Source organism: Nocardia kruczakiae NBRC 101016 (assembly GCF_001612965.1).
Classification (GTDB): domain Bacteria; phylum Actinomycetota; class Actinomycetes; order Mycobacteriales; family Mycobacteriaceae; genus Nocardia; species Nocardia kruczakiae.
The window spans coordinates 1-56,453 of sequence record NZ_BDBL01000044.1 but is presented as its reverse complement, the minus strand read 5'-3'; the positions used below and the strand labels follow the sequence as shown (position 1 = coordinate 56,453).

The following is a 56,453-nucleotide window of genomic DNA, read 5'->3' as shown; positions in this document are numbered from 1 at the left end:
CCGACTACGACCTGAGCGTGGTCGAGCAGGCCGTCGCCTGGCGGGACAACTTCAATCCGGAGTCGGTGGCCGGTATCGCCTGATCGAACACCGCCGGATCGAACACCGCCGGATCGAATCACCGGGATTCGATTTCCGGCGGGCGATGTGGCAGGGGCGGCGGCCCGTGGACCCGCGTCGCCGCCCTCGGTGTGCTACCGGCCGGGCTAGGGTTCTCGGCTATGGCCCGTTTGCCCGTCTCGCGCCCGCGTGCGCTGATCGCGCTGATGGCGGCGATGATGCTGCTGTTCGCCGTCGCCTGCAGTTCCGATGGCGGCAGCTCGTCGCAGGCCTCGAACCTGTGCGCACCGCCCGGACCGTCGGCCGCCTCCCCCGCGCCGACGAAACTGGCCAGCGGCGCGACGGCCGGCACCGATCGCTACACCACCGCGACCACCGCGCCGCTGAGTTCGATCGATATCACCAAGCTCGGCTTGTCCCAGGCCGGTGTGCTCAGCGTGGGCACGCTGTCGGACGCGCCGCCGAGTATCTGCGTGAATCCGTCGGGGGCCTTCACCGGATTCGACAACGAACTGCTGAAGGCGATCGGCGCGAAACTCGGACTACGGGTGCAGTTCTCCGGCACCGAATTCGCCTCGCTGCTCTCGCTGGTCGCCACGGGCCGGTTCGACGTGGGGTCGTCGAGCATCACCACCACCGATGCGCGGCGGCAGCAGGTCGGTTTCACCAATGGGTACGACTTCGGTTACTTCTCGCTCGTCGTGCCCAACGGCAGTGCGATCAAGGGGTTCTCGGATCTGAAACCGGGCGTGCGGATCGGCGTGGTGCAGGGCACCGTGCAGGACGAATACGTCAGCGGCACCTTGCATCTGGACGCGGTGAAATTCCCCGACTACAACACCGCCTACGCGAATCTGAAGACCGGGCAGATCGATGCCTGGGTCGCGCCCTCCCAGCAGGCCACCGGTGCGATCAAACCGGGTGATCCCACCTCGATCGTGCAGAACACCTTCAGCCTGGACAATTTCACCGCCTGGGCGGTCCGCAAGAACAATCAGCCGCTGATCGACGCCCTCAATTCCGGCCTCGACGCGGTGATCGCGGACGGAACCTACGCCAAGCTCTACTCCGACTGGGTGCCGCGCCCGCTGCCGCCGGGCTGGAAACCGGGCTCCAAATCTGCGCCTGTGCCGCAACTTCCGGATTTCGAGAAGATCGCCGCCGAACATCAGCACAGCGATCAGCAGAACGCGCCGAAATCGACGCTGGCGCAATTGAAGGATACGTTCTTCGATTGGTCGTTGTACCGCAAGGCATTTCCCGACCTGTTCAAGACGGGTCTGCCGAATACGCTGATTCTGGCGCTGGTTTCGGGGGTGCTGGGCACGCTGATCGGCATTCTGCTCGCGGTGGCCGGTATTTCGCGCACCCGCTGGTTGCGGTGGCCCGCGCGGGTCTACACCGACATCTTCCGCGGTTTGCCGGCCGTGGTGATCATCCTGTTGATCGGCCTGGGTATCGGCCCGATAGTCAAGGGGATCACCGGGAACAATCCGTACTGGCTGGGTGCGGTCGCGCTGGCGCTGCTGGCCTCGGCCTATATCGGCGAGATCTTTCGCTCGGGTATCCAATCGGTGGAGCCGGGGCAGCTGGAGGCCGCGCGCGCGATCGGATTCGGCTATCGGCAGTCCATGACGCTGGTGGTGATTCCGCAGGGCGTGCGGCGGGTGCTGCCGGCGCTGATGAACCAGTTCATCGCGCTGATCAAGGATTCCTCGCTGATCTACTTCCTCGGCCTGCTCGCCTCCCAGCGCGAACTGTTCGCCGTCGGCCGCGACCTGAATTCCCAGACCGGAAATCTGTCGCCGCTGGTCGCGGCGGGCCTGGTCTATCTGCTGCTCACCATCCCGCTCACCCACCTGGTGAACTACATCGACCGCCGATTGCGCACCGGCCGCGCCGAAGCCGCCGCCGACGAAATCGACCAGGCAGTCATCACGGAAGGACGCGGAGCGTGAGCGACCAGAATCCGAAAGGCGTGAGCGACCGGAATCCGAAAGGCGTGAGCGACCGGAATCCGAAAGGCGTGAGCGACCGGAAGAGCGCCGGCGTGGGCACGAGTTCCTCCCTGACCGGGGTGGATCTGCATCTGACCCTCGGCAACAACCAGGTGCTGCGCGGCGTCGACATCCACGTCGAGGCCGGTCACACCACCACGGTCATCGGCCCGTCCGGTTCGGGAAAATCCACCCTGCTGCGGGTGTTGAACCGCCTGCACGAACCCGATTCCGGCGATGTGCTGATCGACGGGGTGTCGGTGCTGGGCGAGAATCCGGACCGGCTGCGCCAGCGCATCGGGATGGTCTTTCAGCATTTCAATTTGTTCCCGCACAAGACGGTGGCGGAGAACGTGGCTCTGGGACCACGGAAATTGCGCGGCCTGAGCAAGGAAGCGGCGCGGGCGCTGGCATTGGAACAACTCGAGGCGGTCGGATTGGCGGCGCGCGCCGATACCCGCCCGGCGAATCTGTCCGGTGGTCAGCAGCAGCGCGTCGCCATCGCCCGCGCGCTGGCGATGAAACCGGAATTGATGCTGTTCGACGAGGCGACCTCGGCCCTGGACCCGGAGTTGGTCAAGGGTGTGCTCGCGCTGATGGCGGATCTGGCTTCCGGCGGTATGACGATGATCGTGGTGACCCACGAAATGGGTTTCGCCCGTTCGGTTTCCGACAGCGTGGTGTTCATGGACCAGGGCAAGGTGGTGGAGTCGGGGTCTCCGGACCGCCTCTTCGACGATCCGGAAACCCCACGCCTGCAACAGTTTCTGTCCCAGATCCTCTAACTGCCCGAACTGCTGCCGCTGAACGGCATATTGGCGAACTGCGCGAAATTGCCCTGCGCTCCGCTGTAGACGTTCAGGTCGGTATTGCCCGCGATACCGGGCACACTGCCGGAATCGGTGGTCTGCCAGAAGGTCCACGCCGGCCAGCCGCCGGGCACCTCGGGCTGAGCGTTACCGCGGTAATCGGCGATCCACAGTGGATATTGGTGGAACTGATCGGAATCGGCCATCGCCGTCTGCCAGAACCGCGGGTAGGTGTAGATGATCGGCACGCGGCCGGTCAACGCTTGCACCGTGGTCAGATAGCGATGGGTCCAGTCGATCAGCTCCGCCGGGGGCAATCCGCCGGAATTCTCCATGTCGAGGACCGGCGGCAGGTCCAGCGGGCCGTTCTGGCCGAGGACGACCGCGGCGTAGAGGGCGGCCTGCGGTTCCGGCGGCAGATCCGGATGGGCGTAGTGATAGGTGCCGCGCGCCACCCCGGCCGCGCGCATGAGCAGGCTGTCGGGGACGAAATAGGGATTGACGTAGTTCAGCCCCTCGGTGGCCTTCACCATGGCGAAGTTGTGCCCGGAGGCGCGGACCGCGAACCAATCGATCAGACGGCCGTCGATGTGCTGCCAGGACGACACATCCGGCCCGGTGGGTCCCGCGGAGGCGATACCGGTTGCCGAGAATATGCCGGCAACGGCGAGCAGCGGCAGGGCTGCGGTGAAGCGACGGACTTTCGGACGAGCCACGGTGCGTCGATGCATGGCTACGAGAGTAGGCAGCCGAGGCACTTGTGACCAGTGTTTACGTGTGACTCATCCGAGCCAGTCGAGGACCGCGGCCGCCGTCCAGGACTGCTGCATGCTCCCCAGCGGGTCGCCGGTGAACGGGTCGTAGTATTCCGCGAAGCTGCCGTCACCCGCCTGCCGCAAACCTTCCGCACGCAGCATGAAGGACCGTTCGGCCCAGCCGCGGCGGGCGAAGACCCAGGAGAACAGCCAGCTCATCACCGGCCAGACCGGTCCGCGCCAGTATTCGCGCGGGCGGAAATCCTTCGACACCGGCGAGGTCGAGGGCGGCAGCGCGTAGCGCAGATCGGGGTGTCCGCAGAAGCGCGGACCTTCGAACAGGCGCAGCAGGCTGCGCTCGGTGGCGCGCGGCAGCCCCCCGCACAGCAGCGGTGCGAACATGGCCAGCGTCTCGGTGCCGATCCACTCGTCGGCGCGCAGGTCGAAGTCGCGCGCGGCGCCGGAGCGGGGGTCGGCGGTGGCGATCACGCCGGCGCGGAAATAGTCGGCCCACTCGTAGAGCTCGCGCACGTCGGCGTGCGGCATGCGGTAGTCCTCCCCGATTCCCGCCAGCACCTCACAGGCCAGCGCGAAGACGGCGGTGACGAAGACATCCTCCACAGCGAAGCTCATCGTCGAGGCGAGTTGAAAATCGTCGTATCCACAACGCCGCATTTGTTCCACAAGCCACAGGTAGCGGTCGTATTCGCGATCGGAGGGACGCTGCGCCGGGTCGACCACGTCGATATCGGCCCGCCGATACGGCGGCAGATCGCCGACCACCACGTTGGCGTAGGCACGATCCCACCGCGGTGAATTGTCCATTCCGGATTCCCAGCCGTGATACAGGGTGATCCGGCCGTGCTGTTTGGGGTCGCGGGCATGGGCCAGCCAGCGATGCCAGCGCATCAGATCGACCCAGCGCCGATCCAGGAATTCCGCGGCGACCGCCCGGGTGGTGCGGCCGTGGCGCCGGGAATGGTCGAGGATGCGCTGAACCGCGATCGCGTGCACCGGCGGCTGGGTGATGCCCGAGGTATCGGGGCCGGCGGGGGCGTTCGTGGCCAGCCGGCGACACTCCCACCGGCTCGGTCCCGGGAAATAGCCGTCCACCCCGTTGGCGAACACGATGTGCGGGATCATTCCGTTGCGCCACTGCGCCGACAGCAGGGTGTCGAGTTCGACCACGGCGCGCTCCACGCTCAGCGGCGCCAGGCCGACCGCGACGAAGGCGGCGTCCCAGCTCCACATATGGGGATAGAGCTTCGGGGCCGCGCTGGTCATGGTCCCCAGATCGTTGCCGCGGAGCAGGTAGGAGGCCCGGGCAGCCAGTTGGGTGGGGGTGAAGCCGGGACCGTTCATTTCCCTATTCTGCGACGTCACCTTCAGATATGCGCGCCGCCCCGGCGTCGCGTGCCGCACACCGGCCGCGGCTGGGGCATGGTCCGGCCCGGTCACCTGTTCGGCAGTGTCCACCCTCATCGCCTCGTTCTTCGTCATGCGCGGTGTTCGTCCCCGCCCGCCGCGGTGAGCCGATTGTTCGAATCCGGATTACACCCATCGGCCGGGGCTCGCCACCGCTGGACGACAGATGTCCGCTCGCGGCGGTGCAATTGTCCGGGACGTCCCTCCCCGGCACCACCACGGCCGGTGCGGCCGGGGGTCTACGGTGAGCACATGGCCGCACCTTCGGAATCCACTGCCGCACAGGATGTACCGACCGCCCTGATCACCGGCGCCAGCCGGGGCCTGGGGGCCGCGATCGCGCGGGAGCTGGCGGGAACGCACCGGCTGCTGCTGGGCGCGCGCTCGGCGGAATCACTGGCGGCGATCCGGACGGAACTTCCCGATGCCGAACCGTGGCCGGTCGATCTGACCGATGACGCCGCACTGCCCGCCGCCACGGCGTCGATCGACCGCCTGGACGTACTGGTGCACAACGCGGGTGTCGCCGAGCTGGGATCGATCGCCGAATCGTCGGTCGAGCAGTGGCGAAACACCTTGGAAGCCAATTTGATTGCCGTCGCCGAGCTGACCCGGCTGCTGCTGCCCGCGCTGCGCGCCGCGAACGGCCATGTGGTGCTGATCAATTCGGGCGCCGGCCTGCGCGCCAATCCGGGCTGGGGTGTCTACGCCGCGAGCAAGTTCGGGCTGCGCGCCTTCGGTGACGCGCTGCGGTTGGAGGAACCGCGCCTGCGCGTCACCTCCGTCCACCCGGGGCGCATCGACACCGAAATGCAGCGCGCGATCGTCGCCTCCGAGAAACGGGATTACAACCCGGACGAATTTCTCACCGCGGCGACCGTCGCCCGTGCCGTCCGCAATGCCGTCGAAACGCCTCGCGACGCGCACCCGACCGAGATCGTGCTGCGTCCGATCGCCCGCTGAATCGGCGCGGTCGGTGCTGTAGCCGACCGCGCCGAAACGGCTCACGCGACGACGTTCACCAGCTTGCCGGGCACGACGATGACCTTGCGCGGGGTCTTGCCGGCCAGGAATTCCAGCAGCTTCTCGTCGGCGAGCGCCGCCGTCTCCACCGTCTTCGCATCGGCATCCGCCGGTACGCTGACCCGGCTGCGGACCTTGCCGTTGACCTGGATCGGATATTCGACCGAATCCTCCACCAGCAGTGCGGGGTCCGCGATCGGGAAGGGGCCGTGCGCCAGCGCCGTGCCGTGTCCCAGGCGTTCCCACAGTTCCTCGGCGATATGCGGGGCCATCGGGGCCAGCATCAGCACCAGCGGTTCCACCACGGTGCGCGGGGCGCCCTGCGGGTACTGCTTGGTCAGATGGTTGGTCAGCTCGATCAGCTTCGCGCCGGCGGTGTTGTCGCGCAGGGCGGCGTAGTCGGCGTCGACACCGTCGATCGTCTTGTGCAGCAGGCGAAGTGTGGCATCGGCCGGCTCGGCGTCGGTGACGCGCGCGGCCCCGGACTCCTCGTCGACCACCAGGCGCCACACCCGCTGCAGGAAGCGGTGCGCGCCGACGACGTCCTTGGTCGCCCAGGGGCGCGAGGTGTCCAGCGGGCCCATCGACATCTCGTACAGCCGGAAGGTGTCCGCGCCGTACAGATCGCACATCTCGTCGGGGGAGATGGCGTTCTTCAGCGATTTGCCGATCTTGCCGTACTCCTGGAAGACCTCGATCTCCACACCGGAGGTGTTCGTCCAGAAGAACGTGCCGTCCCGCTCCACCACCTCGGCCGCCGGAATGTAGGTTCCGCGCTCGTCGGTGTAGGCGAAGGCCTGGATGTAGCCCTGGTTGAACAGCCGCCGGTACGGTTCCGGACCCGACACCTCGCCCAGGTCGAACAGCACCTTCTGCCAGAACCGCGCGTACAGCAGATGCAGCACCGCGTGTTCCACGCCGCCGACGTACAGATCCACGCCACCGGGATCGTTCGCACCGTGTTCGGCCGGGCGCGGGCCCAGCCAGTAGCGCTCGTTCTCCGGCGCGCAGAACGCCTCCGAGTTGGTCGGGTCGGTGTAGCGCAGCTGGTACCAGGAGCTACCGGCCCACTGCGGCATCACGTTGGTGTCGCGGCGGTAGGTCTTCGGCCCGTCGCCCAGATCCAGTTCGACGGTCACCCAATCGGTGGCCTTGGCCAGCGGCGGCGACGGTTCGGAATCGGCGTCGTCGGGATCGAAGGTGACCGGCGCGAAGTCGCGCACCTCCGGAAGTTCCACCGGCAGCATCGATTCCGGCAGCGGGTGAGCGGCGCCCTGCTCGTCGTAGACGATCGGGAACGGCTCGCCCCAGTAGCGCTGGCGGGCGAACAGCCAGTCGCGCAGCTTGTACTGGATGGTGCCCTTGCCGTGGCCGTCGCGCTCCAGGCGTTCGACGACGGTGGCCTTGGCGGTCTCGACGTCCAGGCCGTTCAGGTAGTCGGAGTTCACCAGCAGGCCGTCGCCCGAGTACGCCGACTCCGAGATGTCGCCTCCGGCAATCACTTCCACGATCGGCAGGCCGAACGCCCGCGCGAACTCCCAGTCGCGCTGATCGTGGCCGGGCACCGCCATGATCGCGCCGGTGCCGTAGCCCGACAGCACATAGTCGGCGATGAAGATCGGCAGCTGCGCGCCGTTGACCGGGTTGGTGGCGTAGGCGCCCAGGAAGACGCCGGTCTTCTCCTTGTTCTCCTGCCGCTCCAGATCGGACTTGGCGGCGATCGACTTGCGATAGGCCGCAACGGCTTCGGCGGGGGAGGGCGCGTCGAAGGTCCACCGGGTGTCGACATCCGCGGGCCACTGCGCGGCGGCCAGCCGGTCCACCAGCTCGTGCTCCGGGGCCAGCACCACATAGCTCGCCCCGAACAGGGTGTCGGGCCGGGTCGTGAAGACCTCGATGCTCTCACCGTTCGCCCCGAAGGAGACCTCGGCGCCGCGCGAACGCCCGATCCAGTTGCGCTGCATGGCCTTCACGTTGTCCGGCCAGTCCAGCAGGTCCAGGTCGTCGACCAGGCGGTCGGAGTAGGCGGTGATGCGCATCATCCACTGCCGCAGGCGTTTCCGGAACACCGGGAAGTTGCCGCGCTCACTGCGACCGTCGGCGGTGACTTCTTCGTTGGCCAGTACGGTGCCCAGTCCCGGGCACCAGTTGACCATCGAATCCGATTGGTAGACCAGGCGATACGAGTCCAGGATCTCGCCCTGTTCGGCGGGGGACAACTCGGCCCACGCGCGACCGTCGGGGGTGGGCCGCTCGCCGGCGGCGAATGCGGCCACCAGATCCGCGATCGGGCGGGCCTTGTTCGCCGAGGTGTCGTACCAGGCGTTGTAGATGCGCAGGAAGATCCACTGCGTCCACTTGTAGAACTCGGGGTCGGTGGTGGCGAACGAGCGGCGCCGGTCGTGACCCAGGCCCAGCCGGTCCAGCTGGCGCTGCATGGTGGCGATATTGGATTCGGTGGTCACCCGCGGATGCGCGCCGGTCTGCACCGCGTACTGCTCGGCGGGCAGGCCGAAGGCGTCGTAGCCCAGCGCGTGCAGCACATTGCGACCGTGCATGCGGTGGTAGCGCGCGAACACGTCGGTGGCGATATAGCCCAGCGGGTGGCCGACGTGCAGGCCGGCACCCGACGGATACGGGAACATGTCCTGGATGAACAGCTTGTCGGCCGGGGTCTCGCCGGCCAGCGGGCCGACCGGATTCGGCGCGTGGAAGGTGCCGCGCTCCGCCCACACCCGCTGCCACTTGCTCTCCAGGGCGCCGGCCAGTTCGGCGTTGTAGCGGTGCGCGGGCACCTCGGTTCCGGGAAGCGTGGGCAGGCTGCTTTCGGGCCCGTCGCCCCGGCCGGTCGATGCGCCGGCTGTATCGGTTGCACGAGTGTCCTGCACGGTCCTGCCTTCTTGTCGCCGAGTTCCCCTGGTGAACGTCTGTGGACAACGTCGTCACTCAGGGTAGAGCCTGCGCACGTCAGCACCCAAAAAGGGGTGAGCGGGGCGTTCGTGGCGGCGGCGAGCCCCGCGGGCGCCACGTTTTGATACCGGAGTACCGTATTCCGGGTGTTCGTGGTCGCGCTCCTCCTGTTTCTGCTTGCGGCCGTGGCCGTGGTCACGGGCGTGCTCGGGCTGACCGGCACCCTGCCGCCCAATCGGTTCTTCGGTGTCCACACCGAAGAGGCCCTGCGCACCGAAGAGGCGTATCGCGTGGCCAACCGCGTCGCCGGGCCGACCTCGGTCGGTGCGGGTCTGCTGCTCGCCGCCGCCGGTGCGATCGCGCTGGTCGCGACCGTATGGGTGGGCTTGGCCGCCGCCGCGGTGGCGCTGGTCGTGGCGCTGTTCACCCTGGGCGCCGGCGTGAACGCGGCGAACGAGGCCATCGCGGGCCTCGCCCCTGCCGAGGTCGGCGGCTGCGGTAGCTCCTGCGGCGCGTGCTCACTGCGCGACGCCTGCCAGCCCGCCAAGTGATCCGCCCGCCGTCCGGTATGACGGCACCGCTCACCGTCGGCTTCGACCTCGATATGACGCTGATCGACTCCCGTCCCGGCATCCGTGCCTGCTATCGGGAATTGTCGCGGCGCACCGGCACGCCGATCGACAGCGATCTGGTCGTCACCCGCCTCGGCCCGCCGCTGGAATACGAGCTGGCCAATTGGTTCCCCGCCGACCGCGTCCCGGCCGTCGCCGATCTGTATCGGGAGATGTATCCGGAGTACGCGATCACCGGCACGGTGGAACTGCCCGGCGCCCGCGCGGCGACCGCGGCGGTCCGGGCGCTGGGCGGGCGCGTGATCGTGGTCACCGGCAAATACGAACCGAACGCGAAACTGCACCTGACCGACCTCGACATCCCGGCCGACGCGGTGATCGGCGACCTGTGGGCCGAGCAGAAGGCCGAGGCGCTACGCGACCACGAGGCGAGCGTGTACGTGGGCGACCATATCGGCGATATGCGCGGCGCCCGCACCGCGGCGGCCTACGCGGTCGGGGTGACCAGCGGTCCGTGCGATGCGGCCGAACTGCGGGCCGCCGGCGCCGATGTCGTCCTGCGCGACCTCACCGAATTCCCCGGGGTGTTGAACCAGCTGCTCAGCTGACCGGCTCCCGCGCGCTGTCCGGGCGAGCGGTCGGTCCGCGAACGCCGGTGGCGCCTACCGGCCCGGTCGCGGTCGCACGCCTGCCTCAGGTGTGGGTGCTGTCGCATTCCGGTGCGGCGACCGGGCGGGACAGGGGGCTGCCGGCCGGGAGAACATAGAACACTGTGAGTCGCAAAGGTTTTCGGGTGCGGTTGCGCGCGGTGTGCGCGTGGGCAGCGCCGGCGGGTTCGCGGAATACGCGGCCCGGGCGGTAGGTGACCGGTACGCAGTCGGTGCCGGGGTGGTCCACGGTGCTGCCGGTGACCAGGACGAACAGGGTGCCGTCGTGATAGTGCCAGCCACTGTCACCGCCCGGTTCGACGATCGTCTGCCGGAGCAGGAACTGCCGCCCCGCACACCGGAACCGCAGCAACACCCGGCTGCGGGTACCCACGGCCGGTGGCGGATTGGGCTGGAAGCGTCCGGGAACGGGCATATCCCGATGATGCCGGAAACAGATTCCGACGCGCCGCGTACCGATCAGCCGCGCGGCGCGTACATGATCACGGCGACGCCCACCAGGCAGATCGCCGCACCCGCCACATCCCACCGGTCCGGCCGGAATCCGTCGAACGCGACGGCCCACAGCAGCGACCCCGCGACGAACACACCGCCGTAGGCGGCCAGGATCCGGCCGAAATGAGCGTCCGGTTGCAGCGTCGCCACGAATCCGTACAGCCCCAGCGCGATCACCCCGGCCCCCATCCAAGCCCACCCGCGCTGTTCCCGCACTCCCTGCCACACCAACCATGCCCCGCCGATCTCGGCGACGGCGGCCAGCACGAACAGCAGGATCGAGCGCAGAACCGGCATGAGGAGAGAGCCTACGGACCCGCTGTCCGGGTCGGCGGGGCGTCGGTGGCACTCCTCGTTCCTCTCAGTTGGTCTTACGGCGGAACAGCGAGCGCGACCACAGGTAGCCGACCACCGCGAAACCGAGGCACCAGGCCACCGCCGCGATGCCGTTACCCCCGATGGCCGTACCCATGAGCAGTCCGCGCAGGGTTTCGGTCAAGGGGGTGAAGGGCTGGTACTGCGCGAACTGGCGGACACCGGCGGGCATCGTGTCGGTGGGTGCCAGGCCGCTGCCGAGGAAGGGGAGGAAGATAAGCGGAGTGGGGGTGTTGCTCGCGCCCTCGGGCGTTTTGGCGGCGAGGCCGAAACCCACTCCGAGCCAAGACAATCCGAAGATCACCAGGATGATGAGCCCGAAGGCGGCCAGCCACTCCACGATCGTGGCATCGGGCCGGAAGCCGATCAGCACCGCGACCGCGACCATCAGCCCGACGCCGAGCACGCCCTGGATCACGGTCCCGGCGACCTGTCCGGTGAGGATCGAGGAATGTGCCATGGGCATGGTCCGGAACCGGTTCACGATGCCCTTGGTCATATCCGAGGCGATGGCCACCGCGACGCCGACGACCAGATAGGCCGGGATGATGAGCATCATGCCGGGAACCAGATAGTCGATGTAGCTGCCACCGGTGGCTTTCTCCAGTGCGCCGCCGAAGATGTAGTTGAACATCAGCAGCATCACCAGCGGCATGATGAACATGCTGATCGTCATGCCGGGATAACGCTTGGCGTGCACCAGGTTCCGGCGCAACATGGTGCGGGAATCAGCGAGGGTGTGCGTGGTCATCGTGCGGTTTCCTTCTCGGGTGCGGTGTGGCCGGTGAGGGTGAGGAAGACGTCGTCGAGATCGGGGGTGTGCACCGAGAGGCTCTCGGGCTCGAGGTGGGCGCGGCCGAGCCGGTCCAGGACGTCGCGCAGGGATGCGACGCCGCCGTCGCTGGGCACCGCCAGCGTCGAGTCCGTGGTCGTTCCGCCGAGTAGTCCGGCGGCGCTGCGCAGTTGTTCGTCGTCGCCGAAGGTCAGGCGGATATGCCCGCCCGGCACGAGGCGTTTCAGTTGTTCGGGTGTGCCCTCGGCGACGATCCGGCCGTGGTCGAGTACCGCGATCCGGTGCGCGAGTTGGTCGGCCTCCTCCAGGTACTGGGTGGTGAGGAAGATGGTGACGCCGTCGGCGACCAGTTCGCGGATGATGTCCCACATTCCGCGCCGGCTGCGCGGGTCCAGGCCCACCGTGGGTTCGTCGAGGAAGATGATGCGCGGCTCGCCGATTAGCGTCATCGCCAGGTCGAGCCGGCGCGTCATACCGCCGGAGTAGCTTCCGGCGACCTTGTCGGCGGCGTCGCGCAGGTCGAAGCGGGCCAGCAGGTCCTCGGCGATGCGCCGGCCCTCGCCGCGGGGCAGATGGTGCAGATCCGCCATCAGCAGCAGGTTCTCGCGTCCGGTGAGCAGTTCGTCGACCGCCGAGAACTGGCCGGTCACGCCGATCGTGGTGCGGACGGCATCGGGTTCGGCGACCGGATCGTGGCCACCGACGCGCAGACTGCCGTCGTCCGGCCGGGTCAGGGTGGCGAGGATGTGGACGGTGGTGGTCTTACCCGCGCCGTTGGGTCCGAGCAGCGCGAAGATTCTGCCCTCGGGCACGGTGAGGTCGATTCCGTCGAGCACCACATGGTCGGCGAACGATTTGCGCAGGCCGGTGACCGAGATGGCCGGTGAACTCATGGCCGTCCTTTCATATACAGATAGCGATGAATGCATGTGTCGACCGAGCCGTGTCCGCGGGTTTCCGGCGGACAAGGTGGGTCGATATCGAATTATTGTGTGGCCGAACTTATTTCGGCTCTATGTGGTCGATCAGATGTCGAGATCCTCGATCTGCGGATGCTCGGTCAGATCGCTGATACGGTCGTACAGCTTGTCGGGAACCCTGCCTTTCAGGTCGGCCGGCGACTCGTAGATGTCCATGGTGAACTCGCCCCAGTCCGGATCGGTGACGCCGAGCATGCGCCGCCAATTGGTCAGATCCTTCAGCCAGTTCGTATCGGTGGGGTATTCGGTCCATTCGGAACGCTGCCGGTGCAGCACGTATTTGCCCTTGCGCGTGCGGAATACGCGGATCCGCTCGAAACGTGCGTCGCTCATATCGCTCGACTCGGTGAGCAGTGCGCCCGAGAACCGCACCTGCCGGGCGCCGTTGTGGCCGACCCGCAGGACGATTTCGTCGAACCCCTGCAGCCGCCCCTCCTCGAGTTCGATGTACCGGCGCAGCGCCGTCACGATCGCACCCGACAGATTGCCGCCTACCAGGTCCTGTGCGCGCTGGAACAGGGGGAGATCGTCATCGGAGACGTACACGGTCTTGTTCGGCACGGCTCGACTATACGTAGATGTATACATACACGCAAGAGCGTCCCGCCGGGATCGCATGCGGCGGCGGTGAACCGGTCGGGGGCGTGCTTCGTATCCCGGCTGAGTGCGTTCGGTCCGGCACGTGCGGCCGGCTTCGAACCGCCCCACGGGAAGGAGCGGCGATGCCGACACGAGTGGTCGACTATCTGGTGCGGGCCGTATCGGACATGGGCGTGCGACATATCTTCGGGGTCGACGGCGCCAATATCGAGGATCTCTACGACGCGGCCTACGACGCCGCGGACCGGATCACCGCGGTGGTGGCCAAACACGAATTCGCCGCCGCCACCATGGCAGACGGCTATGCCCGCGCCACCGCGGGTTTCGGCGTGGTCTGCGCGACCTCCGGAGGCGGCGCGATGAATCTCGTTGCCGGACTGGCGGAATCGCATGCGTCGCGGATCCCGGTCCTCGCGCTCGTGGGCCAGGCGCCGACCGATCTGGAAGGCAGAGGCGCCTTTCAGGATTCCAGCGGACGAGCCGGAACCTTCGACGCCGCCGAGCTCTTCGACACGATCTCCCTGTACTGCGCGCGAGTGGAAGCACCCGCCTCGTTACCGGCGCATCTGTCCCGCGCCGTCGCGGCCGCCCGGGCGGGCGGTCCGGCGGTCCTGCTCCTGCCGAAGGATGTGCAGCAGGCCGAACTCGACGCCGGTCCGTTCGTCGCGCCGCGTCCGATGCACGGGCGAGACGACGCCGGGATCGAACGGCTCCTGGAGGGGCTGCGGGCGGCCCGGGCGGTCGGCAAGGTCGTGATCATCGCGGGCGCGCAGGTCGCCCGCGACGATGCCCGCGACGAACTGCGTGATCTGGCGGCGGTTCTCGACGCCGGGGTCGGCGTCGCACCGGATGCCAAGGATGTGTACGACTGCACCGAACACGGCTTCCTCGGTGTCGCCGGAAGTATGGGCCATACGGAACTGGCCGATGCCCTGCGCGGCTGCGCGCTGTGCCTGCTGGTTGGCACCCGGATGCCGGTCACCGCGCGAGCCGGTCTGGAATCGGTACTCGGCGCGTCGACGGCGTCGGTCGGCGGCGAGCCGCCCTACCTCCCCACGGTCCACGCGACCAGTACCGATCTGGCCGTCACCCTCCGCGAACTGACCTCGCAGCTGCAGACGGGCGCGGGCCGGGTGCACCGGACGGAGCCGCGGCGGGCGCCGGATCCACTACCGGTGCCACCGGCGGACGGGCCGGGGCTCCGGTACCGCGATATCGTCGAAACACTCAACGGCACAGTGCATTCCGATACCGACGTCTTCGCCGACGCGGGCAATACCGGCGCCTCGGTGGTCCATCACCTGCGTCCGCCGCGCGACGGCCGCTTCGTCGTCGCACTCGGCATGGGCGGCATGGGTTACGCCTTCGGCGCCGCCATCGGGTCCTGTTTCGCCCGCCGCCACCGCGCCGACGGCACCGAGCGCCGCACCGTTGTCGTGGCCGGAGACGGCGCTTTCTACATGCACGGCATGGAAATTCACACCGCGATCCAATATCGGCTGCCGGTGACCTTCGTCGTCCTCGACAATTCCGCGCATGGCATGTGCGTGACCCGTGAGCAACTGTTCTACGGAGATCGCTACAGCTTCAACAGATTCCACAAGGCGCATCTGGGAGCCGGTATGGCGGCGATGTTCCCGGATCTGCCCGCCTTCTCGCCGGCGACGCCGGCCGAACTCGCGACAGTGCTGTCGTACTGCCTGGAAACGCCAGGGCCCTCGTTCGTTTCGGTCGACTGCGATCCGGACGAGATACCGCCGTTCATCCCCTTCCTGTCCGCATCGAGGAGGAATCCGTGACCATCAGCACCGCGCCCGCGCTCAGCGATATCCCCGGCCATCCGCATCGGGTCATGCCCGGATTGTTGCGTATCGAGAATTCCGATCGCGAGACGACCACTCCGATCATCATGGATATGCTGCGCTCGGTCTATCCCCACGACCAGGTATTCGGGCAGTTCTGCCCGGTGCAGGACTACATCGCCGCGCCGCCGCGCGAACTGTACGAATACCTCTCGCACACCCAGAGTTTGGAGGAATGGACCTACAGCCTGCGCGGCTTCACCGAAACCGCCACCCCGGGTCTGTGGGAATCCTACGACCGGCTGGGTAAGGACACCCGGATCTTCACTCGCACCGAGGCCAACCCGGATGCGATGACCGTGGATTACCACTGTGCGTGGGACCAGGGTGAACACCTGTGGATGATCTACCTGATGCGCGTCGTCGACGCCCAGGTGGTGTTGAACAAGCCCGGTTCGGTGGTGCTGTGGACCAATTGCCGCCACCCGTTCTACGACGCGAATCCCTATCCCGACAAGGCACCGGAGGGCCGCAAGGTCTGGGTCGGCGATTTCTGGGAGATGTTCTCCGCCGGACACCGGCTGGAGCTGGACAACCTGAAAGCGATCGCCGAATACCGTGCCGCGCACGGGCTTCCGATCACCCCCGAATGGATGAAGTGAGGAAACGCCGAAATGGATTTCACCGATCCCGCCCTGCGGCTGGCACCGGTCAGTCTGGTCGATGTGGCCTCCTATCTGCCGGGTGAACCGGTAGGTACCGAATACTTCACGCAGTTCTCGCGTTCGGAACGAATGGCGAAGAACGTCATGTTCCGCGCGCCGCACGGCCGCCATCACAAGGGCCGCGACGAAACGGCCGTGGATATGGTCGAACGCGCGGTCGCGCCGTTGATCGAACGGCACGGCGCCGGCACGCTCGCCGATATCGACGTGCTGCTGACCCACACCCAGCTGCCCGACAATCCCGTCATGGGCGCCGGGCCGGAGGTGGCACGGCGGCTGGGGATGAACCCGAAATGGGTCTTCGATGTGCACAACGGCGGTTGTGCGGCTTTCATCCACATGATGATGCTGGCCCGGATGATTCTGCAGACGACCGACGCCCGCACCGCGTTGATCGCGACGACGCAGAACACCGCCGGACCGGTCTTCACGCAGACCGAGATTCGCAAACTCGCGCAGGCGCCGGTGCCGGGTGACGGCTGCGGAGTGGGATTGCTGGTCAAGGACAATAGTGCGCCGATCCTCGACGTGGAATGCCGCACCTTTCCGGAATTCGCCGGGGATATGGATTTCTCCACCGGTTCCGAACGCAAATATTGGGAGCCCGGCGAGGGCCAGGGCTGCGTGAGCTTCACCGAATCGAAGGTGACGAAGGTCTTCGCGCGCGGCAACCGGCTGGTCCCCGAACTCGCCCTCGCGGTATGCGACCGCATCGGGGTCAAGGGCCGCGATATCGACACCTTCGTGACCAACCAGCCGAATCGGCTGTTCCTGCGGAACTGGCACGATGCGCTGGAACTGCCCGCCGAACGCCATCCCGATTCCTTCGATCGGTGCGGAAATCTGTTCGCCGCGGGCATTCCCGTGACCCTCGATATCGAGAACCGGGCCGGCCGGTTGCGCAACGGTTCGGTGGTGCTGCTGGCGGCCTTCGCCCATGCCGGGGATTTCGCGGCCGCGGCCGCGGTGCGCTGGGGTGCGGCGTGATGGAATTCGATCTGGCACTGAGCGAAAACCCTTTTCCGCCATTGCCTTCGGTGCTGGCGGTGGTGAACGAGGTGATGCGCGGCGCCAACCGGTATCCGGAATTCCTGCCCCGGCGCCTGCCCGCGATGATCGCCGCGCATCTCGGCGTCGATGCGGATCAGGTGGTGGTCGGGGCGGGTGCGACGGGGGTGGCGCTGCAGATCATGCAGGCGGTCGCGGGGCCGGGCCGGCGCATGGTGTTCGCGACGCCGACCTTCGACGGCTATCCGATCATGGCCGCCATGGCGGGACTGGACGTCGTTGCGGTGCCGCTGGATTCGAGCGGGCGGCAGCGGCCGGCGGCGATGGCCCGCGCGGTCGACGACCGCACGGCTCTGATCGCGATCTGCCGCCCGCACAACCCGACCGGAACCGTCGTGCCCGCCGCGGAATTGAAGGCCTTCCTGTTCGGCGTGCCGCGACATGTTCCGGTGATCCTGGATGAGGCCTATGTGGAATTTCTGGCCGATGCCGAGACCGTCGACCCCCTCGAACTCATCGCCCACTATCCCAATCTCCTGGTGTTGCGCACCTTTTCGAAGGCCTACGGACTCGCCGGGCTGCGCATCGGGTATGCCTTCGGTGCGCCGGAGCTGATCGCCCGGGTGCGGCGGCTGCAACTTCCGTTCGGAATGCCCGACTACGCCGTGGCCGCCGTGCGCGCCTGCTATGCCGCACCGGCCGAGCTCGCCGAACGCATCGCCGATATCACCGCCGAACGCGAGTCGCTGCGAACTGCGCTGCGGCGCAGGGGTTTCGCCGTGCCGTGCAGCCGCGGCAACTTTCTCTACCTGCCGGGGCCCGGGGTGCACGCGACGCTGGCGGGCGCGGGGATCGCGGCCAAGGGTTATCCCGACGGCAGTGCGCGGATCGCGGTCGGTGATCCGCGCGCCGATGCCGCGGTATTGCACGCCTTCGACGGCCGCGCCGAGCCGGTGCCGCGCCTACGCCCGCCGTCCGTGCAGGCCGCCGGGGACCGGTGCGCCGTGTATCCGGTAGGGGCGGGACGGTAAATTTTCTAGCATCGCTAGACAAGCTAGTCATCTCCATATACTGTTGCTGCATAAGCTAGCAACGCTAGATGACGACTAGGAGTCTTCCCATGCTGACCACATCCGCCCAGGTGCTCACCGTGCTGGCCGTTCTCGGCAACGCCATCGTCTACGGCACCGATGTCGCCGCCGCCCTCATCTTCCGGCCCGTCTACGCCAAACTGGACGACGCGACGATGACCGTCTCGGCCGGTTGGGGGCACTATTACGGCGACCGGCGGATGCCGTTCGCCGGTGCCGGCGGTGTGATCAGCACCGTCCTCGCCGTCGTCGTCGCGGCCGTCGCGGGAGCCACCGGCGCAGCGGTGGCGGCCGGGATCGCGTTGCTGGCGCTGCTGTCCTGGCTCGGCCTCTACGCGCGGATCGCCAAGCCGATCAACACCGCGCAGACCCGGGCGGCCATGACCGGAGTCATCCCCGCCGACGCCCGTGCGCTGCAGACCAAGTGGGAGAGCATCCTGGGCTTCCGGGTCGGCCTGCAGGCCCTCGCCGTCGCCGCCCTGTGCACCACCCTCGCCCTGCTGTGAGGCCGAGCCGACGGACTCGGCGGTCGCTCACACCGTTCCGCGCAGGAACACCTGATTCGTTGTGGTCGAACGGATTTCGACCGATCGGATCTGGTCCGGTGGGGCCGATGTCATACCGTCCGCGGTCACCGTCTGCCCGGGATGTGCCGTCCACTGCGCCACCATCGACTGTGTGCCGTCGGTGTGCACCACCCACAGGGCGCCGTCCCAGGTGTAATCCGTATCCGAGGGGGCGTAGTTGCACGACATGTTCACCCGCGTGCCGGAACGCAGCTGCGTCAGAGTGAAATTCGCGGTGATCGGAGACGGGATCACCTGATCCATCTGCCGCTCCGTCACCACCTGCTCGGCGGTGGGCGGATTGTTGTGCTCGGTGTGCGCGACGGTTATCGGGATGGTGATGGCGACCGCGGCCGCGGCGGCGGCGACCGCACCGGCCAGGGCGAGCCACGGACCGCTACGGCTGCGCTTGCGCTCGCGCGCGTCGGCCAGGGAGGCGGGGGCTTCCCCCGGCTCGGTGCGGCCGGTTTCCGAGGGCGTTTCGCGAACCGCCGGCGTGCCCGCGGTCCGGTCCGGCTCGGCTCCTGTGGATTCGGCGGCTCGGCCGGTGTCAGGATGTGATTCGAAGGGCAGCATCCCGGCGCCGTCGGTGGTCGCCTCGCTCGCGCGCACCCGGTTCAGCAGGGCGTCGAAGCCGGCGTCGCCGAAACTGCCGGCATGGTCGGCGGCGGACTCGTCGTCGAGCAGCGAGAGGGCGACGTCATCGGGTACGTGGCTGAGCAGTCCCGGCAGGCCCGACAGGTCCGCGACGGCGAGCCGGCACTCGTCGCAGCCGGACAGGTGCTCCTCGTATTCGAGCCGCTGGTCGCGGTCGAGGGCGCCGAGCAGATACGGCGCGTCCCAGGTCGCGTAGTCGTCGTGTGACGCGGTGTCGGCCGTCATTTCGTCACCCCCATCTCCTGTAGGGCCGAACGCAACGCTCGCATCCCGTAGTGCATCCGGGATTTGACGGTGCCCTCGGGTATCGCCAATTCGTTCGCTATCTGCTGGGTCGACAATCCGCGATAGTAGGCCCGCACGATCACCTCCCGGTGATCGGAGCTCAGCCGTGCCAGCGCGTCGGTGATCACCCAACTGTCCACTGCGCGTTCCGCCTCATCCGGAGCCGTCTGTTCGGGCGGTGTGTCGGTGCCGTACTCGCGACGATGGCGCGCACTGCGGAATTCGTCGACCGCGAGATGCCGGGCCACGGTGAACAGCCACGCCCGCGCCGAGGCCGTCGACTGGTCGAGGACCTGCGGCCGCTGCCATGCCCGCAACAGCGTCTCCTGGACGATGTCCTCGGCACGCCCGGCATCGCCGACCAGGCTGTAGGTGAATCGCCACAGCGTCGGTGCATGCTCGTCGTAGAGCACCCGCAACAATTGCGCCCGCGAGGGCGCCGCGTCGACGGGGGGGATCGCGGAGTCAGACATCGGCGCCGACCGGGCGTATCCGCCGCCTCGGTCGAGGCGAGCGTTGGGGGACCACACTCCGTGGATACGTAATCAATTGCGTTCTAGTTCGATGGGGTGTGTCGCCAGTAGCGACAGCGGCAGCGGCTGCCGGCGCAATACGTGCGCCCACAGATCGGTGCGTCGCGCCAGCGGATCCGACGGCAACGCCGACAACACGATCCAGTCCCCGCGTTCCAGTTCACCCTCCAGCTGGCCGAAGGTCCACCCGGCGTAGCCGGCGAAGATGCGGATGCCCTCGACCAACGGTGCGATCGAATCGGGGTCGGAGTCCAGATCGAGCAGCGCCACGCGACCGTCCACGCGGCGCAGCCCGCGGATGCCCTCGATCGAGGCACCGACGCGGACCGTGGTCAGACACAATGCCGAATCGCGCTTCACCGGCCCGCCCACATACAGGGTGCGGGGCCCGGCCGCGAGATCGGCCCAGCGTGGCAGCACATCCTGCACCGCGGTTTCGCTCGGGCGGTTCAGGACGACACCGAGACTGCCCGCATCGTTGTGTTCGACGATGTAGATCACGGTGCGCCGGAAAGTGGGCTCGACCAGCTCCGTTGCCGAGACCAGCAAGGTGCCGGGCCGCACCACCTGTTCCTCGTACCGGGATTCGCGTCTCGGGCGGTCGCCGTGTTCCTCTGCGCGTGCCACGGTAGTCATCATCGCACCGTCGCGGGGCGCGCGCTGTGTTTAGTGGCGCGTGATTCGCGGTTGGATTCCCGAGCGGGCGGCTCGACGAGCCCGCCGGCTACTGCGGCAGGCCGAATCGTTCGCGCGCCCATTGCGGCACCATCGCCAGATATCGCGGCCGGGATTCGACGAAGTGATGGACCATCGGGCACAGCGGCAGAATGCCGAAGCCCTGTTCCACGGTCCGGTCGAGCGCACCCTGCACCAGCAGGCGGCCGTAACCCTGGCCCTCGAACTGCGGGTAGATCTCGGTGTGCACGAAGGCGCGCTCGGAGGCGGTGTCCTGATAGGCGGCCACCCCGGCATGCTGTCCGTCGACCCACAGTTCGAATCGATCGAACTGTGGATTGTCTCGAATCTCGGTGTTCTGCTGCGCACCCTGCGTCATCCGCTGAGCCTAGAACGTGCCGATCACCGTGGGCGTGCGGCTCCGCCTGCGTCCTTCCCCGTGTCGGGCGTGGTTCGAGTTGTCGCACCCGGCGCGGCTGGCGACAATGCAGGGGCTCGAGTGGTCGGATGCTCGATGCGACGACGGCCGTCGACCGGCCGGACGGGGAGACGGCGCGGATGGGACGACGGGGACTACCGGTGGCGGCGCGATCGGCGACCGTTGCGGTGCTGACGGTGGTGCTCGCCGCGCTGGTGCCGGCGACCGCGCATGCCGAACCGGGTTTCGGCACGTGCCCGGCCGGGTCCGTCGGCGAGCGGACCCCGGCCCGTTGCGCGTCGATCTCGGTGCCGATGGATTACGCCGCACCGGACGGCGCGCGGATCGATGTGACCGTCAGCCGGATTCGCGCGAGCGGGCAGCGGTACGGGACCCTCTTCGCCAATCCGGGCGGGCCGGGTGCGGACGCCCTCGACTACTGGGGTGCCCGGATGTCCCAGCTGCCGAAGGATCTGGTCGAGCACTACGACCTGGTGGCCGTGCAGCCGCGCGGGCTGCGCTGGTCGACGCCGCTGACCTGCGGGGCCGAGATCGCGCAGGACGCCGACCACGAGCGCGAACCGCTCCGGAAGGCGTGTGACACCGCCCAGCCCGGCTATCTGCGGACCATCACCACCGAGACCACGGCCCGCGATATGGACGCGGTGCGCGCGGCGCTGGGAGTGGACCGCATCGACTTCCTCGGCGTCTCCTACGGGACCTATCTGGGCGCGGTCTACGCCTCGCTGTTCCCGCAGCGTGTCGACCGGATGGTGCTGGACTCCAACGTCGGCCCGCAGTGGGTGTGGACCGAACAGTTCGCACAGCAGCAGCTCGCGGGAAAAAAGCGGCTCGACGATCTGTTCGGCTGGATCGCCCAGCACGACAACGTCTACCACCTCGGCGATTCCGCGCTGCGGGTGTACGAGACCTGGGTGCGGCTGGTGTCGGCACAGGGCGGCGGCTGGTACGCCAACCTGACTCCGCCCCCGGTATCGGCGGCCGACCTGCCGCGCGAGCTGCCCGCACCACTGCCGGCCCTGGCGCGCGAGGGTGTGAACGCCGGCGCCGAGGAGCTGGGCAAGGCGCGGAACCTGGTGCGCGCGTTGGCCTCCGGCGGTATGTCGGCCCAGGTGCCGTTGGTGTCGGCGACCACCGTGGCCGCCTACACCCGCGGTTTCTGGCCGAGCCTGGCGCAGGCGATGGCCGAGGCGAATACCCAGCCCGGTGACCTGCGGCGGATGCGCGCGATCGCGGGTGCGGCGACCACCGACCCGACCGGCCAGGCGGTGTTCGCCGCGATCACCTGCAACGAGAACGCGGTGCCGGCCCGGGTGGACGCCATCGGTTCGGCGGCCGCCATCGTCGCCTCCGGCGGCAACGCCCTCGACGCCCGTGCCGATCTGGTACGCAGCGGATTGGCCTGCGCCGATTGGGATCCCGTGACCACACCGGTGCCGATCGCCGATCGCGGCCTGACCACGGCCCCGCTGGTATTGCAGAGTCGCAACGACGCGGTGACCGCCTATCCGGGCGGTCCCGCGATGGCGGCGGCCCTGCGCGGGCATCTGATCACCGTCGACGGTGGCGACCACGGGACCTTCGGCCGCGGTAACGCTCCGCTCGACGATGCCGTGGTGCGATATCTGCGCACCGGCGAGGTCGGGATCGATCACGTGGATCAGGCGCCGATGCCGTGAGTCCGGCCGCCCCGCGACTGTCGCGCGGGATGCCGAAGCGGCAAGCGGCTGCGGCGGATCGGGTTCACGGCATGCTCGGGGCACGCGCAGTACCGTGAGCGTGTTCGACTGCTTGCCGACGGATTGGGGTGGCGATGGTGCGTGGAAAGCCGTGGCGAGTGGTGATGGCGCCGGACAAGTTCAAGGGATCGCTGGCGGCGCCGGAGGTGGCGGCCGCGCTCGCGGCCGGCATCGCGCGCGAGGTGCCGGATGCGGAGGTCCGGCAGGTACCGGTTGCCGACGGTGGCGACGGCACCGTCGACGCATTCGTGGCCGCGGGGTGGGAGCGGGTTCGGGTCGACACCGTCGGGCCGACCGGTGCGCCGCATTCGGCAAGCTACGCGGTGCGGGGCGATACGGCTGTCGTCGAGTTGGCCGCAGCGGTCGGGCTGGTCGAATTACCCGGCGGCCGAACGGATCCGATGGGTGCGAGCACGTACGGGCTCGGCGTGCCGATCCGCCACGCTCTGGACCACGGCCTCCGCGAGGTCGTCCTCGGATTGGGCGGTAGTGCGTCCACCGACGGTGGCGCTGGCATGCTGCAAGCACTGGGGCTGCGCATCCTGGACGAGAACGGCACCGAAATCGGTTCGGGCGCAGCGGCTCTCGCTCGCGCGCGACGCCTCGACTACTCCGATCTGCATCCGGCCGTTCGGGACACGGTCTTCGTCATCGCCGGTGACGTCGACAACCCGCTGCTCGGACCGGACGGTGCCGCAGCGGTTTTCGCGCCACAGAAGGGTGCGTCGCCGCGGCAGTGCGCCGAACTCGAAGCGATCCTGGCGCAGTGGGCGCACCTGGTCGACACGAGCGGCCACCCGTTCGGGACGGGGGATGCGCATGAGCGCCGCGCCGCCCTGGCCGGGCATCCCGGCGCGGGCGCCGCCGGTGGAACCGGATTCGGGGCCATGGCGGTGCTCGGTGCGCGGCAGCGGTCCGGGATCGAGGTGATTCTCGAGTTGATCGATTTCGCCGGCCGGGTCCGGGACGCGGACTTGGTAGTGACCGGCGAGGGTGCGATGGACGAGCAGACGTTGCGCGGGAAGGCGCCCGCCGGAGTCGCGGCCGCCGCCGGCGCCGCGGACGTACCGGTCGTCGCCGTCGCCGGCCGCTGCACCCTGACTCCGGAGCGACTGCGCGCCGCCGGCTTCGCCCGCTGCTATCCGCTGAGCGACCTCGAACCCGATCCGGAGCGATCCATCGCCGAGGCCGCCCGCCTCCTCGAAGAACTCGGCACGCGTATAGCGCGCGACTACCTGATGTGACTGGCTCTTCGAGAATTCTGGAAGCTCATGTGTCAGCTACCCGGTGGAAGTGTTCGAACAATTTCCTGTGCGAGGGCAAAGCCACCGGGGCAGAGGTCTTTCGAGGGATGGGAGTAGTCGGTGCTGTCGACAACGATGCCGCCGCCTTTCACCTCGATAAATACTCGGCAGCCCACTCCGTCGGGAGGAGGCATTGTGAAAATATGCCTACCGTCGATGTTACCATTCCGAACGGTATCGTTCACTCCATCCCGAATCCCCTTGGCTGTTAAGCGTGTAATATCGAGGCTGACGTGCGACTTATCTGGCCGAATATATTCACAACCCGGCCGAATGGATGAAGACGTGAATGGGCCGATCAGTGTCATCTCCATTCTCTTCAGAACCGGGCTTCCTGGCGGAAGGCACGGGTTGAACCAAGTGGGTGGCCCGGCCGGATCGATGTTTCCCTTTGCTATTCCTTGTTCTTCGAGCGACATGGGCGGTGTGGCGGTCACAGCCCGCACCCCCCACACGGCGCCGATGACAACGACTACTGCCGCAATGGCGCTGAGTCCTACTGTCGATATGCGCTTCACTCGGCGCTGTCGCGCGTGATAGGGATCCGTCATTTCTTCGGGTCCACTGTCTCGGACCCGGAGTTGAGGAAGTTCTGAAGCTTGGCTCTATCGTCCTTCAAGTCTCTCAATATCGCTATATCGCCGGATTGCTGAGCTTCAGATATGTAGCTTCCAAGCTGTCTTCCATGCATATAATTGGTGATCGCATTTTGCATGGCGGGCGAGCTGTTGTCCTCCAAATGAACAGGCCCTGTGCCGTTTCCATTCAGTAGATTCGGTGGGAGCTGTCCGTTTCGGTAAGCTGCATCCAAGAGTCGATTGTTCGTCTCGCGATTTATTTCTGATGATATTTGACTGATGCTCGGATCCTGGACGTGAACCGGATCGGGCTTGTGGTTCCATGCGGATATCGCGGAGTCCATCCATTTGTCGGGCAAGCTGTTGAGGTATTTGTCTGCAGGGTTTCCAAGGGCGTTGGGAAGCAGACTGGTTGCCGGTTTTACCGCATTGCTGAAGGGGATCGCGTCACTGACGATGCTCTTGGCGACGTCTGCCGCTTTTTGTTTGCTCTCGTAAACCTCTTGCAGATGCTGGGCGGTGTGCTCGGCATTCATGTTGTCCTGATAGAACAGGGCGTTGTAGTGCTGAACAGTCATTCGATCGTTCAGCGATTGCATGTGGCTGTAATCCTCATTGTTGGCAAGCCATTCACCGACGTTGTTTCCACCCTCGCGCATCGCCTGGTCGTAGATTGCCGATTCTCGCAGCGCGCGGCTGGTCTCCAGGAGGTTCCGGCCGTCTTCGGATTGGTTGGCGAGGAACAGGAGTCGATCGCCGTCGTCACGGCCGAGGCGCACGTCGTCGGTCGGAGGCCGGGGGTAGGTGTGGTCGTTCGCGTCTGGGAAGGGCCACGTTTTGGTTTGGCCCTGATCGGGGTCGGATAGTGCATCGAGGTTGGGCGCGAGCACCTTCGACAGGCCGGTGGCGAGTTCGGGGTTCTTTTTGAACAGGTCAGCGTTGTTCTGAAACGCAGTGTGGCCGCCGGAGGTTGCCAACTGGTTGGGATGGTTGGGGTCGTGACTGGTCGGGGCGAACACCTTGGGTAGTTCTGCCAGTGTCTTGCGGGACAGGTCTCCATCCGGAGTCTGCTCGTGCGCGTGGTCGCCGGCCCAGCTGTAGAGCTGAGATGCGACCTTGCCCTTGTCGCCCCAGTCGTGGTTGAAGATCTCGTCGCGGAAGGTCTTCGGATCTGCGTACATGTCGCCGGGCGTGCGGACCTGGTCGGTGGGGCTGGTGAGTAGGCTGAAATCCGCTTCGTGGTTGCGCGTGGCAAGGTCGAGATACGACTTGGCGGCCGCGTCGATCTTGGGCTTGTCCTCATCGAAGAAGCTGTCGGCGATCCCCGTGGCACCGACATGCCTGAAGCGGTCGACCATATCGTTGACGTTCGGCGTATGGCCGTCCACGTAACCGGCCATGCTGGCGGCGGTGGTGGCCATCTGCCCTGCGAGTCCCTTGCCTGGGATGAAACCGGGATTCGCTTCGCCCAGTAGTTGCGCGAACTTTGTCTGATCCCCGAGACGGTTCTTCATCTCGATGGCGGTTTTCGGAGGATTGGACTCCAGCCGGTCGGATACAAGATGCTGCATGTAGCCGGGCAATTCTCCTATCCCACCGCCGCGGAATTTGCCGTCCGGCCCGGTGCTGCCGACGTTCTCGTTCGACATCATCATGATGGCGTTGGCGAGGTTGTCGCGCTGAACCGACGCAGGGCTGGTCGTACTGCCTGCCATCTGAGCCATCTTCTCGCCCTCGGTGAGGCGATCCGACAGTGCGAACAACCCGTCCTTGCCGGAGGCTTGAAAGAAGCTGCGGTAGTAGTCCTGTACGTCGGCCGGGATATCGGTCACCTGTTTTCCGTCGGCCAAGTCCTGCAGGTCTTGCGGCGTGAGGTGGAACTGCGGCATATCTGCGGCCACGGCATCGATCGCGGCAGTGTCGCCGCTTCGAGCCGCATCGGCGAGCCGCTTGCCGTCCTCGGACCCCAGGCGCGTTCCCGCCGTGGGTGCTTCGTCGACCTCGATCGAGGAACCGAACAGATCACCCGCAGCGCGGATCAGCTCGCTTCGGTCGGTCAGCAACCGCTCGAGCTCGGCCTCGGTCTGCGTGAGCTCTCGGTACGCGGTGTCGATGGCATCCTGATGTACTTGTACATCGGCATGGTTGGTGCCCGAGCATGCCCAATTGTCAGCGACAGTCACCTGCGCTTGTTCGGCCTCGGAGACCTTGGAGCGCAGAACATCTCGGTGCGATGAGACACTGTCGACGGCCGGGCCGAACTTGTCCAGGAAGTCGGCGATATCGGCATACACCTTGCGCGCCTCGTCATGATCCTGACCGATACGATCGTACGCGGCGTAGAAGGCTGTACCTGTCCAGTTGTAGCCGACGTCATTGAAGTACTTGCGTGCCTTGTCGATCTCCTCGAGCAGCTTCTCGTTGCCGGTATGGATTTCCGCAGCCCATTCTTTGAGGGTCTGTAGATTCCACCGGTCCAGCTCCGAACGCGACGGCATCGGTGCCCCCTACTTGTGGAAGTCGAGCTCGTGCATCTTCTGCGCGAACTGCTCGTCGGTCATCTGCAGATTCTTGGTGCAGCCGGTGATTCTGACGGCCAGGTCCTTCATCCGCTCCCCGACTCGCAGCATCGCACCTTCCACATGGCTGCCGGTCTGTACGCAAGCCGCAGGCACCGATGATCCGGGCATCGCGATGATCACCTCGTTGGCTTTACCGTTGACCTCGATGTCGTCGATCTCGCCACCGATCGTGGTCAGTGTCTTGGCGAGCTTGTCGAGTTGATCGGTATCCGCCTTCAGCACAGGCCACTCCCCGCCCATTCGAAAACCAGTGTCGGAGTGAGGATATCGCACCGGCCGGGCGCTCGGTCGCCGTCAAGAACACACACGGCGGTCCCGGAGTTGAGCACTCCGTCGTTGATCTGTTCACCACCTGGCCGCATGGGCTGGGCCTCTGTAGTTCGTCGACAACCGACGCGAGCCACGGCCGGTGGGCCGGCCGTACGGCGATGCGAGAGAACTAGATTTCGGTTCGGCTCAGTACATCGGCGTATGCGGCATCGGTCTCGGCGTAGGCTCGAGCAGCTTTGAGGATCAGCTCTTGAGCTGCTTGCAGCTCTTTCTGAACCTCGTTGACTCGCTGTCTGATCCCGTTCTCGCCGCTGCCCTTGGTGGTGAACTTGGCAGCGAGATCGAGCCCCATTTGGAACCCGCCGAACCCGGTGACGTGCTCGACCGCTTGCACGTTCGGCCACAGCATGTCGATGCTGTCGATGAGGTCCTGAAGTCCTTTGATGGCCTCATCGAGCTTATCTCGGTGAACCTTCAACCTCAGGTTTCCGCCATCTACTTCCGCATCGAGCTGCTGAATAGTGCTTAGTTCGGACATGTTGGCCTGCCTAGCTAAGGAATGTTCTTGACGAGTGCTGTGGTGATCCGGGTGACCTCGGCACAGGCATCGCCGGGCTCACGAGCACTGGGCTTGGCCGAGATCTGGAACTGCACGGGCGGCTTGGAGTCGAGCGCGATCGTGCAATCATGATCCTCAGTGGCACTGAACAACCGGGTACCGGGCCGACCTTCCACGGTCACTGGTTCGGGGTTCTTGTACAACGTTGTGTTGTGTACAACCTCGTCGTAGCTGTGATCCCTGGTGGAATAAACGTTGAGTACATACCAGTTGGGCTTCTCGGCTAGCCAGGAACAGATATCCCATCCTGGGAACTTGACTTTGCCGGGTCCGTCTTCCTGTTTCGTCGACGGGTTCAACCCGACACCAGCGATATCGGAATCCGGTATGGAACAGGGGTGCCACGCCGTTGCTTGCGCCGTGGTAGTTGTTGTCGGCGCCGGGGTAGCAGACGCGGCCGGGGTTGCCGTACCAGAGTTTCCGGAAGAGCAGGCGGCTAGCACTCCTGTGGTGAGAAAAACTGCCGCCCCGAGGGTCATCGCTCGCCGCATCGGATCTCCCGTCCTAGGGCGGCCCCTGCGACCCCCCGCCCTTGGGATGGTAAACGATAGTGCATCGCGGAGCGGCGGCAAGCACTTCTCCGTTCAGTCTGGATGGTTCACTTCTCCGCCGCCCCAAGTGAGGTGAGCCCTGATGCTCGGCGTTCGGGCTCGCCAAGTGCTGCAAGCGGCCAGCCAATGGCCTGGGCGGGTTCCGGGATCCAACCTCGGTACTCATAAACAGCACCCGTGGTGAGTGCCGTCCAAAGGTGAGTTACGGGTGTTAGAACCGTCCTGCCTGCAAACCAGCGTTGAACGCGTCCCATTCGTCGGGCGCGAAGACGAGCGCCGGTCCGGTGGGATCTTTCGAATCACGAACGCCGACAGCACCGCTGGTGAGCCACGCGACCTCTACGCACTGAGAATTGGATTCGCTGTAGCTGCTCTTGCGCCATTGCGGGCCGGATAAATCAACACTCACCGTCGTGCTCCCTTGCCACCTGCCGTAGCAGGTTTCGCGTGCTCGTCTCGTCCAGCGCGGTCTGCCGGATGACCTCGACCAGTTCATGGTACTTCCGCACGTCGTCTTCATTTTCGAGGTAGATATCGCTGCTCATACCTCCGTCGAGGTAGACCACGGGCGGCTCCACGGGCTGGCCATCGGCGTTCGTTCCGAATTCGATGATGACGAACTGGCTCGGCACGATCCCCCAGGGAAATCCGCCGTGGTACGGATGGACGCGGATCGTGACATTCGGCCGCTTGCCGGCCTCTGCCAGTTCTCGTAGCTGTCCGCTCATCACACGATGGGTACCGACGACCTGGCGTAGGGCAGATACACTCAGCAGAACCTCCAGTCGGACAGGATTCGCCTTCCTGGTCAGAATCTTTTGCCGCCTCAAACGCACTGCGACTCGGCGGTCGACTTCTTCCTGTACGTAGCCGGGATACGAGCTGATGAGAGCCCGCGCGTAGTCGGCGGTTTGGAGCAGCCCTGGCACCACGGCTTGGTACGAGATCAGGCTTCGCGCCGCTGCTTCCATTCCGACGTACATGTTGAAAGCGTTGCTGAACATGCCACCGAGCGCCGTGATGTCCGGGTTGTCTGCGGCCTTCGCGGCAAGGCCGATGGCCCTACCGGTCTCATCGCTGTCCACGTCGTATAGCTCGCACAGTTCGCGGACATCCTGTTTGCGAAGCTTCTGAGGTCGCCCAGTCTCCATCCGCTGTAATGCCGCTGTGCTGAGCTGAACCTCATGCGCGGCTTGCGCGATGGTCAGCCCGGCCTCTAGGCGACGCTCGCGAAGGAACCTCCCGAGCTGACGGCGGAGCAACGTGGCGGATTGGCTTCCTGACATGCGACTTCCCCTCCCCCGATTGAGCGAGATCATTCGCGAACCTGAGCAGAGTATGCCGCAGTTCTGAATCTGTTCGTGGGAAATTGAGTCAACTCGTTTGAACATTCAACACGGTATTTCAATCCTCCGGTTGGGGTGCTGTGCTGTAGCAGTTCAACAGTCGGATCGCGGCTCCGCACGCGATCGAGTGACCGTGAAGCGCCAGGTTGCCCGCAGCTGAAGAAGTCCGTGTGTCTGACCGATCCCTGATCTGTTCTGTCCCAATCTGTTCCGCGCACAGCCGCACGATCGGTGAGGTCCGTCATGCCTGTCGTATCCCATGGCCGTCATCGGCCGACACCACCCGAAAGGCGCCGGTCGTCGGTCCGCTTTCGGCGGCCACTTGTGAGGAGGTGGTAGCAAAGTGTCCAGCATTGACACCCCTTGGATTCTCTTGTCCCAGTGTGGAATCGGCAGCTTCACACCCGACGCGCAGCGGTTGGTCGGGGTGGCTTGCCCGTCGTGGTTGTGCTCCGGCCTTGTTCCGCTGGTGGACGGAAGGATCGCCGTACACCACGTTCGGGTCGGTGAACGTTGCCCGTGGTCTGGCACGCGCGTTGTCGATGACCGCCCAGCCTTCGCCGGCAGCAACGACGGCGGTTCACGATGAGCTCGCCGGAGGGTGCCGCGAATCGGTCGGCCTCGCCCCTTCCGGCCGAACCTGATGTCACGGTGTCCGTCTATCTCACCTCGTCGAGTCGGCATCCGCTGACATTCGTGGCGTGCGAGTCGGCGGCGCGGCGGTTCGCGGACCACTGGCAACGGTACGGCGGTTGCGCGGCAGTCGAATTCACTGCGCCGGATGAGAACTGCGCACGCCTGCCCTGTGAGCGATTGTGGGTGATTCCATGATCGGCCCGCGGTTGGTGCCCCTCGGAGTCGGTACCCGCGCAGGGTACGCAAATACGTTGTGGCAGAGAGTCACTGCGAATACTGATACGTCGCCGCGATCCGTGTCGACGGCAAGAGCGATGGAGGCGGGATGACAGACATGATCGAATCGTCGGCTGACATGCCGGTGAGCCAGGCCGTTGCTGTGCAGTCGAAAATCCGGCCGAAGGCCGTCGGGTTGGTGCGGACGGAACTGTCCCGCACCGACACCGCAGCGCACGCACTCGATATCCAGTGCTACGCAGAGCGTCTCGGCTATGAATGGACTTTCGCCATTCGCCCGTCGCAGGGCACCCGTGATCCGGTCGGCTACACCCTCGATATTGCCGCCGGCATGGAGGCGGCCGCGATCATCGTGGCCGAAATGACTCATGTGGACCATCGAACCGATATCGGCACCGCCGGTTTCGATCTATTGACCATGATGCCGCCTCGGCTGTGGCGAGCCGGTGCACTGGAACCGGTGGCGCTGCAACCGGTTCCTTTGAACGATTGCACCTGGGAACCCACTCAGCTGGAACGCGATTGCGCTCGCCGCCTGTGGAATACCCACCGCGACTGCCTTCCGGACTGCCGGGCGCGCCTCGCCGCCGGAGCAGCCCTGTCCGCGCGGGATGAGGTGGACTGACCATGTTCGTGATGACGACAGCGCTGATGATCATCGTCTGCGGCATCCTCATCGGCTTCGGCTGCTGGTTGCCGCCACGCGCGGACGGGTTGACCGTCGCCGCACTCCAACGACGTTTGGCGGTCGAAAGTTACTGCCGAGAACGCGGTTCCCAGTGGTCGGCCCGGACCGAGGCAGAGGTGGACCGTGAGCGGGTGCTGACCAGGCTGCATGCGATTGTCGGGCCGCAGAGAGCCGGAGGCATTTTCCCGCCTCGCAATCTGGACGAGGCGCTATGAGTATCGATGCGATCGGGTTCCTGCGGCACGATGTTTCCGGCGCTCGACAGCCGGCGGATGAGAACCGGATCCGAGCTCTCGCACAGCGACTCGGGTACCACTTGCCTGCGATTGTCACCTTCACGAGTGGGGCTGATGACCTCGGCGTGCGCCTCCGGGATATTGCCGAGGCGCATCGCGCCGATGCGGTTGTCGTTCCGAGCGTTGCTCACTTCGACGACGCCGTCGTGCCGAGGACGCTGCTTCGAATCGCAGAGGTGATCACGGTCGAACCGGAATGCACCTACGCCCGGATCTGCTGGCCGTGGCGCGAACACCTGCGATAAAGTCTCCGGCGCAGGGGGTTTCACGGCGCCCCGTGCAGCGGAGAGCAGGAGGGGGCCAGTCATGGGATCGACAATCGGGTGGCGTGTCGGGGTGGAAGGCATCCGAAGGACACAACCGTGACTCCCCCTCCGGAACCCTCGAGCTATCTGGACCAAGGTAGTGGCGAGTTCCTGCGCCGGCTCGATGCCATGAGCAACAGCTTCTATGCGGGGATGGTGTCGGGTTCGAATACGCAGGCATGGGATGCCGATCAGCTCGCGTTGCAACAGCAGATCAATGTACTGGCTGATCAGCTCCGTGTTGATGTCGATCCGCAGTCCATTGCCGGTGGGGACAACTTCGAGAATCTGACGTTGGAGCAGATCCGCGATCTGACCTTTCAGATCAAACCCGATGTCGTGCATGCCGTTTCGGAGGCATGGAGCAATATCGGGTCGGGTCTGGCCGACGGTGCGGATACGGCTCGCAAGAAGGTCGTGCAGGATGCGATTGCCAACGGATGGGAGGGAGCCGCCGGTCAGAAGGCGGCCCAGACGTTCGGGCGCGTTCTCGACTCAGTCGCCGATATCGGTAGGTCGGCGTCGATGGTGGCGATGAAAATCGCCTTCGCCCAGCGTGGCAGCGACGAGACTTTCCGGATGCTGGCCCCGTTGTTGCAGGCGATGGTGCCCAGTGGGACCGGGCCGATTCTGCCTCCGGGATCGCCGACGTTGGGGCCGGCGGCCGCGCCGACGGGACCGCAACTTCCGATCCTCGCGGAGCAGCAAGATAAGGACTCCCAGAAAGAGGAAGCACGGCAGGCGGCTCTGCAGGTGCTGCGGAATGTGTACTCACCCGGCATTCGTGGTGGGGATCAGGCGGTGCCGGTGCTGCCCACGGTCTATCCGGCCGCTGCTCCGGGCGGCCCGGTTGGTCCGGCAGGCCCGGGGCCGGTTTCGCCGGTGCCTGGTCCATCGAATTCCGGTGGCGGCGACCAGAACCCGAGACCCGGCGAGGTGAATCCGGGCTCCGATCCGAACACCGGGACCGATGGGAACCAATCGCAGGGGACACAGCCGAGTTCCGCAACTCCGAGTAACGGGCAGAACCCCTCCAGCACAACAAGTTCAAGCGTGCCGAACGCCGCCTCCACCACTGCCGCAGGTTTCGATCCGAGCGGTGGGCTGGGGGGTGGGACTTCCGGTTCCGGACTGGGCGGCGGTCTTCACGGTTCCGGATCGGGTGGTGGTTCCCACGGTTCCGGACTGGGCGGCCTGTCCGGTTCGGGCGGTGGTACTGCGCGTCCGGGACTCGGATCATCGATACCCGGTGGCCCCGTTGCATTACCGGCGGCTGCCTCTTTGGGGGGATTGCGTGCTCCGGGTCAGCCGGGCGCCGCCGGTACGCCGGGCATGTCACCCGGCGCGGGCGGCAAGGGCAAATCCGAGGAGGACAAGGACCGCCGGTCCGCGGAGTATCTGCGCGGGCAGCACCTCGAGGAGTGGATCGAGGACGGGCGGAGGGTATTGCCCGCCTACGGTGCCATCGGGGATGAGTCGTCGCAGCAGCAACCACCCGCAGCCCGATCGGCGAATCCGCCCGATCGCGGCCGAGCGCCGGGAGAATATCGGTGATCCACTGGCAGTTGACCAGTGCCCAGTACGAGGCGGCATTGTTCGCGATGGAGCGCGACCGCCTGCCGTACCCGACCTGGAATGCGTTGCGTGCTACCGATGAAGCGGATCTGAATCGTCAGCGCCGCGAAGCCATCGACAGCCTGCGCCCGCGCGTGGACGACGACTTCGCCCGCCTCATCGGCACCCTCACCGAACCGCAGGTCCGGTTGCATGTCCACGGCCGCCTCGGCGCCGACCCTGACGACCCCGAGGTGCAACTGCGCGGCTACGCCGGTTTCGGACCTTCCAGCGCAGCGGTCGCCATCCAGGATCCAGACCCGGAACCCGGTGCGAGCGGCGATGTCTCGGTCAGTCTGTGCACCCACGTCCAGGCCTTGGGCCTACTCGCACGCATGCTCCCCGAACTTCCGCCGGGCCGCCACGAAGTGAGCGGCCTGAAGTCCGATCTCGACCTCGAGCCCGAGTCCCTCGGTTGGCAGCGCCGACCCACGCTCCGGGAACGATTGAACACATTTCTGGCCCGCCCGCGCAGCGGTTGGGGCGAAGTCCTCTGTTACCCAGGTAGATTCCTCGACAATCGCACCGACGGCGTCCAGGGCTTCGTGTGGATGGACTTCCAGGGGGACGGCCGCTACTACGTCCACCAGGACCCTGCCGGCTACACCATCCAACCCATGAATCACGACGGGTTCGTCAACCACGCCCGCGTCCTCGCGCGCCGAGTCCGAGAGCTCGGGACACGACCCGCACACGCCTGAGAACCTGCGCCGAAATCGGGTTACAGCCCAGGGCACGCCCCCGCAACGGCTGACCCGCCCTCACGCCGAGACGGGGTCGAACAGTCCGTCGCGGCGCCGTTCACCCCACTGTTCGAGCGGGCGCAGGGCCGCGGCCAGTTCGACGCCCGCGGGAGTGAGCGAATATTCCACTCGGGGCGGGATTTCGGGAAACACCTCGCGGCGGACCACACCGTGGGATTCCAGATGGCGGAGATTCTCGGTGAGCACCTTCTCGCTCACCCCGGGCAGCAGGGCGCGGATGCGTCCGAAGCGCTGCGGGCCCTCGCCCAGTACCCACATCAGGTGGAGTTTCCACTTGCCGCCGACCACGTCGATGACCACCGACATCCCGCATACCGAGTGTTCTGTGTCACATTCGTCCGCCATCTCGCCCTCCTGAGCTTTTTCCGAACCCCGAGGTAAGCAACCGCACGTCGACGTGCGTTATTGCCCCGCACCCGGATCCCGGTGACGATCGAATCCGGCGCCGATCGGAAGAACTTCGAAACAGCTTCGAAACAGCAAGGAGTACACCATGTCCGAACGTTCCTCCGTCACGGTGATCGGGCTGGGCCCGATGGGCCGGGCGATCGTGCGCGCACTACTGGCCGCCGGCACCGAGGTGACGGTCTGGAATCGCAGCGCCGACAAGGCCGAGGCGATGGCGGAACTGGGCGCTCGCCGCGCCGAGTCGGTGGCCGACGCACTGGATCGCAACGAGGTGATCGTGCTGAGCCTGACCCACTACGCCGCCATGTACGACGTCCTCGGCCGGGCTCCGGAACGGTTGCGGGACAGGGTGATCGTGAACCTGTCCTCCGACTCCCCGGAGCGCACCCGCGCGGGCGCCGAATGGGTGCGCTCGCACGGGGCGCGGTTCCTGTCCGGCGGGTTCATGTCGGCCGGCGACAACATCACCCATCCGGCGTCCTACATCTTCTACAGCGGTCCGCGCGAGGTCTTCGACGCACATGCCGACCTGCTGCGCCCGCTCAGCGCACCCGAGTACCTCGGCGCCGACGACGGGCTGGCGCAGCTGTTCTACCAGGCCCTGCTCACGCTGTTCCATCCCTGGCTGATCGGCTACAACCAGGCGTTGGCCGTGATCGAGCGCGCCGGCCACGACGTCGACCGCTTCCTGCCGTTCGCGCAGCGTTCCGCCGAGGCGTTCCCCTTCTTCATGGCCGAATACGCCGCCGCCGCGAAGTCCGGCGGCTGGGGTGACGAGGCCGCCGCCCGCATGATGGTGGCGGGCGCGACCCACGTCGTCGAGACCAGCGAGGAGGTGGGGGTGGACGCCACGCTCTCGCATGCCGTGCGCGAGCTGTGGGAGAAGGTGGCCGGCGCCGGAGTGCCGATGTACCGGCTATTGCGCGACGGGTTCTGAGCGAACGCTCAACGGGTGCAGAGGAATTCGATCGCCGCCGCGTATCCCCGGATCCCCATTCCGGCGATCACCGCGGTGGCGATCGGCGAGATGTAGGAGTGGTGCCGGAATTCCTCGCGCGCGTGCACATTCGAGATGTGCACCTCCACGATCGGCACCTCGGGAATCACCAGGGCGTCGCGCAGGGCCACCGAGGTGTGGGTCAGGCCGCCGGGATTGATCACGATCCCGGCTTCCACCCCGCGGGCCGCATGAATCCGATCGATCAGCGCGCCTTCGGAATTGGACTGATAGGCGGTGATCTCGCGATCGAAGCGCGCGGCGGTCTTCCGGCACAGCTCGACCACGTCGTCGAGGGTGTCCGAGCCGTAGACCTCGGGCTGGCGGGTGCCGAGCATATTCAGATTCGGGCCGTTGAGCACGAGAATCGGTGCCATGACCGGTACCCTAGCCCGGTCACAGGCCGCGCGGCCCCTCGGCTCGCAGGTCGTCCACCTTGCGCATCGCCGTCCGCAGTTCCGCCAACCACTCCTCGGCGTGCTTACCGGCCAATTTCACCGTCCACGCGAGAGCGTCGGCGCGGGAGCGTGCGACCCCGGCGTCGACGAGCGTGTCGAGCACCTTGCGTTCGGGCTGGCGCAGCCGCGTCATCACCGGAACCGAGAGATGGGTGAACAGGGTGCGTTCCCCGTTGACCGATACGCCCCACGCCACATTGCGGCCGTAGCGTGCCTGGGCCTCCTGGGCGATCTGCATGCGGGCCGGTCGCGTCGATTCGCGGAAGCGCGCGATCAGCCCGTCCACCGTCGCGGCCGACGGTTCGGAGCCGGCTGCGTCGTCGTCGCCGGATTCGGGGGCCGGCAGCGCCAGTTCGCCGATCACCACGATCTCGTCGCGGTCGATCTCGATGGTCGCCGGACCGCTGAACCACTCGCTCGGCAACCTTCCGGCGAACCAGTCCGGAGCGTCGGCGGCGTCGGGAAGATCCGCCTGTTGCCAGCCGCCCGGCCGGCCGAATCCCCGTCCGTGTCCGTGTCTCATGATCTTTCCTCACTGCGGGAGTTTCGTTGTAACTGTGATTACAAGATTACGCCGCAAGGTGCCCCGTCGGGTTTCGCTGTCGGAGGAAAAGGGAATGGTCCGAACACGTCCGCGGATTTCGCCGACCGGCTGCAACGGATGTCGGAGATCGGGCACTATTGTGGTCGCTGAGCATGGAAGATGCGGTCGGTGCCTAGGTGGGACCGCGGGCAACTCCTTCGGGTACCGTTGGTCTTGTTGCTGGAGTGACAAGAGTGAAGAGTGGGCGACATGGATGTGTGGGGATCCCGCCGCTTTCGCGTTCGGGGCGCAGTGGCATTGGCCGCAATTGCTGCCGTAGCGATCGTGATGGGGTCGTGCGATTTTCACAGCACGCCGAGCGGACCTGAAGGGGTCGTCGAGCATTTCACCCAGCTAATGGATGATCGCGATGCCGCCGGCGCCGCCGCACTGACCTCGTACCCCTCCGGTGCCGAGAGCACCCTGAAGTCCATGTTCGACGGACTCCAGCCCGGTAAGCCCGATTACAAGCTGGTTCAGTTCATCAGCCTCGACGGCGATTCGGCGATGTTCAACCTCAAAGCCGCCTGGAATTTCGGCCCGGGTAAGGACTGGAGTTACGACCTGCAGGGCAATATCCGCAAGCTGGCTATCGGCTGGCGGATTTCCTGGGACCCCACCGTCGTCATGCCGCAGCTGGACTCCAAGCGCTCGGTGAAACTGGTCCGCACCGAGGCGACGCCGCCGCCCAAGGTCAACGACAACGACGGCCAGCCGTTGCTGACCCAGCAGACCATCAACGTCATCAAGGTGGACCCCACCAAGACGGGTGATCTCGTCGGTACCACCAACGCCCTGGCCGATGCCATCGCGCCGGTCGCGCCGCTGATCACCGGTGCCTCGCTGATGCAGCAGCTGGCCGGCTCACAGGGTAAGCCCATCACCGCCGTGAGCCTGCGCGAGGACGATTTCGCGATTCTCGAGCCCCGGATGGCCTCGATTCCCGGCGTGGTGATGGAGAAGCAGCCGAGGCTGATCGTCGCCGACCGGCGGGTGTGGTCGCCGATGACCGAGGCGCTGCAGAAGGTGTGGCAGGAGAACCGGGATCAGCACGCCGGCTGGGGTGTGCAGCTGTTCGAACCCGACGGCAAGATGGTCACCCAGCTCGCCGGATATCAGGGACCGCCCGGACCGGACATCGCCTCCACGATGGACCAGAAGCTGCAGCGCGCGGCCGAGGACGCCGTGGTGAGTGTGGGTACCGCCGCATCGATCGTGGCGATCCAGCCCTCCACCGGAGCGGTCGTCGCGGCCGCCCAGAACAACTACGCCAGTGCTCAGGGCGCGCCCGCCTTCACCGCGACCTATCCGGTCGGTGGCGCGATGGACCTGTTCAAGGCGGTCGCCTCGATCCAGAAGAAGAAGGCGCCGCAGGACGTTTCGGTGCAGGATGCGGCCGAGGCGGCGGCCATGCTGGGCGTCGGTATCGGATTCAAGGTTCCCGGACTGGACGAGACCACGGGCCGGCTGCCGATCGGTGGTCGCGGCGTCGAGCAGGTCAAACAGGGCGCCAACGATCCGATTCTGGCGAGCCCGTTCGGAATGGCGATCGCCGCCGCCACGATCGCGCACGGATCGGTGGCGCCGCCGATGATCGAGATCGGCCGGCCCGGCACCACCGAGGCCAAGCTGGAACCGCTGCCGGGTGATGTGGTCGACAAACTGCGCGGCATGCTGCGCGACGCGACCGCCAGTCCGCAGGAGGTGACGGTCGCTCGCTACGCCGGGGTCACGGCCTTCACGGCGAACGCCGGTTCGGACGGGTGGCTGATCGCCAATGCCGGTGACCTGGCCTTCGCGATTCACATCGACGATGTCGACAGCGGCGACGCCACCTCCCGGATGGCGGCGCGCATGCTGCAGTCGCTGGCCACGCCGGACGACAAGAAGTAGCCGTCGAGAAGCGGTCCGCGCGGGTCAGTTCACGGATGCGCCGGTGACGCGAATGCGCCGGGCGGCGAGGGCCCACCCCGCGCGCCAGCCCAGCAGGAAGACCGCGAGGACCGTCGCCGCGACGATGACGAAACTGACCGCGGTGCCCTGACCGCTGAGCACGCGCAGCACCATGCCGCCGATCAGCGTCGACAACCACACCGCCACGCCGGTCGGCCACACCGCCGATCCGTCGAAACGCGCGAGTGCGGCGGACAGTCGCCCGCGGCCGGCAATCGTCAGGGCAATCACCCAGCCGATCAGCAGGCCGGTGCCGAACGGCCAGACCGTGCGCAGCAGACCCGCCGCCACCGCCTCGTCGTGGCTGCGGCGGCCGATCGCGCAGAACACGATCACCAGCACGACATCGATCAGCAGCGGCAGCCATTTCCTCACGGTCGCCAGGGTAGTGACAGCGGTGCGGCAGCCGGAGTCCGGGACCGCTCAGGCCTGCGGCTCGCCGTCGGGTCGCTTGTCGCCGCCGTCGGCGCGGCGGGGTTCGGCGAGCAGGGCCGAGCGCTGCTCGAACTCCTCCTCGAACTGCGCATCACCGAGCTGCGGATTGCGGAAGCGGAAGGCGAAGACGATCCAGCCGATGATCGCGACGAGAATGAAACTCACCATGCGGTAAACGAAGGCGGCGGCCACCGCCTGTGCGGCCGGCAGTCCCGCGGCGGCGGTGAGGCTGTAGATCAGGGTGGCGTCGACGTAGACGATGCCACCGGGTGCGAACGGAATCGTGCCGACCGCCTTGCCGACGCTGAACGCTATGAGCAGGCCCGCCCAGCGAGGATCGGCGCCGACGGCGTAGCAGGCCGCACCGAGGCAGGCCACATCGCCGAGCCGATGCACGACCGCCCAGAACGCGACCCACGCGACGTCGCGCCGGTTCAGGTCCACCGATTCCAGCTGGCGCAGCACATCGTCGACGTGCGCCAGGCCGGAATCGGCCGGATGGCGCCGGATCCGGTTGACCAGCCGCACCCCGCGGCGCACCAGCGCCCGCAGCGCACCGGGATTACCGGAGACGTATTTGCCCGCCCACACCAGCAGCGCCACCGTGCCCAGCATGAGGGCCAGCTTCCCCGGGCCGATGCGATTGCCGACCAGCAGCGCGCCGCCGACACCGAGCAGCAGCATTCCGCTGGTCGCGACCACACCCGACATCAGCAGCTGCCAGGACGCGACGATCGCGCTCGCACCCCAGCGGCGGGTCTGGCGGTAGGTGAAGGCGGTGGAGAACACCTGGCCGGCCGGCAGCGACACCGACATCGCGGTGGCTCCGTAGACGACCGAGACCGAGGCGCGTTGTGAGACGTCGACCCCGCCGGCGCGCAGCAGGCGCTTCTGGATGCGGCCGAATCCGCTCATCGACAACGCCTGCATCCAGATGCACAGCGCGACCCAGCCCCAGTGGATCTCCGTGAGGTTGCGCCAGGAATCGTGCAGACGCGGCCACAGGTATACGCCCTCGGCGATCAGCAACGCCGACAGGGCAACGCCGAGGCCCCATTTCAACCAGCGGAACCTGCGCCGCGCGGGCCGCGCCGGTTCGCCGCCGGGTTCAGCGTGGGCCGTCACGACGCCCAGCCTAGTGTGGTCGGGCCCGAAGGCGGCAGCGGACGCGTGGTCCCGGGTCAACCGGCCGTGACGGCGCGGGACGGGGTGTCCGGCGGCTGTACGCGCGCGGCGCCGATGCGGTCGATCCGCGCACGGCCCCACGCGCCGAGCGGTTCGAGTGCGGTGTTCAGCGATCGGCCCAGGTCGGTGAGGCGGTACTCGACCCGCGGCGGCACCTCGGGGTGGGCCTGCCGGTCGATCAGACCGTCCTCCTCGAGTTCGCGCAGCTGCTGGATCAGCATCTTCTCCGAAACTCCCGGCAGGCCGCGCCGCAGTTCACCGAAGCGCCGGACGCCGTAGTTCTCGAGTTCCCAGAGGATCAGCCCTTTCCATTTACCGCTGACGACATCCATCGCGGCGTCGATCCCGCAGAAGTACGGACCGAATCTTTTCGCGCCCATCCACCCTCGCTACCTGTTCACCTACCTGTTGGTGGGTACCGCACCGAATAGTAGGTACTTGTCCCGACAACTCGCGGTGACCAGGGTGGATGACGGCGCGCCCAGCATCCACCCGAGCAAGAGGAGTATCTCGATGACCGCGAACGAACACACCGCCGTTGCCGTGCTGGGCCTCGGCCCGATGGGCCGGGCCGTGGCCGCCGTCCTGACCCGGAGCGGCAATCCCACCACCGTCTGGAATCGCACACCCGGCAAGGACACCGAACTCGTCGCGCTCGGTGCCGTGAGCAGTGCCGATGCCGCCGCCGCGATCGATGCCGCCGAGGTCGTGCTGACCGTGCTCAGCGACCATCCCTCGGTGCACCAGGTCCTCGACCCGGTGGTGGATCGGTTGCGCGGCAAGGCGCTGATCAACCTCACCAGCACCGCTCCGGACGATTCACGCGAGCTCGGCCGGTGGGCGGCGGCCCACGGCATCGACTTCCTGGACGGCGGCATCATGGCGGTGCCGCCGATGATCGGCGGACCCGGCGCGTCGATCCTCTACAGCGGGTCCGCCGCGGTCTTCGAACGACTCCGGTCCGACCTCGAAAAGCTCGCCACCGCAGAGTATTTCGGCGACGATGCCGGTACCGCCGCACTACTCGATTTCGCCCTGCTGGCCGGGATGTACGCCATGTTCACCGGCTTCTTCCACGGCACCGCCATGGTCCGCTCGGCCGGAGTCACCGCTACGGAGTTCGCGCCGCGCGCGGCCGCATACGTCACCGCGATGGCGGGCTTGATTCCGGCCTATGCCGCGGTGATCGAGAGCGGCGACTACACCGACGAGGCGCAACCGGCGCGATTCCACAAACCCGCCTTCGACGCGATCGTGCGCGCGAGCCGCGATGCCGGGGTGGCGCTCGATATCGTCGCGCCGATCAAGAACCTGATCGATCGGATGATCGCCGACGGCCGGGCGGAGTCGGGACTGGAGCGGATCGTGGAGGAACTGGCGGGTTCCGGGAAGGGGTAGCCGGAGCCGGTCAGCCCAGGGCCTTCGGCCACGCGAGCCTGGTCTTGCGGCGGCGACCGCGCAACTGCACCTCGTCGCCGGAGATCCACTGCTTCTGTTCGTCGTCGTCGGCGAAGTACAGGGCGCTGCCCGAGGCCAGGACGCGGCCCGGATGTTCCTTCGCCAATTCGGTGAGCCGGGAGGCCTCGTTCACCGGATCGCCGATCACCGTGTACTCGAAGCGATTCGCGGCGCCGATATTGCCGGCGACGGCGAGGCCGGCCGAGACCCCGATGCCGATATCCAGGCCCTGCACCTCACGCAGCGCCTCGCGCAGATCGCGGGCCGCGGCCAGCGCGGCGGTCGGCGCGTCCGGACGGTCCAGGGGCGCACCGAAGATCGCCAGCGCCGCGTCGCCGACGAACTTGTTGATCAGGCCGTTGTGCCGGTCGACCACGTCGACCACCACCCGGAAGAATTCGTTGAGCAGGCTGACCACCTCGGTGGGCGGATGCTCGGCGGCGGTGGCGGTGGAGCCGACCATATCGACGAACAGCACCGCCACGAACCGGGTTTCACCACCCAGTTCGGTGCCGTACTCCAGCGCTCGGCGGGCCACTTCCTCGCCGACGTGCTGGCCGAACAGTTCCTGCAGTTCGCGGCGCTGCGCGGCCTCTTCCATCATGCGGTTGAAACCGACCTGCAGCAGGCCGATCTCACTGCCGTCGAAGACCTCGACCTGCACATCGCGCGCACCGGCCTGAACCCGGTTGATCGCCCGGGAGAGCTGACGCACCGGATCGGAGATGCTCGCCCCGGTGAGCATCGACAGCGCCAGCGCCTGCATGATCACCACGCCACACAGCAGCAGAATCGAGATGGCCAGCGACTGCGCCGAGAAATGCACCTGCGAGGTGATCTGGGTGACGCACAGCAGCACGATCGCGATGGTCGGCGCGAACGTACCCATACCCCACGTCATCGCCATGCGGGTGCCGACACCGGGGGTGAGGGTGTGATCGAAGGTGCCGGTGGTCAGCGCGTGCGCGGCGACCGGCCGCAGAATCCGCTCACCCAGCATGTAGGTGAAGCCGAACACGATCGTGGCGGCCATACATTCGGTGACGATCACCGCACCCGCGAGCTCGGGCGTTTCCACGATGATCCGCGCGGCCAGCACCGCACCGCCCACCAGCCACAACAGCAGGTGCAGGATGGACTGCCGCAGCGGCGCGTGCAGGGCCGCCATCTGTTCCTGGCGACTGGGCGGCCCGCCGCGCATCTGCCAGCGCATCACCGGGCGCAGCATCAACGCCGAGGCGGTGACGCTCAGGAATCCGCCGATCGCGAAGACCAGCGCCGGAAGCAGCAGACCGGCGCGCCGCAATCCGTTCGGTGTGCCTTCGGGCGCGGGCAGCCCGTACTGGATGAACGCGTAGACCAGGACCGCACCGAAGGCATTGGCCGCCAGCATGGATGCGAGGTACAGCGGCCAGCGCGTTCGCATGGTCTGTTTGACCGCTTCCAGAGGCGCTGACACGTTGACCAATCTAGCGGGGCGCGGCGTAGGTCACCGGATTCGGGCGGAGCGGACACGTGCCGGTTGCGTCGCCGGCCGATAGGCTCGCGGCGTGAGTGGGGACAGCAAGACCTCCGGGAATCCGGCCGAGCCTGCCCCGGCGGGCGTCGCATCGGCGGCTACGGGCCGTACCGCATCCGGTCGCGGGCGCGAACGCACCGCCGCCGACTCGGTGCATCCACTGGTGCGCCAGGGCGCCGAATGGTGCTGGCGACTGTTGATCATCCTGGTGGCGGTGCTGGCGGTCGCCTATCTGGCGCACAAGCTGACCACGGTCGTCATTCCGGTCGCGATCGCCCTGCTCGCGGCGGCGCTGCTCTCGCCGCTGGTGGATCTGCTGCAACGCCTCGGAATGCCGCGCGGGATCGGCGTATTCGTGGCGCTGGTCGGATCGCTGGGCTTGCTGGCGGGGATCTTCACCTTCGTCATCGAGCAGTTCATCACCGGTGTGCCGCAGCTGACCGATGAATTCAAGACCAGCATCCATACCGTGCAGGACTGGCTGATCAACGGGCCGCTGCATCTGAGCAACGATCAGATCCGCAACGGCGGCAATACGATCATCAAAACGCTGGAGGCCAATCAGGATTCGCTGACCAGCGGCGCGCTGACCACCGCCGCCGCGATCGGCGAATTCCTCACCGGCGCCTTCCTGACGCTGTTCATCCTGATCTTCTTCCTCTACGGCGGCGATCAGATCTGGAATTTCGTGACCCGGATCGTGCCCACCCCGCAACGCGAACGGGTGCGCACGGCTGGGCGGCTCGGCTTCGGCACGCTGATCGGATTCGTGCGCGCCACCGTCGTGGTGGCGGCCGTCGACGCCATCGGCATCGGCGCCGGGCTGGCGATTCTGAGTGTGCCGCTGGCTCTTCCGCTGGCATCGCTGGTGTTCATCGGCGCCTTCGTCCCGATCGTCGGCTCCCTGCTCGCGGGTTTCATCGCGGTGTTCTTGGCCTTGATGACGAAAGGTTTCGTCACCGCGCTGATCGTGCTCGGCATCACGGTGGCGGTGATGCAGCTGGAAGGCCATGTGCTGCAACCGTTGTTGCTGGGCCGGGCGGTGCGCATCCATCCGCTGGCGGTGGTGCTGGCGATCACGGCAGGCGTGGTGCTGGCCGGTATCGCGGGCGGTCTGCTGGCGGTGCCGTTCGTCGCGGTGATGAATACCGCGATCCGCTCGCTGCTGGTCGGCAGCCCGGAAGAGCTGTATCAGGACCTCAATACCGGCGAACCGGGGGAGCCGATGTTCCACGCCGATCCCGACCGGCCCGATCCGGATCGGTATCGACCGGCCGAATCGCGGTCCGATGCGGGCGGCGGTGATGCGGACGAAGGCTGAGTCCGCGGGCGCCGCGCCGCCCGCCGACTCGACCGCGCGGATGGACCGCTCGCGAGATCACCGCCGCCGTCGGTGCCGCACTGTCGAATACCGCGCTGCACGCCGGAGCCGAGGCGAAAGCCTTTGTGCTGCTGGAGGATATGGGGGACGCGGTGGTGGTCAGCGTGCGTGACGACGGGCCGGGGATCGCGGACGGCCGCCTGCCTGCCGCGGTCGCCGAAGGACGGATGGGCGTCTCGCATTCCATCGTCGGGCGGATCGAAGTGCTGGGCGGCACCGCGGAACTGCTCGACACCACCGACGGCACCGAATGGGAATTCCGGATTCCACGCGACGGGGAGCAGCGATGAGCGCAGCGGAAGACGCGGCAGCACACGATGTTTCGGTGATGGTGGTCGACGACCACCCGATGTGGCGCGACGGCGTGTCCCGCGATCTCACCGAGGCCGGTTTCCGGGTGGTGGCGACGGCCGACGGTGTGGGCACGGCGGCGCGGCGGTCCGCCGCGGTCCGTCCGGACGTCGTGCTGATGGATATGCAACTGCCCGACGGCAGCGGCGCCCAGGCCACCGCCGAGGTGCTGCGTGTCTCACCGCACAGCCGGGTGCTGGTGCTCTCGGCCTCGGACGAACGTGGCGACGTGCTGGAGGCCATCAAGGCCGGGGCCACCGGCTATCTGGTCAAGAGCGCCTCGGCGGCCGAACTGATCGACGCGGTGCGGGCGACGGCCGCCGGCCAGGCCGTGTTCACACCCGGACTGGCCGGTGTGGTGCTCGGCGAATTCCGTCGCATCGCCGGGGCGGGAGCCGGCACGAGCGTCGAGAGCCCGGTGCTCACCGACCGCGAGACGGAGGTGTTGCGGCTGGTGGGGTCGAACTCACCCGATACGCCATCGAACAGGGCCTCGAATAGGGGCCGGATCAGGGATTGCCCTGATGTGCTCGGGCCGCGGCGTCGGTAGCCTCGTGGACATGGGTGGTGAGACCGTTTCCGCCCCGGGGTCCGCGGGAACCGGGGGCGCCGTGGGTGACCGTGACCTGCGAGTATCGGATACCGAACGCGAACATGTCGGAACCCTGCTGCAGCGCGCGGTCGGGCTGGGCATGCTGTCGCTGGGCGAGTTCAGCGAGCGCATGGATACCGCGCTGGCCGCCAGGACGCGCGGCGAACTCAATGCCGTCCTGATCGACCTGCCCGGGATTCGCCTTGCGGGACAACCGAATCCCGCCCAGCCGACCGCCTCGGCCGGTCCGGCTCCGACATGGCGGTGGGGTGCCCCCAGTGGACGCACCGACGCGGAAACCGCTATTCGGCCGCGGCTGTCCGGCGTCACCCGCAAGGGGCCGTGGCAGGTGCCGCCGTCGCTGTACGTCAACAGCTACCTCTCCGGCGTCACCCTGGATTTCACCCAGGCCGTGATGTCGACCCAGGTGGTGGAGATCCGGGTCGACGATTTCTGCAGCTCGCTGACCATGATCCTGCCAGGTGAGGCGACCGTCGACCTCAACGGCGTGGAGCTGATCGGCTCCAGCGCCAACAACAAGGTGCGGACCGGCCCGCCGATCGGACCCCTGCACATCATCGTGCACGGGCGCAGCCGGTTCAGTTCGATCACCGCGAAACATCCGTTCGGCGTGCAGTGGAAGAAGCTGATGTCGGGATTCTGATCGCTACTCGACGACCTCGCCGAGTCCGATCATGTTGCCCTCGCTGTCGCGAAACCACGCACCCCGTTCCGCACGTCCCTTACTCGGGTAGTTCCCCTCGATCTCCATGATCCCGCCGACCGTGCCCGGATACTCCTCGAACACGACGCCGCGCTCCCGCAGGGCGGCTACGGTGGCCTCGATATCGTCGACGTAGAACGCCAACTGGGTGAAGGAACCGTCGGCCGCTCCGGCCGATGCGAACAGGCAGAACACTCCTGCCGCCCCCTCGTAGCGCAGTCCACCCGGCCGTTCCTCCACAGGGTGCAGCCCGAGTTTTTCGGCGTACCAACGCCGTGCTCGTTCCAGATCCTGTGTGGGTACCCGTGCCTCGATCCGCGCGGTGTTCAGCATGAGGGCATGGTAGAGCCGTGAGCCCGGGCGCGGGCCGGTACGGGAACTCCGGCCCGCGCGAGGGGATCAGTCCCGGTTCTGGCGGCGCAGCAGTTCGTTGACGCTCACCGTGCGGCCGCTGGTGCGGTGCTTACCCTCGTCGTCGGGATCGGCCGGTTCCGGCTCGGGGCGGCGGCGGGAGGAGCGGAGGTCCGCCATCCACTGTTCGATGTTGTTGCGGTTGTCCCCACCTGGCCCGGCGGGGTGGTCGGCCGGATTTCCGGAGGCATCGGATTCGGCTGCGGGCGTGGGGCTCTCAGCCTCCGGCGCCGTCGACGCCGCGGGTTCCCCGGGGTCGGACGTGGTCTGCCGCGGACCGTGCGACATCGCCGAGCCGAGGTCTCCTCGGGGGCCCGGAGCGGGAGCGTTGGGGCCGCCGGCCGGTGGCAGGTTTCCCTGATTCGCGGGTTCGTGCAGCTCCTGGGTCGCCTCCGCGTCCTTCGGCTCCCGGGACATACCGGGGGGCACACTGCCGGGCCCGGATTCCGTTGTCCGCGTAGATGAATGGCGCATGCCATCGGGCGGGATCCGGCGCGGCGGCTGCACGGCGGGAGGGCGTCCTTCGGGGGCGACACGCTGCGTCCGGTCGGGGCCCTGCTGGGGGCGTCCGGCGTCCGGTGTCTGCCCGGGGCCCTGGGCAGGCGGCTGTCCCGGGTGGTACGGCGGGGCGTCCGGACGATAGAGCTGGGCGCGGACCGACGGATGCGGCGGAACCTTCGACGGTTTCGGCGGCAGGACCCGCGGCGTGGTGCCGACCGGTGCCGTCGGCGGCACCGAATCGGTGGCATCGGGGGCGGTGTCCGGGGCGGGCACGGTCCGAGGCGGCATACCGGGGCGCACGACCTGCGGCGGCCGCACCACGCCACGGTTCGGCGCGGTATCCGAACCGGGCAGCGACACCGAGGGCGGTGCCGAAGGTGCTTGCGGCACGTGGGATTCGGGAGTGCCGTCACGATCCGCCGCGGGACGCCTCGGCATCGAGGCCGGTTCGGACGTTCCCGGGCCACGGCCTGCCTCGTCCCCGGCGGAGGGACCGGCGCCGATGACACCGGATTCGTTGATGACACCGGAACCACCGAGGACACCGGAACCGCCGGAGGCGCGCGGCGGCTGCGGGCGGGCCGGCGGGGGCAGCACGCGCGAGGAGCGGATGCCCGGCGTTTGCGGCGAGGTTGACGAGCGACCACCCTCCGGACCCGTCGGCGGGTGTGCCGCAGCGGCGTCGCCGGAGCCCGAGGCGGCAGGCGGTGCCTGATTCGCGGTGCCATCGGAGGCGTCGTCGGCGTGGTCGTCGGGCGAGGCATTGCCCGAATCGGCCGACGGCGCATCTGCGCCGGAGTCCGACCGGCGGAAGCCGAAACGCTTGCGCTTCGCGGACTTCTCGGCCTTCCCCGGCTTCTCGGTCCTCCCAGGCTTCTCGGCCTTGCCCGGCTGCTCCGATGCGGACGAGTCGGACTTCTGGGCCCCGGCGTCCGAGGACGCAACGGATTCCGCTGCCCGCTGTTTCGCCGGCTCGCCGGTCCGCGCCGTGGGCCCCCCACTCCGCGACGCCGACGGCTCGGAGCCCTCGGCCCGGGTCGGTTCGGAACTCCCGGCGCGAGGCCGGTCGATGCCCTTGGCTCGTGACTGTGTGGGGCTCTCGGCCCGCGGCGACGCGGCGCTCTTGGCACGAGTCGCCCGCGTGGAGGTGCCGGCCGCGGTGAGATCGATGCGATCCAGCTGCTCGGTCGGCGCCTCCGGATCGACACGCAGGAATTTCAACCGCCGCGGCTTGCGCGGACCCTTCGGCGTCCCGTCGGGCAGTTGCGGCAGCTGCATGGTCACCGGATCGGTCACCGGTGTGGTCTTGACCAGGTCGACGACCTCGCCGGTGCCGGGACGCTCGTCGTCGAGGATGGGTTCGCCCAGGCCGATGCGCTGCTGGATGCGCTTCATCCAGGCCGGGGCCCACCAGCAGTCGTCGCCCAGCAGTTTCATGGTCGCGGGAACGAGCAGCATGCGCAGGACGGTGGCGTCGATGAACAGCGCGGCCATCATGCCGTAGGCGATGTACTGCATCATCACCAGATCGGAGAAGGCGAACGCACCGACGACCACGAGCAGGATCAGTGCCGCCGCGGTGATGATGCGACCGGTCTGCGCGGTTCCGCTGCGCACCGACTCGGTGGTGCTCGCGCCCTGGGCGCGCGTTTCCACCATGCGGGAGAGCAGGAAGACCTCGTAGTCGGTGGACAGGCCGTAGATCACCGCCATGATCAGCACCAGCACCGGCGACATGATCGGTTGCGGGGTGAAATTGAGCAGTCCGGCGCCGTGGCCGTCGACGAAGATCCAGGTCAGGATGCCGAGCGTGGACCCGAGTCCCAGGGCGCTCATCAACGCCGCCTTGATCGGCAGCACCAGCGATCCGAAGGTCAAGAACATCAGCAGCGTCGTCACGAAGACGACCAGCACGATCATCAGCGGCATGCGATCCAGCAGTGAATCGATACTGTCCTGCATCAGCACCGGCTGTCCGCCGACCATCAGATCCACATCGTCGGGGACGTGGATCGAGCGCAGGTAGGCGATCGTGTCCTCGACGTCGGCGTCCGGCGCCATGGTCGCCTCGGACACCCAGACATCGGAGCCGTTCGGCGGGATGCCCGGGGTGCCGAACGGATCGGTGAGCCCGGGGGCGCCGCTGGCCTCGTCGAGGATGGCCTTGATCTCGCTGGTGTTCTGGGTGGTGATGACCAGCTGGATCGGGTCGGTCTGGCGCAGCGGGAAGATCTCGTCGAACTTCTCCTGCGCCATGCGGGTCGGATTGTCCGGCGGCAGATAGGTTTCGCTGATGCCGCCGAACTTCAGGTTCTTCACCGGAATGATCAGCAGCAGCAGGATGATGCACAGCGGCACCGCCACCTTCAGCGGATGCTTCATCACCCACTGCGTGGTGCGGCCCCAGAAACCGTTCTCCACCTCTTCGGCGGTCTTGGTCTTGCGGAACCGCTTGAATCCCAGCGCGTCCACGCGCGGTCCGAGAATGGACAGCAGCGCGGGCAGGATGGTGAGCGAGGCCAGCGCGGCCAACAGCACGGTCGCGATGGTCCCGTAGGCCACCGATTTCAGGAAGCCCTGCGGGAACAGCAGCATGCCGGCGCTGGCGGCGATGATCATGGTCGCCGAGAAGGTGACCGTGCGTCCGGCGGTCATCACCGATCGGCGCACGGCCTGGCGGGTGGTGTATCCCTCGGCCAGTTCCTCGCGGAACCGGCTGACTATGAAGAGTCCGTAGTCGATCGCCAGACCCAGGCCGATCATCGACACCACGGCCCCGACGAACGAGTTCACCTCGGTGACGTGGGTGATCGCCATGACGATGCCGTTGGCGCCGAGGACGGTGAGCCCGCCGATGATCAGCGGCAGAGCCGCGGCGACGATACCGCCGAAGATGAAGAACAGCAGGACCGCGACGGCCGGGATGGCCAGCATCTCCATGCGCTTCTGGTCCGAGGCGATGGTGTCGTTCAGCGTGCCGGCGACCGGCTGCATGCCCGCGAGCTGGACATCGACGCCCGGGATATAGAAGGCGTCCTTGACCGCGCGATAGTTGTTCATCGTGGTCGTGTCGTCGTCGCCCTTGATGGCGACCGACGCGAACGCGTACTTCTTGTCCTTGCTACCGGTGGCCGAGGCGCTCCAATCGCCGGTCTCGGTCTTCCAGTACGCGACGTTGACCTTGCTGATCTGGTCCGGATGTTCCCGGGGCAGACTGTTGAGATTGTCGGTGATCTTGCGCCCGAACTCCGGGTCGTCGATGGTCTTACCGTCGGGCGCGGTGTAGAGCGCGATCACATCGGACATGTGATCGCGGCCGTAGACCTCGTCCTTGAGCACCGCGGCCTGCGAAGACTCCGCTCCGGGGTCGAACCAGCCGCTGGAGCTCAGGTGGTTTTCCAGACCGAATCCGTACGCCCCCAGGGCGAGAAGTGCGGCCACCGCTACACCCAGCACGGTGTAGCGGAACTTGTGGACCAGCTCGCCCCAGCGGGTGAACACTAAGCGACTCCTTGAGCGGGGCGGGAGGTGAGCAGTGCGGACAGCGGCCGGAAGGGCTGCAGCCAGGCTCCCTCGTCGGGCAGCGAGTCGAGGCTGACCCGGGGCAGCGGTTCACGGAACACGCCCGGGATGTCCTCGAGGTCGACGAAATCGAGGATATCGGACGTGACAGCCCAACTCGCGTGCTCGCGAAATCCGAGCACCTGGACCGGAACCCCGGTCGCCGCGACCTCCTCGAGCGGTTCGCGGAAGGCCTGACCGTCCGCGGAGGCCACCATGATCCCCGCGAGACCGGCTCCGCTACGGCGTAACTGGATATGTGCCAGCATGTCGCTGTCGACGTCGGAATCCTCATCGATCTTCGGTTTCGCGAAGACGGCGTAGCCGACGTTGCGCAGCGCCTCGACCCACGGACGCACCACATCGGCGGTCCCGGGGGCGATATTGGTGAAGACCGTGGCCTCGGGTTCGATGCGCTGCGTGCTGCCGGCCGAGAGCTCGGCGGTGCGGGCCAGCAGCCAGCGGCCGAGTGCGTCGAAGCGCGGCCGGTAGGCCGCGGTGGGACGGCCGCCGAGGATGGCGCCCAGGCCCATATCCAGATTCGGCGCGTCCCACACCAGCAGCACCCGTCGCACCCCGGTGGGTTCGGCGACCGGCGTCGCGGGGGTCGCCGCACCGGCGACGACGTCCGATTCGTCGCCGCGCACTGTTCCGGCAACCTCGTCGGCCGGCTGGGCCATCTCCCTGAGACTCATATCTAGATCTTCCCCCAAATGAACTCGGTGATGGCGCTTCCGGCTCGATGCGCCTTGCTCTCGAACTTCGTCACCGGGCGTTCGAGACCGATCACCGTATCGGTTCCGGGGTGTTCCGCATCGCCGCCGGTGGCCTCGTTCAGGCCTACGAGCTGCGGTTCTCCCGCGCCCACCTCGGCGATGTGTTCGGCGTAGCCGGCATGGTCGGTGGCTACGTGCAGAATTCCGCCGCGCTGCAGGCGGCTGGCGATCAGGGTCATCGTCGCGGGCTGCAGCAGCCGGCGCTTGTGGTGGCGCGCCTTCGGCCAGGGGTCCGGGAAGAAGACTCGCACACCCGCTAGCGAATCCTTGGCAATCATGTGCTCGAGGACGTCGACGGCATCGCCGCGCAGCAGCCGGATGTTCTCGATGCCCTCCCGCTCGATCCGCTGCACCAGCTGGGCCAGGCCGGGTTTGTACACCTCGATGCCGATCAGGTCGAACTGCGGCTCGGCCTGGGCCATCGCCGCGGTCGCGGTCCCCGTGCCACAGCCGATCTCGATGATCAGGGGCGCGGTCCGGCCGAACCAGGCGGCGGCGTCGAGCGGTTCGTCGCTCACCTCGCGCCCGATGCGCGGCCACATCCGCTCCCAGGATTGCTGCTGGGTCGCGGTCAGCGCGCCACGACGCGAGCGGAAGCTCGTTACCCGTGGGTAGAGGCGGGAGGACTCACGGCCGGGGCCAGGGCCTTCATGGTTACGCAAGCTGCCGCCTCCGGCCCCGTCGCTACCAGCGGTGTCGTTCGCGGCGTCGTTCACGGCTCCATTGTCCAGTATTCGATGATCAGGGCCGCAATCGACCGCGTCGAGGAGGGAAATCCCGGGTCAGGCTGGGTTGCCGAGGGGTGCGGAGCCGGGCGTCAGGCGGCGAGCGGCTGCTCGTCGGGTAGTTGCGGTTCGCTCTGCTTGCCCAGCGGCAGGCCCAGCAGCATCCGGCCCGCGGTACCGGCCAGCTCGACCAGACCGCGCCAGCGCGACGGGGACGCCACGACCGACCAGACGGTCCGCGTCTCGGTGTCGGCGTCGGTGACCGGGAGGCCGGCGATGCGGTCGGCCAGCCAGGCCAGACTCAGGGGCGTGGCCAGCGGTAAGAGCGTGAAGTGGTCGCTCAGCCGGTCGCGCAGGTAGCCGACGGCGGCGCCGCCCGCGCGATAGCGCTCGACCTGCGCATCGATACACGACACGTCGATGATGCGATCGTGCAGCGGCTGGATCACCAGGATCGGACAGTGCGGGGTGTGCTGTCCGAGGCGCATATCGTCGAACATGTCGCACATCGCGGGGGTGCTCAGTACCTCCTCCAGTGGCCGGTCGAGGTATTTGCTCACGTCCTGGCCGGCCAGCCGGGCCAGCGCCACGATCGGCGGCAGCTGGGCGGCGCGCTCGAGCAGTCGTTCCCCGGCGGTGCTGATGCGGCCGTCGAGAACCTCGCCCAGCGCCGGATACACCTGGCGCAGCGCCGAGATCACGATCGCCGGGAAGCCGGCGTAGCGGCCGCCGTTCAGCCGGATGAACACCTCACCCGGGTCACCGACCGGCGCGCCGAGCACCGCACCGGCGATGGTCAGCTCGGGCGCATAGGTGGGAGCCATCTCGACCAGCCATGATCCGGCCATCCCGCCGCCGGAGTAGCCCCACACCACGACCGGCGTGTCGATACCGAGCCCCAGCGGGCGGAAGTGCATGGCGGCGCGAATGCCGTCGAGGGAGCGGTAGCCGGGTTCGCGGGGCGCGCCGAAACGGCCGTCCGGTCCCTCGTGATCGGCGATGCTCACCGCCCAGCCGCGCCGCAGCGCGTTGGCGACGAGCAGCAGTTCGAGCTGGGTGATCGAGCCCGGGACGACGGCCCCGCGGCGCAGGGCATAGGAGGGGGCGCATCGCTCGCTGACGGCGTCGATCGCCGATTCGAAGGCCAGCAGCGGGCGGCGTTCGCCGGGTTCGGCATCGGCGGGCAACAACACGGTGGTCACCGCGACCTCCGCACGACCGTGCAGGTCGTTGCTGCGGTACAGCAGTTGCCATGCGGTCACGCGCTGCGGAATCAGGCCCAGGAGCGCGATCTGCACGGGACGGCTGCGCAGGACGGTTCCGGGTGCGTGCGTGGCAATGCCGGCGGGTGCGCGATAGAAGGGGTCCTGCGACGGCGGCAGCGGCCGATCGTTCTTCGTCGCGACGGTGGTGCCGTCGTCACCGATGACGTCCACCTTGACGCTCATCGCAACCTCCTTCGGATCCACGGGACCGGCGCACAGGCGCACGGTCGCCCGGGGTCCACACCGCCGAGGCCGCGCACCGGCGGTGCCGCCGGCGGATTCAGCGTAGGTGATCGAATCCGTGACCCGTTAGTCCGACACTGTCGAATTATGCTGTGACACAAGAACAACCACCGTTTTGCCGGAAACATTCCCAATTCCGCCGTCAGTACCGCTCAGCGGTGGTGTTCGTCGTGTCGCGCGCCATCGTCGCCGGTCACGGGCTCGGACAAGCCGTTTCGTGTGATCGATGACACATCTCCGTGTGGCACAACGGCGATCGAACGTGCCGGTGAATCCGCGGTCGATGCCGACAACCGGCGCGTCTTCTGACAGAATTTGCCGCCGGAAGGGGGTATCACCCGTGTCGAGAGCCACAGCAACCAGCGCTTCGCCGGGCTTCGTGAACGACCACGGCGGGCCCACACCGGAACTCGAGCAACTCATCGCCACGGTGCGGATCGGCGCCGGGTCCGCACCGGGAATCGCCGACCAGCTGGCGAGTGCGGCCGTGGCCTTCCGGCGGCCGCTGCGGATTCAGGTCACCGGCCGGGCCGGTGCCGGAAAATCGACGCTGTTGCGGGCGCTGGCCCTGATGTCGGCCGAGGAGACCGCGCCGGTGGATCAGCCGGGCGTGCCGGATCCGGTGCTCGACGCCGATCTCGTCGTCTATGTGCTCGCGGGTTCGCTGCAGGCCGCCGATCGCCGCGTTCTCGAATCCTTGCGGCCCGACACCACGATGGTCGTACTCAACAAGGCCGATGCCGTGGGCTCGCGCTGGGGCGATGCGGTGGTGGCCGCCGATCAGGCGGCGCACGGGCTGGGTGTGCCGGTGGCCCCGATGGTCGCCGAACTCGCGGTCCGCACCCGTGCGGGCACACCGAGCGACGACGATCTGCGCACGCTGCGCCGCCATGCGGCCGGTGGTGGCGCCGAGCTCACGCTCTCCCCGGAACTGTTCGTCGACCGCTCGGCCGGCCCAGATGTGGCCGAACGCCGGGCGCTGCTGGAGCGCTGGGGCCTGCACGGGGTGAGCTGCGCGCTGGTCGCGCTGCGCTACGAACCGGAGCTGGGACCGCAGCAGTTGCTGCAGTTGCTGCATGCCGTGAGCGGGATCGATCCGGTGCACGCGCGCCTGCATCAGCGCTACGAGCAGATCGCGGCCCTGCGCGGCGGCGATCTGCTCGACGATCTGGCTCGCATCGCAGCCCGCGCGATCCCGCAGGGTGACGGCGGGCGGGCCCGCGATCTGATCGAGGATTATCTGGCCGGTGACGAGGCGTTGTGGACCGCGCAGCAGGCCGGTCTGGCCCGCCCGGAGGTCCGCCATCTCGCGGCCGGATATCCGTCCGCGACGCCGGCGGACGCCGACGACGCGCTGGTCCGCGCCCAGCGCTGGCGCGCGGTGGCCGCCAGCGATATGCCGGCCGCCGCCCGCCGCGCCGCGATCAGGTTGCACAACGGATATATGCGGATGTGGGAGCGGATGAGCAGTGCCGGACTGTGAGGTACCCGGTGCGCCGGTCGAGCTGAACGGCCGGCGGGCGGGCGTTATCGCCGGCGTGGATCCCGAGGTGCTGGCCGTCGTCGAGCGGTGGAATCCGCAGGGCGGCGCGCTGCTGCGCACGGTTCCGGCCGAATCGGGCCCCGCGCCGCGCGGATCTACCGCGGCGGGTTCGGAACCTGGTGTGGCACAGTCGGTTCCGGTGACCGTCATCGGGCCGGACGACGCCAACACCACGCTGCTGCGCACCGAGCTGTCCCGCTTCGAACCGCGCGTGGCACTCACCGATCCGGTCACCGACCCGGCAACCCTGCTCGCCGCCACCGATTTCGGCCCCGGCAGCGGTCCGGCGGTGGCGCTGGTGCTGGTGGATCCGGGCGCCGCGGTCGGCGCCGCACTGCTCGACCCGGTGGCACGCTTGCAGGCGGCGGGAACACGAATCCTGTTCGCCATGAACGGAGTTCACGCTCATCCCGACTGGCGCTCGGTACTGGATCGCGATACCGCCATGCTCGCCCGGGCACTCGGCGCCGAGCCCGAGATCCTCCCGGTCTCGGCGCGGCTGGCCGTCGCGGGCCGCGGCAACGGCGACGCCGCGCTGCTGGACCGCTCCGGCCTGGCCGCGCTGCACGCCCAGCTCAGTGCCGCGGTCGGGGTCCGGGGCGGCCCCGATCA

The 56,453-nt window shown here is 67.3% G+C and carries 56 protein-coding genes and 2 pseudogenes (1 of these 58 running past the window's edge); 27 read left to right on the top strand and 31 right to left on the bottom strand.

Annotated features, from left to right (window positions below; genetic code table 11):
* The 3 genes from NK1_RS27325 to NK1_RS27315 all read left to right on the top strand — a co-directional run.
* Positions 1-83 carry the final stretch of an LLM class F420-dependent oxidoreductase gene (locus NK1_RS27325; RefSeq protein WP_036507009.1) on the top strand. Its footprint begins 712 nt before the window's first position, so the window shows 83 of its 795 coding nt (coding positions 713-795); the start codon falls outside the window, past its left edge; its stop codon occupies positions 81-83.
* Positions 84-221: 138 nt separating this feature from the next.
* Entirely contained in the window at positions 222-2,018 is a 1,797-nt protein-coding gene (locus NK1_RS27320) for an ABC transporter substrate-binding protein/permease (RefSeq protein ID WP_063013251.1), read from the top strand.
* A 92-nt stretch (positions 2,019-2,110) separates the two neighbouring features.
* Positions 2,111-2,842, top strand: coding sequence for an amino acid ABC transporter ATP-binding protein (locus NK1_RS27315; RefSeq protein ID WP_039781634.1), 732 nt, complete (start codon positions 2,111-2,113; stop codon positions 2,840-2,842).
* On the opposite strand, the gene NK1_RS27310 is transcribed toward NK1_RS27315, so the two are convergent.
* A complete protein-coding gene (locus NK1_RS27310; protein ID WP_063013249.1) occupies positions 2,839-3,597 on the bottom strand; it encodes a glycoside hydrolase family 25 protein in 759 nt (252 codons plus the stop codon). The two genes, NK1_RS27315 and NK1_RS27310, sit on opposite strands and share 4 nt — an antisense overlap.
* Before the next feature lie 51 nt (positions 3,598-3,648).
* Entirely contained in the window at positions 3,649-4,983 is a 1,335-nt protein-coding gene (gene ggh, locus NK1_RS27305; RefSeq protein WP_036507112.1) for a glucosylglycerate hydrolase, read from the bottom strand.
* A 315-nt stretch (positions 4,984-5,298) separates the two neighbouring features.
* On the opposite strand from ggh, the gene NK1_RS27300 reads away from it, so the two are divergent.
* Positions 5,299-6,009 (top strand): SDR family oxidoreductase, encoded by a 711-nt coding sequence (locus tag NK1_RS27300; RefSeq protein ID WP_063013247.1) that lies wholly within the window; start codon positions 5,299-5,301, stop codon positions 6,007-6,009.
* A 41-nt stretch (positions 6,010-6,050) separates the two neighbouring features.
* On the opposite strand, the gene leuS is transcribed toward NK1_RS27300, so the two are convergent.
* Complete coding sequence (gene leuS, locus NK1_RS27295) at positions 6,051-8,888, bottom strand: leucine--tRNA ligase (RefSeq protein ID WP_063013299.1); 2,838 nt, start codon at positions 8,886-8,888, stop codon at positions 6,051-6,053.
* Positions 8,889-9,125: 237 nt separating this feature from the next.
* Between leuS and NK1_RS27290 the strand changes: the two genes are divergently transcribed.
* Positions 9,126-9,530 (top strand): SdpI family protein, encoded by a 405-nt coding sequence (locus tag NK1_RS27290; protein ID WP_063013245.1) that lies wholly within the window; start codon positions 9,126-9,128, stop codon positions 9,528-9,530.
* A 17-nt stretch (positions 9,531-9,547) separates the two neighbouring features.
* A complete protein-coding gene (locus NK1_RS27285; protein WP_063013243.1) occupies positions 9,548-10,159 on the top strand; it encodes an HAD family hydrolase in 612 nt (203 codons plus the stop codon).
* Between the two features lie 85 nt (positions 10,160-10,244).
* Here the strand turns inward: NK1_RS27285 and NK1_RS27280 are convergent, their stop codons facing one another.
* From NK1_RS27280 to NK1_RS27260, 5 genes are all read right to left on the bottom strand, one after another.
* Positions 10,245-10,634, bottom strand: a complete 390-nt coding sequence (locus NK1_RS27280; RefSeq protein WP_063013241.1) for a cupin domain-containing protein — start codon at positions 10,632-10,634, stop codon at positions 10,245-10,247.
* Between the two features lie 44 nt (positions 10,635-10,678).
* On the bottom strand, positions 10,679-11,011 hold the full coding sequence (locus NK1_RS27275; protein ID WP_063013239.1) for a YnfA family protein: 333 nt from the start codon (positions 11,009-11,011) through the stop codon (positions 10,679-10,681).
* A 64-nt stretch (positions 11,012-11,075) separates the two neighbouring features.
* Complete coding sequence (locus NK1_RS27270; RefSeq protein WP_063013237.1) at positions 11,076-11,840, bottom strand: ABC transporter permease; 765 nt, start codon at positions 11,838-11,840, stop codon at positions 11,076-11,078.
* On the bottom strand, positions 11,837-12,775 hold the full coding sequence (locus NK1_RS27265; RefSeq protein WP_063013235.1) for an ATP-binding cassette domain-containing protein: 939 nt from the start codon (positions 12,773-12,775) through the stop codon (positions 11,837-11,839). Before NK1_RS27265 ends, NK1_RS27270 begins: the two co-directional genes overlap by 4 nt.
* A gap of 132 nt (positions 12,776-12,907) precedes the next feature.
* Positions 12,908-13,423 (bottom strand): EXLDI protein, encoded by a 516-nt coding sequence (locus tag NK1_RS27260; protein ID WP_063013233.1) that lies wholly within the window; start codon positions 13,421-13,423, stop codon positions 12,908-12,910.
* Positions 13,424-13,584: 161 nt separating this feature from the next.
* Here NK1_RS27260 and NK1_RS27255 point away from each other — a divergent pair, with 161 nt between their 5' ends.
* The 5 genes from NK1_RS27255 to NK1_RS27235 all read left to right on the top strand — a co-directional run bounded on the left by NK1_RS27255 (position 13,585) and on the right by NK1_RS27235 (position 18,594).
* Positions 13,585-15,261, top strand: a complete 1,677-nt coding sequence (locus tag NK1_RS27255; RefSeq protein WP_063013231.1) for a thiamine pyrophosphate-binding protein — start codon at positions 13,585-13,587, stop codon at positions 15,259-15,261.
* Positions 15,258-15,926 (top strand): hypothetical protein, encoded by a 669-nt coding sequence (locus NK1_RS27250; protein ID WP_063013229.1) that lies wholly within the window; start codon positions 15,258-15,260, stop codon positions 15,924-15,926. The genes NK1_RS27255 and NK1_RS27250 overlap by 4 nt, the downstream gene beginning before the upstream one ends.
* A gap of 12 nt (positions 15,927-15,938) precedes the next feature.
* The gene (locus NK1_RS27245) at positions 15,939-16,976 is read left to right on the top strand and encodes a 3-oxoacyl-ACP synthase III family protein (protein ID WP_063013227.1); all 1,038 of its coding nucleotides are present in this window, start codon (positions 15,939-15,941) and stop codon (positions 16,974-16,976) included.
* Positions 16,976-18,028, top strand: coding sequence for a pyridoxal phosphate-dependent aminotransferase (locus tag NK1_RS27240; RefSeq protein WP_063013225.1), 1,053 nt, complete (start codon positions 16,976-16,978; stop codon positions 18,026-18,028). Before NK1_RS27245 ends, NK1_RS27240 begins: the two co-directional genes overlap by 1 nt.
* Before the next feature lie 89 nt (positions 18,029-18,117).
* Positions 18,118-18,594 carry a hypothetical protein gene (locus NK1_RS27235; RefSeq protein ID WP_063013223.1) on the top strand — a complete coding sequence of 159 codons (477 nt, stop codon included), beginning with the start codon at positions 18,118-18,120 and terminating at the stop codon, positions 18,592-18,594.
* 27 nt (positions 18,595-18,621) lie between these two features.
* Here the strand turns inward: NK1_RS27235 and NK1_RS27230 are convergent, their stop codons facing one another.
* From NK1_RS27230 to NK1_RS27215, 4 genes are all read right to left on the bottom strand, one after another.
* Positions 18,622-19,536 carry an anti-sigma factor family protein gene (locus tag NK1_RS27230; RefSeq protein WP_063013221.1) on the bottom strand — a complete coding sequence of 305 codons (915 nt, stop codon included), beginning with the start codon at positions 19,534-19,536 and terminating at the stop codon, positions 18,622-18,624.
* Positions 19,533-20,069, bottom strand: coding sequence for a sigma-70 family RNA polymerase sigma factor (locus NK1_RS27225; RefSeq protein ID WP_051025276.1), 537 nt, complete (start codon positions 20,067-20,069; stop codon positions 19,533-19,535). The genes NK1_RS27230 and NK1_RS27225 overlap by 4 nt, the downstream gene beginning before the upstream one ends.
* Positions 20,070-20,141: 72 nt before the next feature.
* Positions 20,142-20,765: a YqgE/AlgH family protein gene (locus NK1_RS27220; RefSeq protein ID WP_084461620.1), complete on the bottom strand. Its 624-nt coding sequence runs from the start codon at positions 20,763-20,765 to the stop codon at positions 20,142-20,144.
* Between the two features lie 88 nt (positions 20,766-20,853).
* A complete protein-coding gene (locus NK1_RS27215; RefSeq protein ID WP_063013219.1) occupies positions 20,854-21,183 on the bottom strand; it encodes a GNAT family N-acetyltransferase in 330 nt (109 codons plus the stop codon).
* Positions 21,184-21,311: 128 nt separating this feature from the next.
* Between NK1_RS27215 and NK1_RS27210 the strand changes: the two genes are divergently transcribed.
* Both NK1_RS27210 and NK1_RS27205 read left to right on the top strand, forming a co-directional pair.
* On the top strand, positions 21,312-22,922 hold the full coding sequence (locus NK1_RS27210; RefSeq protein ID WP_245660855.1) for an alpha/beta hydrolase: 1,611 nt from the start codon (positions 21,312-21,314) through the stop codon (positions 22,920-22,922).
* Positions 22,923-23,056: 134 nt separating this feature from the next.
* Complete coding sequence (locus NK1_RS27205; RefSeq protein WP_063013292.1) at positions 23,057-24,226, top strand: glycerate kinase; 1,170 nt, start codon at positions 23,057-23,059, stop codon at positions 24,224-24,226.
* Between the two features lie 32 nt (positions 24,227-24,258).
* On the opposite strand, the gene NK1_RS34765 is transcribed toward NK1_RS27205, so the two are convergent.
* The 7 genes from NK1_RS34765 to NK1_RS27180 all read right to left on the bottom strand — a co-directional run bounded on the left by NK1_RS34765 (position 24,259) and on the right by NK1_RS27180 (position 30,172).
* Positions 24,259-24,723 (bottom strand): hypothetical protein, encoded by a 465-nt coding sequence (locus NK1_RS34765; protein ID WP_157104464.1) that lies wholly within the window; start codon positions 24,721-24,723, stop codon positions 24,259-24,261.
* A gap of 110 nt (positions 24,724-24,833) precedes the next feature.
* Positions 24,834-27,362, bottom strand: a complete 2,529-nt coding sequence (locus NK1_RS27200; protein ID WP_063013217.1) for a TPR repeat domain-containing protein — start codon at positions 27,360-27,362, stop codon at positions 24,834-24,836.
* A 9-nt stretch (positions 27,363-27,371) separates the two neighbouring features.
* Positions 27,372-27,668 (bottom strand): hypothetical protein, encoded by a 297-nt coding sequence (locus NK1_RS27195; RefSeq protein ID WP_063013215.1) that lies wholly within the window; start codon positions 27,666-27,668, stop codon positions 27,372-27,374.
* Positions 27,669-27,885: 217 nt separating this feature from the next.
* Positions 27,886-28,254: a hypothetical protein gene (locus tag NK1_RS27190; RefSeq protein ID WP_063013213.1), complete on the bottom strand. Its 369-nt coding sequence runs from the start codon at positions 28,252-28,254 to the stop codon at positions 27,886-27,888.
* 14 nt (positions 28,255-28,268) lie between these two features.
* Positions 28,269-28,826: a DUF3558 domain-containing protein gene (locus tag NK1_RS34020; RefSeq protein WP_084461616.1), complete on the bottom strand. Its 558-nt coding sequence runs from the start codon at positions 28,824-28,826 to the stop codon at positions 28,269-28,271.
* A 271-nt stretch (positions 28,827-29,097) separates the two neighbouring features.
* Entirely contained in the window at positions 29,098-29,295 is a 198-nt protein-coding gene (locus tag NK1_RS34015) for a DUF397 domain-containing protein (RefSeq protein WP_084461614.1), read from the bottom strand.
* Positions 29,285-30,172 carry a helix-turn-helix domain-containing protein gene (locus tag NK1_RS27180; RefSeq protein ID WP_063013209.1) on the bottom strand — a complete coding sequence of 296 codons (888 nt, stop codon included), beginning with the start codon at positions 30,170-30,172 and terminating at the stop codon, positions 29,285-29,287. Before NK1_RS27180 ends, NK1_RS34015 begins: the two co-directional genes overlap by 11 nt.
* Before the next feature lie 1,021 nt (positions 30,173-31,193).
* Here NK1_RS27180 and NK1_RS27170 point away from each other — a divergent pair.
* From NK1_RS27170 to NK1_RS27150, 5 genes are all read left to right on the top strand, one after another.
* Positions 31,194-31,730: a hypothetical protein gene (locus NK1_RS27170; protein WP_157104463.1), complete on the top strand. Its 537-nt coding sequence runs from the start codon at positions 31,194-31,196 to the stop codon at positions 31,728-31,730.
* Between the two features lie 11 nt (positions 31,731-31,741).
* Positions 31,742-32,008, top strand: a complete 267-nt coding sequence (locus tag NK1_RS27165; protein WP_157104462.1) for a hypothetical protein — start codon at positions 31,742-31,744, stop codon at positions 32,006-32,008.
* On the top strand, positions 32,005-32,334 hold the full coding sequence (locus tag NK1_RS27160) for a hypothetical protein (protein ID WP_063013201.1): 330 nt from the start codon (positions 32,005-32,007) through the stop codon (positions 32,332-32,334). The genes NK1_RS27165 and NK1_RS27160 overlap by 4 nt, the downstream gene beginning before the upstream one ends.
* Before the next feature lie 117 nt (positions 32,335-32,451).
* The gene (locus NK1_RS27155; protein WP_157104461.1) at positions 32,452-33,948 is read left to right on the top strand and encodes a hypothetical protein; all 1,497 of its coding nucleotides are present in this window, start codon (positions 32,452-32,454) and stop codon (positions 33,946-33,948) included.
* A complete protein-coding gene (locus tag NK1_RS27150; protein ID WP_063013197.1) occupies positions 33,945-34,709 on the top strand; it encodes an ESX secretion-associated protein EspG in 765 nt (254 codons plus the stop codon). Before NK1_RS27155 ends, NK1_RS27150 begins: the two co-directional genes overlap by 4 nt.
* Positions 34,710-34,769: 60 nt before the next feature.
* On the opposite strand, the gene NK1_RS27145 is transcribed toward NK1_RS27150, so the two are convergent.
* Positions 34,770-35,117: a winged helix-turn-helix transcriptional regulator gene (locus NK1_RS27145; RefSeq protein ID WP_063013195.1), complete on the bottom strand. Its 348-nt coding sequence runs from the start codon at positions 35,115-35,117 to the stop codon at positions 34,770-34,772.
* A 148-nt stretch (positions 35,118-35,265) separates the two neighbouring features.
* On the opposite strand from NK1_RS27145, the gene NK1_RS27140 reads away from it, so the two are divergent.
* The gene (locus NK1_RS27140; protein ID WP_063013193.1) at positions 35,266-36,117 is read left to right on the top strand and encodes an NAD(P)-dependent oxidoreductase; all 852 of its coding nucleotides are present in this window, start codon (positions 35,266-35,268) and stop codon (positions 36,115-36,117) included.
* 8 nt (positions 36,118-36,125) lie between these two features.
* On the opposite strand, the gene aroQ is transcribed toward NK1_RS27140, so the two are convergent.
* Positions 36,126-36,554, bottom strand: coding sequence for a type II 3-dehydroquinate dehydratase (gene aroQ / locus NK1_RS27135; RefSeq protein WP_063013191.1), 429 nt, complete (start codon positions 36,552-36,554; stop codon positions 36,126-36,128).
* A gap of 19 nt (positions 36,555-36,573) precedes the next feature.
* Complete coding sequence (gene abmR / locus NK1_RS27130; protein ID WP_063013189.1) at positions 36,574-37,158, bottom strand: ATP-binding transcription factor AbmR; 585 nt, start codon at positions 37,156-37,158, stop codon at positions 36,574-36,576.
* A gap of 270 nt (positions 37,159-37,428) precedes the next feature.
* Here abmR and NK1_RS27125 point away from each other — a divergent pair, with 270 nt between their 5' ends.
* The gene (locus NK1_RS27125; RefSeq protein ID WP_063013290.1) at positions 37,429-39,111 is read left to right on the top strand and encodes an NTF2-like N-terminal transpeptidase domain-containing protein; all 1,683 of its coding nucleotides are present in this window, start codon (positions 37,429-37,431) and stop codon (positions 39,109-39,111) included.
* A 24-nt stretch (positions 39,112-39,135) separates the two neighbouring features.
* On the opposite strand, the gene NK1_RS27120 is transcribed toward NK1_RS27125, so the two are convergent.
* The 3 genes from NK1_RS27120 to NK1_RS27110 are packed head-to-tail and all read right to left on the bottom strand — an operon-like array spanning position 39,136 to position 41,171.
* On the bottom strand, positions 39,136-39,546 hold the full coding sequence (locus NK1_RS27120; RefSeq protein ID WP_063013187.1) for a DUF3054 domain-containing protein: 411 nt from the start codon (positions 39,544-39,546) through the stop codon (positions 39,136-39,138).
* A 48-nt stretch (positions 39,547-39,594) separates the two neighbouring features.
* Positions 39,595-40,731 carry a lysylphosphatidylglycerol synthase transmembrane domain-containing protein gene (locus NK1_RS27115; protein WP_063013185.1) on the bottom strand — a complete coding sequence of 379 codons (1,137 nt, stop codon included), beginning with the start codon at positions 40,729-40,731 and terminating at the stop codon, positions 39,595-39,597.
* Positions 40,732-40,787: 56 nt separating this feature from the next.
* The gene (locus NK1_RS27110; RefSeq protein WP_036506914.1) at positions 40,788-41,171 is read right to left on the bottom strand and encodes a winged helix-turn-helix transcriptional regulator; all 384 of its coding nucleotides are present in this window, start codon (positions 41,169-41,171) and stop codon (positions 40,788-40,790) included.
* A 133-nt stretch (positions 41,172-41,304) separates the two neighbouring features.
* On the opposite strand from NK1_RS27110, the gene NK1_RS27105 reads away from it, so the two are divergent.
* Entirely contained in the window at positions 41,305-42,189 is an 885-nt protein-coding gene (locus NK1_RS27105; RefSeq protein WP_063013183.1) for an NAD(P)-dependent oxidoreductase, read from the top strand.
* Between the two features lie 10 nt (positions 42,190-42,199).
* Here NK1_RS27105 and NK1_RS27100 read toward each other — a convergent pair whose 3' ends face one another.
* On the bottom strand, positions 42,200-43,675 hold the full coding sequence (locus tag NK1_RS27100; protein ID WP_063013287.1) for an adenylate/guanylate cyclase domain-containing protein: 1,476 nt from the start codon (positions 43,673-43,675) through the stop codon (positions 42,200-42,202).
* A gap of 244 nt (positions 43,676-43,919) precedes the next feature.
* On the opposite strand from NK1_RS27100, the gene NK1_RS27095 reads away from it, so the two are divergent.
* From NK1_RS27095 to NK1_RS27080, 4 genes and pseudogenes are all read left to right on the top strand, one after another.
* Positions 43,920-45,089 carry an AI-2E family transporter gene (locus NK1_RS27095; protein WP_063013285.1) on the top strand — a complete coding sequence of 390 codons (1,170 nt, stop codon included), beginning with the start codon at positions 43,920-43,922 and terminating at the stop codon, positions 45,087-45,089.
* Positions 45,086-45,439 (top strand): annotated as a pseudogene (locus NK1_RS27090) (ATP-binding protein); the annotation flags it as partial. The gene NK1_RS27095 and the pseudogene NK1_RS27090, both read left to right, overlap by 4 nt.
* Positions 45,440-45,477: 38 nt before the next feature.
* Positions 45,478-46,050, top strand: coding sequence for a response regulator (locus NK1_RS27085; protein WP_157104466.1), 573 nt, complete (start codon positions 45,478-45,480; stop codon positions 46,048-46,050).
* A gap of 61 nt (positions 46,051-46,111) precedes the next feature.
* Positions 46,112-46,756 carry a DUF1707 SHOCT-like domain-containing protein gene (locus NK1_RS27080; RefSeq protein WP_157104465.1) on the top strand — a complete coding sequence of 215 codons (645 nt, stop codon included), beginning with the start codon at positions 46,112-46,114 and terminating at the stop codon, positions 46,754-46,756.
* A gap of 3 nt (positions 46,757-46,759) precedes the next feature.
* Here the strand turns inward: NK1_RS27080 and NK1_RS27075 are convergent, their stop codons facing one another.
* From NK1_RS27075 to NK1_RS27055, 5 genes are all read right to left on the bottom strand, one after another.
* Positions 46,760-47,149, bottom strand: a complete 390-nt coding sequence (locus NK1_RS27075; RefSeq protein ID WP_063013179.1) for a VOC family protein — start codon at positions 47,147-47,149, stop codon at positions 46,760-46,762.
* 66 nt (positions 47,150-47,215) lie between these two features.
* Positions 47,216-51,229 (bottom strand): MMPL family transporter, encoded by a 4,014-nt coding sequence (locus NK1_RS27070; protein WP_157104459.1) that lies wholly within the window; start codon positions 51,227-51,229, stop codon positions 47,216-47,218.
* Entirely contained in the window at positions 51,229-51,984 is a 756-nt protein-coding gene (locus tag NK1_RS27065) for an NYN domain-containing protein (protein WP_157104458.1), read from the bottom strand. Before NK1_RS27065 ends, NK1_RS27070 begins: the two co-directional genes overlap by 1 nt.
* Positions 51,985-51,986: 2 nt before the next feature.
* Complete coding sequence (gene trmB, locus NK1_RS27060; RefSeq protein WP_374726647.1) at positions 51,987-52,799, bottom strand: tRNA (guanosine(46)-N7)-methyltransferase TrmB; 813 nt, start codon at positions 52,797-52,799, stop codon at positions 51,987-51,989.
* An 83-nt stretch (positions 52,800-52,882) separates the two neighbouring features.
* The gene (locus NK1_RS27055; RefSeq protein WP_063013177.1) at positions 52,883-54,238 is read right to left on the bottom strand and encodes a lipase family protein; all 1,356 of its coding nucleotides are present in this window, start codon (positions 54,236-54,238) and stop codon (positions 52,883-52,885) included.
* 400 nt (positions 54,239-54,638) lie between these two features.
* Here NK1_RS27055 and NK1_RS27050 point away from each other — a divergent pair, with 400 nt between their 5' ends.
* Entirely contained in the window at positions 54,639-55,781 is a 1,143-nt protein-coding gene (locus tag NK1_RS27050) for a tRNA modification GTPase (RefSeq protein ID WP_245660853.1), read from the top strand.
* A pseudogene (locus tag NK1_RS27045) lies at positions 55,768-56,453 on the top strand (hypothetical protein); the annotation flags it as partial. The gene NK1_RS27050 and the pseudogene NK1_RS27045, both read left to right, overlap by 14 nt.

Excerpts from the sequence above, each read along its gene's own strand:
- NK1_RS27320 (WP_063013251.1), top strand. The coding sequence starts at position 222 with ATGGCCCGTTTGCCCGTCTCGCGCCCGCGTGCGCTGATCGCGCTGATG.
- NK1_RS27310 (WP_063013249.1), bottom strand. The coding sequence starts at position 3,597 with ATGCATCGACGCACCGTGGCTCGTCCGAAAGTCCGTCGCTTCACCGCA.
- ggh (WP_036507112.1), bottom strand. The coding sequence starts at position 4,983 with ATGAACGGTCCCGGCTTCACCCCCACCCAACTGGCTGCCCGGGCCTCC.
- NK1_RS27300 (WP_063013247.1), top strand. The coding sequence starts at position 5,299 with ATGGCCGCACCTTCGGAATCCACTGCCGCACAGGATGTACCGACCGCC.
- NK1_RS27285 (WP_063013243.1), top strand. The coding sequence starts at position 9,548 with ATGACGGCACCGCTCACCGTCGGCTTCGACCTCGATATGACGCTGATC.
- NK1_RS27280 (WP_063013241.1), bottom strand. The coding sequence starts at position 10,634 with ATGCCCGTTCCCGGACGCTTCCAGCCCAATCCGCCACCGGCCGTGGGT.
- NK1_RS27275 (WP_063013239.1), bottom strand. The coding sequence starts at position 11,011 with ATGCCGGTTCTGCGCTCGATCCTGCTGTTCGTGCTGGCCGCCGTCGCC.
- NK1_RS27270 (WP_063013237.1), bottom strand. The coding sequence starts at position 11,840 with ATGACCACGCACACCCTCGCTGATTCCCGCACCATGTTGCGCCGGAAC.
- NK1_RS27265 (WP_063013235.1), bottom strand. The coding sequence starts at position 12,775 with ATGAGTTCACCGGCCATCTCGGTCACCGGCCTGCGCAAATCGTTCGCC.
- NK1_RS27255 (WP_063013231.1), top strand. The coding sequence starts at position 13,585 with ATGCCGACACGAGTGGTCGACTATCTGGTGCGGGCCGTATCGGACATG.
- NK1_RS27245 (WP_063013227.1), top strand. The coding sequence starts at position 15,939 with ATGGATTTCACCGATCCCGCCCTGCGGCTGGCACCGGTCAGTCTGGTC.
- NK1_RS27240 (WP_063013225.1), top strand. The coding sequence starts at position 16,976 with ATGGAATTCGATCTGGCACTGAGCGAAAACCCTTTTCCGCCATTGCCT.
- NK1_RS27235 (WP_063013223.1), top strand. The coding sequence starts at position 18,118 with ATGCTGACCACATCCGCCCAGGTGCTCACCGTGCTGGCCGTTCTCGGC.
- NK1_RS27230 (WP_063013221.1), bottom strand. The coding sequence starts at position 19,536 with ATGACGGCCGACACCGCGTCACACGACGACTACGCGACCTGGGACGCG.
- NK1_RS27225 (WP_051025276.1), bottom strand. The coding sequence starts at position 20,069 with ATGTCTGACTCCGCGATCCCCCCCGTCGACGCGGCGCCCTCGCGGGCG.
- NK1_RS27220 (WP_084461620.1), bottom strand. The coding sequence starts at position 20,765 with ATGACTACCGTGGCACGCGCAGAGGAACACGGCGACCGCCCGAGACGC.
- NK1_RS27215 (WP_063013219.1), bottom strand. The coding sequence starts at position 21,183 with ATGACGCAGGGTGCGCAGCAGAACACCGAGATTCGAGACAATCCACAG.
- NK1_RS27210 (WP_245660855.1), top strand. The coding sequence starts at position 21,312 with ATGCTCGATGCGACGACGGCCGTCGACCGGCCGGACGGGGAGACGGCG.
- NK1_RS27205 (WP_063013292.1), top strand. The coding sequence starts at position 23,057 with ATGGTGCGTGGAAAGCCGTGGCGAGTGGTGATGGCGCCGGACAAGTTC.
- NK1_RS27200 (WP_063013217.1), bottom strand. The coding sequence starts at position 27,362 with ATGCCGTCGCGTTCGGAGCTGGACCGGTGGAATCTACAGACCCTCAAA.
- NK1_RS27190 (WP_063013213.1), bottom strand. The coding sequence starts at position 28,254 with ATGTCCGAACTAAGCACTATTCAGCAGCTCGATGCGGAAGTAGATGGC.
- NK1_RS34020 (WP_084461616.1), bottom strand. The coding sequence starts at position 28,826 with ATGCGGCGAGCGATGACCCTCGGGGCGGCAGTTTTTCTCACCACAGGA.
- NK1_RS27180 (WP_063013209.1), bottom strand. The coding sequence starts at position 30,172 with ATGTCAGGAAGCCAATCCGCCACGTTGCTCCGCCGTCAGCTCGGGAGG.
- NK1_RS27170 (WP_157104463.1), top strand. The coding sequence starts at position 31,194 with ATGACAGACATGATCGAATCGTCGGCTGACATGCCGGTGAGCCAGGCC.
- NK1_RS27165 (WP_157104462.1), top strand. The coding sequence starts at position 31,742 with ATGACGACAGCGCTGATGATCATCGTCTGCGGCATCCTCATCGGCTTC.
- NK1_RS27160 (WP_063013201.1), top strand. The coding sequence starts at position 32,005 with ATGAGTATCGATGCGATCGGGTTCCTGCGGCACGATGTTTCCGGCGCT.
- NK1_RS27145 (WP_063013195.1), bottom strand. The coding sequence starts at position 35,117 with ATGGCGGACGAATGTGACACAGAACACTCGGTATGCGGGATGTCGGTG.
- NK1_RS27140 (WP_063013193.1), top strand. The coding sequence starts at position 35,266 with ATGTCCGAACGTTCCTCCGTCACGGTGATCGGGCTGGGCCCGATGGGC.
- aroQ (WP_063013191.1), bottom strand. The coding sequence starts at position 36,554 with ATGGCACCGATTCTCGTGCTCAACGGCCCGAATCTGAATATGCTCGGC.
- abmR (WP_063013189.1), bottom strand. The coding sequence starts at position 37,158 with ATGAGACACGGACACGGACGGGGATTCGGCCGGCCGGGCGGCTGGCAA.
- NK1_RS27125 (WP_063013290.1), top strand. The coding sequence starts at position 37,429 with ATGGATGTGTGGGGATCCCGCCGCTTTCGCGTTCGGGGCGCAGTGGCA.
- NK1_RS27110 (WP_036506914.1), bottom strand. The coding sequence starts at position 41,171 with ATGGGCGCGAAAAGATTCGGTCCGTACTTCTGCGGGATCGACGCCGCG.
- NK1_RS27105 (WP_063013183.1), top strand. The coding sequence starts at position 41,305 with ATGACCGCGAACGAACACACCGCCGTTGCCGTGCTGGGCCTCGGCCCG.
- NK1_RS27100 (WP_063013287.1), bottom strand. The coding sequence starts at position 43,675 with ATGCGAACGCGCTGGCCGCTGTACCTCGCATCCATGCTGGCGGCCAAT.
- NK1_RS27085 (WP_157104466.1), top strand. The coding sequence starts at position 45,478 with ATGGTGGTCGACGACCACCCGATGTGGCGCGACGGCGTGTCCCGCGAT.
- NK1_RS27075 (WP_063013179.1), bottom strand. The coding sequence starts at position 47,149 with ATGCTGAACACCGCGCGGATCGAGGCACGGGTACCCACACAGGATCTG.
- NK1_RS27065 (WP_157104458.1), bottom strand. The coding sequence starts at position 51,984 with ATGAGTCTCAGGGAGATGGCCCAGCCGGCCGACGAGGTTGCCGGAACA.
- NK1_RS27055 (WP_063013177.1), bottom strand. The coding sequence starts at position 54,238 with ATGAGCGTCAAGGTGGACGTCATCGGTGACGACGGCACCACCGTCGCG.